The sequence below is a fragment of the Cupriavidus sp. NPDC089707 genome (assembly GCF_044748965.1).
Classification (GTDB): Bacteria; Pseudomonadota; Gammaproteobacteria; order Burkholderiales; family Burkholderiaceae; genus Cupriavidus.
On record NZ_JBIVHB010000028.1, the window covers coordinates 1 to 55329 of the forward strand.

Annotated in this window: 50 protein-coding genes, 1 rRNA gene and 2 pseudogenes (1 of these 53 only partly in view); 32 read left to right on the forward strand and 21 right to left on the reverse strand. The window is 68.5% G+C overall.

Annotation, left to right across the window (positions count from 1 at the left end; translation table 11 throughout):
* Positions 1-11: 11 nt before the first annotated feature.
* Together rrf and ACIP1U_RS28550 are read left to right on the forward strand one after the other, a co-directional pair.
* Positions 12-125, forward strand: a 5S ribosomal RNA gene (gene rrf / locus ACIP1U_RS28545).
* Positions 126-259: 134 nt separating this feature from the next.
* Positions 260-529 carry a GIY-YIG nuclease family protein gene (locus ACIP1U_RS28550; protein WP_400322309.1) on the forward strand — a complete coding sequence of 90 codons (270 nt, stop codon included), beginning with the start codon at positions 260-262 and terminating at the stop codon, positions 527-529.
* A 51-nt stretch (positions 530-580) separates the two neighbouring features.
* Here ACIP1U_RS28550 and ACIP1U_RS28555 read toward each other — a convergent pair whose 3' ends face one another.
* Both ACIP1U_RS28555 and ACIP1U_RS28560 read right to left on the reverse strand, forming a co-directional pair.
* Entirely contained in the window at positions 581-1003 is a 423-nt protein-coding gene (locus tag ACIP1U_RS28555) for an organic hydroperoxide resistance protein (RefSeq protein WP_400322310.1), read from the reverse strand.
* 34 nt (positions 1004-1037) lie between these two features.
* Positions 1038-1526 (reverse strand): MarR family winged helix-turn-helix transcriptional regulator, encoded by a 489-nt coding sequence (locus tag ACIP1U_RS28560; RefSeq protein WP_400322312.1) that lies wholly within the window; start codon positions 1524-1526, stop codon positions 1038-1040.
* A gap of 167 nt (positions 1527-1693) precedes the next feature.
* On the opposite strand from ACIP1U_RS28560, the gene ACIP1U_RS28565 reads away from it, so the two are divergent.
* Positions 1694-3163, forward strand: a complete 1470-nt coding sequence (locus tag ACIP1U_RS28565) for a DegQ family serine endoprotease (protein WP_400322314.1) — start codon at positions 1694-1696, stop codon at positions 3161-3163.
* A gap of 243 nt (positions 3164-3406) precedes the next feature.
* Positions 3407-3739, forward strand: a complete 333-nt coding sequence (locus ACIP1U_RS28570) for a hypothetical protein (RefSeq protein WP_400322316.1) — start codon at positions 3407-3409, stop codon at positions 3737-3739.
* A 148-nt stretch (positions 3740-3887) separates the two neighbouring features.
* Here the strand turns inward: ACIP1U_RS28570 and ACIP1U_RS28575 are convergent.
* The 5 genes and pseudogenes from ACIP1U_RS28575 to ACIP1U_RS28595 form a co-directional block, all read right to left on the reverse strand.
* A pseudogene (locus tag ACIP1U_RS28575) lies at positions 3888-4558 on the reverse strand (MFS transporter); the annotation flags it as partial.
* 89 nt (positions 4559-4647) lie between these two features.
* Positions 4648-5127: a MarR family winged helix-turn-helix transcriptional regulator gene (locus ACIP1U_RS28580; RefSeq protein WP_400322318.1), complete on the reverse strand. Its 480-nt coding sequence runs from the start codon at positions 5125-5127 to the stop codon at positions 4648-4650.
* A gap of 58 nt (positions 5128-5185) precedes the next feature.
* Positions 5186-7189 (reverse strand): DUF3488 and DUF4129 domain-containing transglutaminase family protein, encoded by a 2004-nt coding sequence (locus ACIP1U_RS28585; RefSeq protein WP_400322320.1) that lies wholly within the window; start codon positions 7187-7189, stop codon positions 5186-5188.
* Positions 7186-8253 (reverse strand): DUF58 domain-containing protein, encoded by a 1068-nt coding sequence (locus ACIP1U_RS28590; protein ID WP_400322322.1) that lies wholly within the window; start codon positions 8251-8253, stop codon positions 7186-7188. Before ACIP1U_RS28590 ends, ACIP1U_RS28585 begins: the two co-directional genes overlap by 4 nt.
* Positions 8254-8258: 5 nt before the next feature.
* Entirely contained in the window at positions 8259-9185 is a 927-nt protein-coding gene (locus tag ACIP1U_RS28595) for an AAA family ATPase (RefSeq protein ID WP_400322323.1), read from the reverse strand.
* Positions 9186-9431: 246 nt separating this feature from the next.
* Between ACIP1U_RS28595 and ACIP1U_RS28600 the strand changes: the two genes are divergently transcribed.
* On the forward strand, positions 9432-10280 hold the full coding sequence (locus ACIP1U_RS28600) for a phytanoyl-CoA dioxygenase family protein (protein ID WP_400322324.1): 849 nt from the start codon (positions 9432-9434) through the stop codon (positions 10278-10280).
* A 21-nt stretch (positions 10281-10301) separates the two neighbouring features.
* Here ACIP1U_RS28600 and ACIP1U_RS28605 read toward each other — a convergent pair whose 3' ends face one another.
* Positions 10302-11138 (reverse strand): IclR family transcriptional regulator, encoded by an 837-nt coding sequence (locus tag ACIP1U_RS28605; protein ID WP_400322326.1) that lies wholly within the window; start codon positions 11136-11138, stop codon positions 10302-10304.
* 190 nt (positions 11139-11328) lie between these two features.
* The gene (locus ACIP1U_RS28610; protein WP_400322328.1) at positions 11329-12951 is read right to left on the reverse strand and encodes an MFS transporter; all 1623 of its coding nucleotides are present in this window, start codon (positions 12949-12951) and stop codon (positions 11329-11331) included.
* Between the two features lie 60 nt (positions 12952-13011).
* Here ACIP1U_RS28610 and ACIP1U_RS28615 point away from each other — a divergent pair, with 60 nt between their 5' ends.
* A complete protein-coding gene (locus ACIP1U_RS28615; RefSeq protein WP_400322329.1) occupies positions 13012-14067 on the forward strand; it encodes a LysR family transcriptional regulator in 1056 nt (351 codons plus the stop codon).
* A gap of 54 nt (positions 14068-14121) precedes the next feature.
* Here ACIP1U_RS28615 and ACIP1U_RS28620 read toward each other — a convergent pair whose 3' ends face one another.
* Together ACIP1U_RS28620 and ACIP1U_RS28625 are read right to left on the reverse strand one after the other, a co-directional pair.
* A complete protein-coding gene (locus ACIP1U_RS28620; RefSeq protein ID WP_400322330.1) occupies positions 14122-14403 on the reverse strand; it encodes a hypothetical protein in 282 nt (93 codons plus the stop codon).
* 161 nt (positions 14404-14564) lie between these two features.
* Positions 14565-15128, reverse strand: a complete 564-nt coding sequence (locus tag ACIP1U_RS28625) for a YggT family protein (RefSeq protein WP_400322332.1) — start codon at positions 15126-15128, stop codon at positions 14565-14567.
* A gap of 210 nt (positions 15129-15338) precedes the next feature.
* Between ACIP1U_RS28625 and ACIP1U_RS28630 the strand changes: the two genes are divergently transcribed.
* Positions 15339-15797, forward strand: a complete 459-nt coding sequence (locus ACIP1U_RS28630; RefSeq protein ID WP_400322334.1) for a MarR family winged helix-turn-helix transcriptional regulator — start codon at positions 15339-15341, stop codon at positions 15795-15797.
* Positions 15798-15940: 143 nt separating this feature from the next.
* A complete protein-coding gene (locus ACIP1U_RS28635) occupies positions 15941-16657 on the forward strand; it encodes a glycine zipper 2TM domain-containing protein (RefSeq protein ID WP_400322336.1) in 717 nt (238 codons plus the stop codon).
* Between the two features lie 20 nt (positions 16658-16677).
* Here ACIP1U_RS28635 and ACIP1U_RS28640 read toward each other — a convergent pair whose 3' ends face one another.
* The 3 genes from ACIP1U_RS28640 to ACIP1U_RS28650 all read right to left on the reverse strand — a co-directional run bounded on the left by ACIP1U_RS28640 (position 16678) and on the right by ACIP1U_RS28650 (position 19899).
* Positions 16678-18225, reverse strand: coding sequence for an acyl-CoA synthetase (locus tag ACIP1U_RS28640; protein ID WP_400322338.1), 1548 nt, complete (start codon positions 18223-18225; stop codon positions 16678-16680).
* Positions 18226-18345: 120 nt separating this feature from the next.
* On the reverse strand, positions 18346-19056 hold the full coding sequence (locus ACIP1U_RS28645) for a dienelactone hydrolase family protein (RefSeq protein ID WP_400322340.1): 711 nt from the start codon (positions 19054-19056) through the stop codon (positions 18346-18348).
* Between the two features lie 147 nt (positions 19057-19203).
* Complete coding sequence (locus ACIP1U_RS28650; protein WP_400322342.1) at positions 19204-19899, reverse strand: phospholipase D family protein; 696 nt, start codon at positions 19897-19899, stop codon at positions 19204-19206.
* Between the two features lie 177 nt (positions 19900-20076).
* Between ACIP1U_RS28650 and ACIP1U_RS28655 the strand changes: the two genes are divergently transcribed.
* Positions 20077-20283 (forward strand): dodecin, encoded by a 207-nt coding sequence (locus ACIP1U_RS28655; RefSeq protein WP_400322344.1) that lies wholly within the window; start codon positions 20077-20079, stop codon positions 20281-20283.
* 133 nt (positions 20284-20416) lie between these two features.
* On the opposite strand, the gene ACIP1U_RS28660 is transcribed toward ACIP1U_RS28655, so the two are convergent.
* Positions 20417-22084, reverse strand: a complete 1668-nt coding sequence (locus ACIP1U_RS28660) for a ShlB/FhaC/HecB family hemolysin secretion/activation protein (RefSeq protein WP_400322346.1) — start codon at positions 22082-22084, stop codon at positions 20417-20419.
* 178 nt (positions 22085-22262) lie between these two features.
* A complete protein-coding gene (locus tag ACIP1U_RS28665; protein ID WP_400322348.1) occupies positions 22263-23648 on the reverse strand; it encodes a collagen-like triple helix repeat-containing protein in 1386 nt (461 codons plus the stop codon).
* Positions 23649-24399: 751 nt separating this feature from the next.
* On the opposite strand from ACIP1U_RS28665, the gene ACIP1U_RS28670 reads away from it, so the two are divergent.
* From ACIP1U_RS28670 to ACIP1U_RS28745, 16 genes are all read left to right on the forward strand, one after another.
* The gene (locus ACIP1U_RS28670; protein WP_400322350.1) at positions 24400-25872 is read left to right on the forward strand and encodes a collagen-like triple helix repeat-containing protein; all 1473 of its coding nucleotides are present in this window, start codon (positions 24400-24402) and stop codon (positions 25870-25872) included.
* A gap of 374 nt (positions 25873-26246) precedes the next feature.
* A complete protein-coding gene (locus ACIP1U_RS28675; protein WP_400322351.1) occupies positions 26247-26432 on the forward strand; it encodes a Flp family type IVb pilin in 186 nt (61 codons plus the stop codon).
* Positions 26433-26447: 15 nt separating this feature from the next.
* Positions 26448-26978 carry a prepilin peptidase gene (locus ACIP1U_RS28680; protein ID WP_400322353.1) on the forward strand — a complete coding sequence of 177 codons (531 nt, stop codon included), beginning with the start codon at positions 26448-26450 and terminating at the stop codon, positions 26976-26978.
* A 78-nt stretch (positions 26979-27056) separates the two neighbouring features.
* Positions 27057-27572, forward strand: coding sequence for a TadE/TadG family type IV pilus assembly protein (locus tag ACIP1U_RS28685; protein WP_400322355.1), 516 nt, complete (start codon positions 27057-27059; stop codon positions 27570-27572).
* Positions 27573-27636: 64 nt separating this feature from the next.
* Positions 27637-28617, forward strand: coding sequence for a Flp pilus assembly protein CpaB (gene cpaB, locus ACIP1U_RS28690; RefSeq protein ID WP_400322357.1), 981 nt, complete (start codon positions 27637-27639; stop codon positions 28615-28617).
* A gap of 19 nt (positions 28618-28636) precedes the next feature.
* Positions 28637-30070 (forward strand): type II and III secretion system protein family protein, encoded by a 1434-nt coding sequence (locus ACIP1U_RS28695; protein WP_400322359.1) that lies wholly within the window; start codon positions 28637-28639, stop codon positions 30068-30070.
* A 46-nt stretch (positions 30071-30116) separates the two neighbouring features.
* A complete protein-coding gene (locus ACIP1U_RS28700; RefSeq protein ID WP_400322361.1) occupies positions 30117-31358 on the forward strand; it encodes a CpaE family protein in 1242 nt (413 codons plus the stop codon).
* A 19-nt stretch (positions 31359-31377) separates the two neighbouring features.
* Positions 31378-32694: a CpaF family protein gene (locus ACIP1U_RS28705; RefSeq protein ID WP_400322363.1), complete on the forward strand. Its 1317-nt coding sequence runs from the start codon at positions 31378-31380 to the stop codon at positions 32692-32694.
* Complete coding sequence (locus ACIP1U_RS28710) at positions 32687-33613, forward strand: type II secretion system F family protein (protein ID WP_400322365.1); 927 nt, start codon at positions 32687-32689, stop codon at positions 33611-33613. Before ACIP1U_RS28705 ends, ACIP1U_RS28710 begins: the two co-directional genes overlap by 8 nt.
* A 27-nt stretch (positions 33614-33640) precedes the next feature.
* The gene (locus ACIP1U_RS28715; protein ID WP_400322367.1) at positions 33641-34723 is read left to right on the forward strand and encodes a type II secretion system F family protein; all 1083 of its coding nucleotides are present in this window, start codon (positions 33641-33643) and stop codon (positions 34721-34723) included.
* Positions 34720-35631 carry a tetratricopeptide repeat protein gene (locus tag ACIP1U_RS28720; protein WP_400322369.1) on the forward strand — a complete coding sequence of 304 codons (912 nt, stop codon included), beginning with the start codon at positions 34720-34722 and terminating at the stop codon, positions 35629-35631. Before ACIP1U_RS28715 ends, ACIP1U_RS28720 begins: the two co-directional genes overlap by 4 nt.
* Positions 35628-36005 carry a DUF3613 domain-containing protein gene (locus ACIP1U_RS28725; protein ID WP_400322371.1) on the forward strand — a complete coding sequence of 126 codons (378 nt, stop codon included), beginning with the start codon at positions 35628-35630 and terminating at the stop codon, positions 36003-36005. The genes ACIP1U_RS28720 and ACIP1U_RS28725 overlap by 4 nt, the downstream gene beginning before the upstream one ends.
* Before the next feature lie 17 nt (positions 36006-36022).
* Complete coding sequence (locus ACIP1U_RS28730) at positions 36023-37708, forward strand: TadG family pilus assembly protein (protein ID WP_400322373.1); 1686 nt, start codon at positions 36023-36025, stop codon at positions 37706-37708.
* A gap of 41 nt (positions 37709-37749) precedes the next feature.
* Positions 37750-39114, forward strand: a complete 1365-nt coding sequence (locus tag ACIP1U_RS28735) for a sigma 54-interacting transcriptional regulator (protein ID WP_400322375.1) — start codon at positions 37750-37752, stop codon at positions 39112-39114.
* 152 nt (positions 39115-39266) lie between these two features.
* Positions 39267-40415, forward strand: a complete 1149-nt coding sequence (locus ACIP1U_RS28740) for an exonuclease SbcCD subunit D (RefSeq protein ID WP_400322377.1) — start codon at positions 39267-39269, stop codon at positions 40413-40415.
* Positions 40412-43474: an AAA family ATPase gene (locus ACIP1U_RS28745; RefSeq protein WP_400322379.1), complete on the forward strand. Its 3063-nt coding sequence runs from the start codon at positions 40412-40414 to the stop codon at positions 43472-43474. Before ACIP1U_RS28740 ends, ACIP1U_RS28745 begins: the two co-directional genes overlap by 4 nt.
* Positions 43475-43518: 44 nt before the next feature.
* Here ACIP1U_RS28745 and ACIP1U_RS28750 read toward each other — a convergent pair whose 3' ends face one another.
* Positions 43519-43770: a hypothetical protein gene (locus ACIP1U_RS28750; protein ID WP_400322381.1), complete on the reverse strand. Its 252-nt coding sequence runs from the start codon at positions 43768-43770 to the stop codon at positions 43519-43521.
* 516 nt (positions 43771-44286) lie between these two features.
* Here ACIP1U_RS28750 and ACIP1U_RS28755 point away from each other — a divergent pair.
* From ACIP1U_RS28755 to ACIP1U_RS28775, 5 genes are all read left to right on the forward strand, one after another.
* Positions 44287-44949 (forward strand): 3-oxoacid CoA-transferase subunit A, encoded by a 663-nt coding sequence (locus ACIP1U_RS28755; RefSeq protein ID WP_400322383.1) that lies wholly within the window; start codon positions 44287-44289, stop codon positions 44947-44949.
* Positions 44950-44971: 22 nt separating this feature from the next.
* Positions 44972-45610, forward strand: coding sequence for a 3-oxoacid CoA-transferase subunit B (locus ACIP1U_RS28760; RefSeq protein ID WP_400322385.1), 639 nt, complete (start codon positions 44972-44974; stop codon positions 45608-45610).
* 51 nt (positions 45611-45661) lie between these two features.
* On the forward strand, positions 45662-46864 hold the full coding sequence (gene pcaF / locus ACIP1U_RS28765) for a 3-oxoadipyl-CoA thiolase (RefSeq protein ID WP_133097935.1): 1203 nt from the start codon (positions 45662-45664) through the stop codon (positions 46862-46864).
* Positions 46865-47078: 214 nt separating this feature from the next.
* Positions 47079-47810 (forward strand): SDR family NAD(P)-dependent oxidoreductase, encoded by a 732-nt coding sequence (locus tag ACIP1U_RS28770; protein WP_400322387.1) that lies wholly within the window; start codon positions 47079-47081, stop codon positions 47808-47810.
* A gap of 195 nt (positions 47811-48005) precedes the next feature.
* Positions 48006-49013: a Bug family tripartite tricarboxylate transporter substrate binding protein gene (locus ACIP1U_RS28775; protein ID WP_400322389.1), complete on the forward strand. Its 1008-nt coding sequence runs from the start codon at positions 48006-48008 to the stop codon at positions 49011-49013.
* A 102-nt stretch (positions 49014-49115) separates the two neighbouring features.
* On the opposite strand, the gene ACIP1U_RS28780 is transcribed toward ACIP1U_RS28775, so the two are convergent.
* Complete coding sequence (locus tag ACIP1U_RS28780; RefSeq protein ID WP_400322391.1) at positions 49116-50216, reverse strand: alpha/beta hydrolase; 1101 nt, start codon at positions 50214-50216, stop codon at positions 49116-49118.
* A gap of 114 nt (positions 50217-50330) precedes the next feature.
* Here ACIP1U_RS28780 and ACIP1U_RS28785 point away from each other — a divergent pair.
* Positions 50331-50477 (forward strand): annotated as a pseudogene (locus ACIP1U_RS28785) (helix-turn-helix domain-containing protein); the annotation flags it as partial.
* Positions 50478-50514: 37 nt separating this feature from the next.
* Here ACIP1U_RS28785 and tcuB read toward each other — a convergent pair.
* From tcuB to ACIP1U_RS28800, 3 genes are all read right to left on the reverse strand, one after another.
* Positions 50515-51714, reverse strand: coding sequence for a tricarballylate utilization 4Fe-4S protein TcuB (tcuB, locus tag ACIP1U_RS28790; protein WP_400322393.1), 1200 nt, complete (start codon positions 51712-51714; stop codon positions 50515-50517).
* Entirely contained in the window at positions 51701-53110 is a 1410-nt protein-coding gene (tcuA, locus tag ACIP1U_RS28795; RefSeq protein WP_400322443.1) for an FAD-dependent tricarballylate dehydrogenase TcuA, read from the reverse strand. Before tcuA ends, tcuB begins: the two co-directional genes overlap by 14 nt.
* 127 nt (positions 53111-53237) lie before the next feature.
* On the reverse strand, positions 53238-54164 hold the full coding sequence (locus ACIP1U_RS28800; protein ID WP_400322395.1) for a LysR family transcriptional regulator: 927 nt from the start codon (positions 54162-54164) through the stop codon (positions 53238-53240).
* Positions 54165-54352: 188 nt separating this feature from the next.
* Between ACIP1U_RS28800 and ACIP1U_RS28805 the strand changes: the two genes are divergently transcribed.
* On the forward strand, positions 54353-55329 hold the 5' portion of the coding sequence (locus tag ACIP1U_RS28805; RefSeq protein ID WP_400322397.1) for a tripartite tricarboxylate transporter substrate binding protein. Its footprint extends 22 nt past the window's final position; the window shows 977 of its 999 coding nt (coding positions 1-977); it begins with the start codon at positions 54353-54355; its stop codon lies off the right edge, out of view.

Genomic DNA, 55329 nt, shown 5'->3' on the forward strand with positions numbered 1-55329 from the left:
AACCCCTTATGCCTGGTGACCATAGCGAGTTGGAACCACCCCTTCCCATCCCGAACAGGTCCGTGAAACGACTCCGCGCCGATGATAGTGCGGATTACCCGTGTGAAAGTAGGTCATCGCCAGGCTCTTATTGTGCAAAACCCCTCGACAGCGTGTGCTGCGAGGGGTTTTTGCTTTTATGCTTCAGCTTTAAACGCGAGTCCTTCTGTGCCTTGCATCGACGTAATACCATCACGGCTGGACTAGCAATTTTCTCTTCATGTCAGCCGACGGCGCCTGGTATCTCTACCTGCTCGAATGCACCGGTGATTCCATCTACACCGGGATCACGACCGACGTTGCCCGCCGTTTCGCCCAGCATCTGTCGGGAAAAGGCGCGAAATATACTCGATCGCGCAAGCCGATCCGTGTCATGCTCCAGCTTCGTTTTGAATCCAAATCGGAGGCACTGAAAGCGGAAATCGAGATAAAGCGGATGAGTTCGGCGCAGAAGCGTGCATTTTGTGTGCAGCACGAGAGTGCCAAGTAAAACGGCCAGGACCGCAACGCGATCCTGGCCGTTTTGTCTGATAGCGTCGACTCAGACGAGCGTCAGCGTCACGTCAATATTGCCGCGGGTGGCATTCGAGTACGGGCAAACCTGGTGAGCCTGTTCCACCAGCTTCTCCGCCGCCTCGCGCTCGAATCCCGGCAGCGAGATCTTCAGTTCCACCTGAATGCCGAAGCCTTGGGGGATCGGGCCGATGCCAACAGCACCTTCGATCGAGGCGTCTGCCGGAACATTGATCTTTTGCTGGCCCGCCACGTACCGGATCGCACCCAGGAAGCATGCCGAATAGCCAGCGGCGAAGAGCTGTTCCGGATTCAGACCATTGCCGGCGCCGCCCATTTCCTTGGGCACTGCCAGCTTGGCATCCAGTTGGCCATCGGAGGTAGTGGCCCGGCCATCGCGGCCGCCCGTGGCTTTGGCTTGGGCGGTATAAACGACTTTTTCGAGTTTCATTTAAGGCTCCGGTTTGGTTGCCCGCAGGGGCATCTCAAGGCTTGCCGTCATACGGCGGTGGGAAATCGGTACGCGCTGATTCCAGCGTGGACCGCAGTGCATGCAGGCGCTGCGTCAGGGCCTGGATCTCTTCGATCGGGCACTGCGTGGCGCACAACATCTGTTCGGGAATGCGTTCGGCCGCTTTGCGCAGCGCCAGCCCGGAGTCGGTCACGCGCACCAGTACCCGGCGTTCGTCGCCGGTATCACGGTTGCGCTTGACAAGCCCGGCTGCTTCCAGGCGCTTGAGTAGCGGCGTCAAGGTTCCGGAATCCAGCGCAAGTCGTACGCCCAGGTCCGATATCGTTAGCGTCTCGCTCTCCCACAATACAAGCATCACCAGATATTGCGGATAAGTGAGCCCAAGCTCACCAAGCATCGGCTTGTACAGCTTGGTCATAGCCAGCGATGTCGAATACAGAGCAAAGCATAGTTGCCGATCGAGCAGCAGCCAATTTGAGGTGGCGTCGTTGTCGCGTTCCATGTCGATATCTTATACACAATTTAATTGTGCGCAAGATAAAATTTGCGAATCTGTGAAAAGAGGTTATGGCAGCACTCGCAACCTTAAGTCTGTTTTAAGTCTCGGTCGCTAGCATGGTCTCGTCGCGTCGCAATGCCGACGCCAGATCTTCTACGAAAGGACCTGACATGATTCGCCAGACCATTGCTCGCACGGCCGTAGGTATCGCGGCCCTCGCCGCCCTGGGCGGCGGGTATGCCTATCTGCAGAAGGAAGTCGTCACGCCCGGATACGCCGCCTCCATGCCGGCGCCTGTCGCGGCCGCGCAGCCAGCTGCGGCCGTGGCTACCCCGGCGGACTTCTCCGGCATCGTCGCGCAATATGGACCCGCCGTGGTCAATATCAGCGTGACCGCGCGTGCCCAACGCACCGCGGTGCAGATGCCGCCGGGGATTGATCCAGACGATCCGCTGTTCCAGTTCTTCAAGCGTTTCGGCCCTCAGTTCCAGGGTCCGCAAGGTGGCCAACAGCAACTGGTGCGCGGCTTGGGCTCCGGCTTTATCGTCAGCCCTGACGGCCTGATCCTGACCAACGCACACGTCGTCGACGGGGCGCAAGAGGTGACCGTCAAGCTGACCGACCGCCGCGAGTTCAAGGCCAAGGTGCTGGGCACCGATCCGCAGACCGACGTGGCGGTGATCCGCATCGATGCCAAGAACCTGCCGACGGTTCGCCTGGGCGATCCGTCGCAGGTGCGCGTCGGCGAGCCGGTGCTGGCCATCGGTTCGCCGTACGGCTTCGAGAATACCGTGACTGCCGGCATTGTCAGCGCCAAGTCACGCTCGTTGCCTGATGACACTTACGTGCCGTTCATCCAGACCGACGTGGCCGTTAACCCGGGGAACTCGGGCGGCCCGTTGTTCAACCAGCGTGGCGAGGTGATCGGCATCAATGCGCAGATCTACAGCCAGACCGGTGGCTACCAGGGGTTGTCGTTCGCGATACCGATAGACGTGGCCACCAAGGTCCAGCAGCAGCTGGTGGCGACCGGCAAGGTCACGCGCGGCCGCCTCGGTATCAGCGTGCAGGAGGTCAACCAGGCGCTGGCGCAATCGTTCGGATTGCCCAGGCCGACCGGGGCGCTGGTCAACTCGGTCGAGCCGGACAGTCCCGCAGCGCGCGCCGGCCTGAAGCCGGGCGACGTGATCGTGCAACTGGGCAACGACGTGATCGACCATTCGGGCGACCTGCCCGAGCATGTGGCCGACCTCAAGCCCGGCACGCAAAGCTCGCTGAAGATTATCCGCAAGGGTGAGCCGATGACCTTGTCGGTGAAAATCGGCACGGCCAAGGACCAGGTGGTGGCACAGAAGGGCGGTGCCAATGAGGCCAGCGGCCGGCTCGGGCTGGCGGTGCGTCCGCTGTCGCCGGCGGAAAAGCGCGACAGCGGCACTGAAGGCGGCCTGGTGGTCGAAGACGTGAGCGGACCCGCGGCGCGGGTGGGCATCCAGCCGGGCGACGTGATCCTGTCGCTCAACGGCACGCCGATCACTACGGCCGAGCAACTGAAATCGCTGGTGGCAAAGTCTGGCAAGCAGGTGGCGCTGCTGGTGCAACGCGACGATGCCCGCATATTCATTCCGCTCGATATCGGTTAATGCCGATCGATGCGGCGCTGTCCGCAATCGTTAACAGACAAGGCTTTGCCGTTTACACGGGCCGCGCGGGCCGTATACCCAGACCGGTATACGGCCCGCTAAGCCTTATGGGAAGCGGCATTCCGCACAACCAATTACTTACAGAAGGCGCGCCAACAGGTATTATCTCGACTGCGATGCACGAAGCATGCGGCGGTAGCCCCCGCCGGCCCTGGTTCTGCTGAATCGACAAAAAGGAAGTCTATGCAGTTGGATTTCACCCGCGCCACATCGCCGGGTACCGATAGAGCGCGGCGACTGACGTCAACGACGTCGTCGGCCGGCTCCGCGCCGAAGCCCCGGCGGCGCAGGAAGGTAGTCGCCCCGCATTGGGAGCGCGGCTACCGTTCGCATTTCTACCGCAATGAACGCGGCGACAAGCTTGGCGAAGTGCGCCTGTCCGAGCGCGGCGACGTGCCCGTGGTCTACCACTGGGCCGCCGGCAATTACTCTGGCGCAGAAGGTTCGCTCGCCCACGCGCGCGCGCGCGTCGAAGAAACCATCGGTTTTGGCATGCGCCAGCTGTCGCTGTTCTGAGCAGGTATTTCGCCGTTGCCGCGTCTGCCGGCACTGCGACCCGTCCGCGCCATCATCCGCTTGCGCGGCGACTCCGCACCTCCCCCGATTCTTCGCACTGCAGTCCATTTAGCGTTCCGGCCACTGATGGCGGGAAAACACGCGCGTTTCAGGCCAGACGCCGCTGCGCCAGCATGAACACCGCCGCGCCAAGCGCGAGCACCGCAATCAATCGGTAGATATCCTCGCAGGCAATCAGGCTGGCCTGTTGCTCGACCATTGCTGCGAGTTGCGCCAGCGCGCCCTGGTGTGCCTGTGCCATGTCGAAGCCACGCGCGGCCAGCGCCGCCTGCACCGACGCCATCCATTGCTGGGCCTCGGCGGGATGCTGGCCCAGTGCATGCAGCAGGCTGTCGTGGATTGCGAACTGGCGGTTCTGCAGCAGCACCGCGGCCAGCGCCGAGGCAAACGAACTGGCAATCTGCCGCATCAGGTTCTTGCTGCGGTAGCCGTGCGCGAACTCGTCACCGCTTGCGCGGCAAAGGTGTTGAGCCAGCCAGTGGTGGCCAGCGGAATCCTGAGCGCCTGCTCCGCGTAGATCGGAAACAGGTAGCCGCTCAGGTTGCTGATCATGTAGTAGACGAAGTACATCGCGAGGCCGGTCAGTACCACCCGCTGGCGCAACGCGCGAACGTGGAGCACAGGCTCGCGGTGATGCCACTGGTGCCACAGGAAGCCCGCCAGCAGGGCCAGGCCGGCAACGGCCACCAGCGTCAGCCGCAGTGGGTGCGAAAACACGTCGAAGCGCGCCTCGGTCAGTGCCGCCAGCAGCATCATCAGTAGCGTCTGCCGCTGGCGATGACTGAGCCAGCGCAACCAGCGCATGCCGACGCGCAGCCGCGACAGCGGCTGCCAGGACGTGCCGGTCGTCATGGCTGCAGAGTCTGGTGCAGCTGCGTCAGCGCGCGGGTGGCACTGGCAAGGCCGCTCGCGCCCAGCGGTGCCCAGGCCTCGCCGTAGGCGGTATGGACCACGGGCGCGGCTCGCTCCAGCAGGCGCCGGCCGGCTGCGGTCAGGTGCAAGTCGAGGCTGCGCCGGTCCTGCGCCGACACCTGGCGGCGCAGCAGGCCGCGCGCTTCGAGCCCATCGAGCAGCCGCGTCATCTGCGTGCGGGTGGCGTCCAGCGTCGTGCCCAGCTCGGACGGCATGCTGGGCTGGCCTTCGTCGGCCGACAGCATGCTCATCAGCAGGTACTGGTTCATATCCAGTTCAAAGGGGGCGAGGGCCTGGTCGATATGCGCGCGCAGCAGGCGCGCGGTGCGCAGCAGCAGGCGCGATGCCAGGATCAGGTCGCGCGGCGCTTCCGGATGGCTGGCGCAATAGCGATCTATGCGGGCTTCGAAATTCATGGCGGGAAGTGGTCCGCGGGCGGCGGATCGATTACATTCGTGATAATTACAAATGCAATTATATCGAGTGGGAGGATTTTTGCCGGCGTAGCGCGCCGGCGATGTCCCGCGTACCTGCTCGCATGCGCTCTGCCGCCTGGCGTGCGCGCGTCGGATCGCCCTTGCCATAACGCTGCCCGATGTAGGCCGCGGCAACCGCCGCAATGGGCGCGGCAGCCTGTGGGAGTCGGGCGCTGGCGCGTGCGGCGAAGTCTTGCGGGCCTTCGGCGGGTGCGCGCATGCAGCCGTGCCGGGCCAACAGTTCGCAAAAGCGGTCGTAGGCGATGTCGATCGGATCGGACTGCTCCCGGCGCCGCCACAGCGGCACCAGCACGAGCAGGCACAGCACGCCCAGTGCGCCAGCCAGCAGTTGCCCGGCACTGGCCCCGGTGCCGAGGGTGGCCAGCAGGCGCGCCTGTTGCGCGTGGTCATACTGCAGGACCCAGCGCTGCCAGCGGTAGACCATGCCCTCGTAGGCCCAGCGGACGTCCTGCAGCCAGCCCGGCTGGTGGGCCGGGCGCCATGCCGCGGCCTCGGCGCCAAGGGCGGCGTCCAGGCCCTGCTCGATCCGGCTGGGCGCGACCGCGCTGGTCGGATCCACGCGCGCCCAGCCGCGGCCGTCCAGCCAGACTTCGGCCCAGGCGTGGGCGTCGGACTGGCGCACGACGTAGTGGCCGCCAATGGGGTTGTATTCACCGCCCTGGTAGCCGGTGACGACCCGTGCCGGCACCCTGGCGGCGCGCATCAGGAAGACGAAGCTGCTGGCGTAGTGCTCGCAGAAGCCGCGCCGGGTGTCGAACACAAAGCTGTCGACCTGTTCCGCGCCGAGCGGTGGTGGGCTGAGCGTGTAGGCAAACGGCGCGGCGGCAAACAGGCGCAGTGCCGCCTGTACGCGTGCGGCGGGATCGGCGTGCTGTGCGGCCCATGTTGACGCCAGCGCGCGGGCGCGCGGGTTACCGGCGGGCAGGGCCAGCGCCAGCCGGCGCGTGGCGGCATCCAGCGCCTCCAGCGTCTCCGGTGGCGGGGCGAGCATCGAGCGCGCCTGGTAGCGGATGCGCTGGTCCACCGGCTGGCGCGCCATGAACTCGCCGTCTGGCGTGACGGCGGCTTCGGCGGACGACGACAGGGCCTGCCCGCGGTCCAGCATTAGCAGCCAGTGCTGCGAACTGGGCTCCAGCGTGATGCTGTAGTCGACTCCGTGCCCGCCTGCGACAGCAGACGGTGCAGGCGCCAGCGCTTGCAGGCGCTGCCGCGCCGGGCGCCAGGTGGTGCCGTCGTACTCCCACAGCACCAGCGCGCGCCAGTACAGCGCCGCGGCAGGCAGTGGCGGGCCGGCGACCTCGGCGCGCAGCGCCAGCGCCGGTGAGCGGATCAGCTGGCCGACGCTGCCGGGCCGCATGCTGTCGCTGAGGCCGGTGGTGCCGGTGGGCGCGGATTGCGGCAGCTGCCACAGTGGGTGCTCCAGCCGCGGGAACAGCACGAACGTGGCCACTGCCCACGGCAGGCCGAGCAGCGCCATGCGGCCCAGCATCGGCCAGATTGCCAGCCGGCTGCGCGCCTCCGGGTGGTGCAGCAGCAGCCAGTTGCGCAGTACCCAGGCGCCAATTGCCAGGCTGTACAGGGCCAGCCAGAAGGGCTGGTCCGACAGATACAGCGTCAGCAGCAGGTAGAAGGACAACTGTGTGACCAGCGTGGCATCGGCCAGCGCACGGCACTCCAGTAGCTTGAGGATGACGAACGCACCCAGCAGCGCTACCGCCAGCTCGCGGCCCACGCCGCCGCCAGCCTGCCAGGCCAGCGCACTGGCCACCAGCAACACCAGCAGCGCGGTGGTGCCAAGCATCCAGCGCGACGGCAGCGGCGCGCGCCGGCGCCACAGCAGCCAGCGCCAGCCGAGCAGCAGCACCAGCAGCAGGCTGACCGACACCGGCAACGTCCGTGCCTGCGGCGCCAGCACCAGCGCCAGCTGGCCGAGCAGCATGCCGTGGTCTTCATGCCGCAGCGAACGCGCCACGGTGTTCATGGGCGGGCTCCGGGCCGCGCCGGATACCGCGGCCACAGCGCCAGCGCTTCCAGGCAGGCGCGCCGATGGCTCGCGCCGCTTGCGGGCGGCAGTTCAAGACCCGGCAGGCGCAGGCCGATTTCCGCATCGTCCGGCGCGGCCAGCAGCCAGGCGCACAGCCGCGATAGCCGCGCTTCGGTGTCCATGCCCGCGGGCATCGCCTGCCAGTCGAGCCAGCGCGCCGGGCGTTGCGGCGGATCGCCACTGCGGCTCAGCCACCGGCCGGCGCGCGCGCTGTGCTTCCACGCGATCCGGTGCAGCGGGTCGCCGCTGCGGTAGCGCCGCAACTGGTCGATGCCGTCGTCGCTCGGCACGGCGGCCGCCGCATGTCCCGCGTCGTCCGCGCCTGGGCGATGCGCGGCGGGCGGGGGCGGTGCGTTGGCTTCCGGCGCCGGATAGACCAGCGTCGACAGCGGCAGGTCCGCATGGCTCCAGACGCGGAATAGCCCGAATGGGAAGCGGCTGCTGATCACCACGCGCGGCAGCGCCAGCCGTCCGCGCTGCGGCGCCGGCACGTGCAGCGCAAGCGCGCCGCTGGCGTTGCCGTCGAGCGTCAGCGTGGCGGGAGCCACGTCGGGCAGCGCCGGCACGCGCGCCTCGATGCCGATGCGCGCACCGGTTTCCGCGTTGTCGACGCGCAGCGCAAACACTGCCAACTGGCCGGCATGCACCGGCGCCACCGGGCCCGCGCTTACCGACAGTTCGAGCAGATTGCGATACGCCAGCCACATGCACGACATGCCCATGCCGGCCAGCAGGAACGTCAGCGCGAAACCCAGGCTGATGTTGTAGTTCAGCGAGGTCAGCAGCATCGCGCTGAGCAGCACGGCAAAGCCGATGCCGCCCCGCGCGGGAAGGATATAGAGATGGCGCCGGTCCAGCCGCACCGTGCCGCCGGACGGCCGGCGTGCGGCAATGCGCTGGCGGAAGAGCCTGGCGGACGCGAACAGCCCCGGCCTGGACAAGCGATGGTGTGCGGCGGCGCCCCCATTGTTATGCGACGTCCGCAGCGGATCGCTCGCCATGGGCGTCAGGGGATGGCCACGCCGGCAAGCAGTGCCGCCAGCTCGCCATCCACCGCGGCGGGGCTGCCGCCGCCCGCCGGCAGCAGCCTGTGTGCGGCAACGGCGGCAAAGACCGCCTGCACATCCTCAGGCAGCACCAGTTCGCGCTGCCCCAGCAGGGCCCATGCGCGCGCACAGGCCAGCAGCGACAGCCCGGCACGCGGCGACAGGCCCGCGGCAAAGCCGCCGTGGTGGCGCGTGGCCTGCACCAGTGCCAGCACATAATCGACCAGGGCGGGGCTGGCGTACACCTGCGCGGCGGCCTGCTGCAAAGCCAGCACCTGCGCGGCATCCATGACTGGCGTGGCTTCCGCCGCGCTGGCGCCGCCGAGGTACAGCACGCGCTCGAAGGCCGGATCGGGATAGCCCAGCGACACGCGCATGGTAAAGCGGTCGAGTTGCGATTCAGGCAGCGCATGGGTGCCCAGCTGCTCCAGCGGGTTTTGCGTGGCGATCACGAAAAACGGTGCCGGCAGTGCGTGCGTGGTGCCGTCGTGCGTCACCTGCCGCTCGGCCATGGCTTCGAGCAGTGCGCTCTGGGTCTTGGGCGGAGCCCGGTTGATCTCGTCGGCCAGCACTACCTGCGCGAACACCGGGCCGCGGTGGAAGCGGAATTCGCCCGCATCGCGCACGAACACCGAGACGCCGATCAGGTCCGCCGGCAGCAGATCGCTGGTGAACTGCACGCGCTGGTACTGCAGCCCGAGCGTATGCGCCAGCGCATGCGCCAGCGTGGTCTTGCCCACGCCGGGCACGTCTTCCAGCAGCAGGTGGCCCCCCGCCAGCATGCAGGCCAGCGCCAGCCTTACTTGCCGCGGCTTGCCGAGGACGATGCGGCCCAGCTGGGCCTGGGCCTCGGCCAGCGAAGCGACGATGCGTGGGCGAGCTGTCACGTTGGACCTCGGCGCAAAGGAGTTTGGAAGGGAGCCGGACCGGCGGCAAAAGTGGGGGACGCAGTCCAGCGCATTGTAGCGGCGTGCGCGGCACGCGGCACCGTCTGTTTCCGAACGGAGACACCCCGGGGCAGGCGGCGGTGCACCTGAATGGCGCAGCGGTTGCGCCAGATTGCGCCGGTTCTGGCATCATGAGCCTGTCGGGCCACCGACGGCCCACCCGTGCTTCTTTCTCCTTCCGCTGCAATGACTGCCTCGCTGGATCCCGCTGCCGACCTGCCTGCCGACCTTCCTGCCGCTGCCGTGCTGACCCCCGACGCTGCCGATTCCGACGCGCTGCTGCGCCTGGCGCAGGCCTTTCACGCCAACGGCTTCGTGATCCTGCGCGGCTTCGGCAACGAGGAAGACTGCGCCGCGCTGGAAGCGGTGGCGCGCAAGCACCTGGCGGCGGTGGTGCCACCGGTGGAGTTCGAGGCCGACCTGGGCTATCCCGGCGCCCCGGCCGCGCGCGACGCCGCCGGCGGCGGCACCGTCAGGCGGCTGCGCCAGGCCTACGGCCGCGACGTGGTGTTCCACGACTGGGCCACCGACCCGAAGCTGGTGTTGGTGGTGCAGGCGCTGCTGGGCGAACCCGCATGCCTGACGCTGGCGCACCACAACTGCGTGATGACCAAGCACCCGCACTACGGCAGCCAGACCGGCTGGCACCGCGATACGCGCTATTGGTCGTTTGCCAAGCCCGAACTGGTGACGGTGTGGCTGGCCCTGGGCGACGAGGACGAAAGCAACGGCGTGCTGCGCGTCATCCCGGGATCGCACCGCGCGGCGCTGGAGCCGGGCCAACTGGATCCGGCCGAGTTCCTGATCGAGGCGCACCCCGCCAGCCAGCCGCTGCTGCAGGCGGCGCGCCCGCTCGCGCTGCACCGCGGCGATGTGCTGTTCTTCGATAGCCGGCTGTTCCATGCGGCGGGGCGCAATGCCTCCAACGCGGTCAAGCTGTCGGTGGCCTTTGCGTATTTCGGCGCCAGCAACCGGCCGCTGGACGGCACGCGTTCGGCGGAGTTCGGCAGCGTGGCGCTGCCGGTGGCCGGCTAAGCCGGCCGGCGCGGGCGGCGTTCAGGTACGCAGCCCGACCAGCCCTGAAATTTTCTCCGAAGCTTCGAGCAGCGGCGGCAGGAAGCGCTCCAGCATTTCCTGCGCGCTGGTGCGGTTGGCCTGGCCGCTGATATTGATCGCGGCGATGGTCTGGCCGGCGCGGTTGCGGATCGGCGCCGCCAGCGACACCAGTCCCTCTTCCAGCTCCTGGTCGTTGAGGGCCCAGCCGCGCTTGCGGATATCGGCGACGATGGCTTTCAGCGCATCGATGTCGGTCACGGTGCGGCCGGTGCGCGCGCGCAGCTCGGTGGCGCGCAGCACGCCGTCCAGCTCCGCTTCATTCAGCCCCGCCAGCAGCACGCGGCCCATCGACGAGCAGTACGCCGGCAGCCGGCTGCCGATCGACAGGTTGATGGTCATGATCTTGCGCGCCGGCACGCGCAGCACGTAGACGATCTCGGTCCCATCCAGCACGGAGATCGAGCAGCTTTCATGCACCTGCTGCGACAGGGTCTCCATGATCGGCTCGGCCAGGTTCCAGAACGGCATCGAGGTCAGGTAGGCAAAGCCAAGGTCGAGGATCTTGGGCGTCAGCCGGAACAGCCGCCCGTCGGCCTGCACATAGCCCAGTCCCACCAGCGTCAGCAGGATGCGGCGCGCGCCCGCGCGCGTCAGGCCGCTGGCCTGGGCGATTTCCGTCAGCGTCTGCGCGGGGTGCTGGGCATTGAAGGCCCGGATGACCGACAGCCCGCGTGCAAAGGACTGCACATAGCTGTCGCTTGGCTTCTCGGGCGCGGCGGCGCTGCCTGCGCTCTGGGGCGCCTGCGCGTCGCGGGGGGAGTCGGTGGAACTGGCCATCGGTGTAGCACCGGCGCGGGCCGCCGGATTGGCACGGAAAGGCCGAAAGGGTAGAGGAAATGGCGGCACAACGCCAGTACCGGGCCGCCAGCGGCGCGACCGCGGCATGGGTTTGGCGGCGCCCGCGCGCAGCGCCGCCGCCATGCTGTCTCCTGCACCGCCTCCCTTGTTATAGGAGGAGGATGACGTCCTAGCGGAAGCTGCGCTGCACCAGCACGAACACCGCGCCGAGCACGCAGATCACCGCGAAGCCGTGCAGCATGTCCATGCCGGCCAGCAGCGTGGCCTGCCGGTCGATTTCCTGCGAGATCTTGGCCAGCCCCGCGGCCGACAGCGCATCGGGCGTTTGCAGCGCGGGGTTGAAGCGCGTGACCTGCTCGGCCAGGTGGGTGCGGTGCTCGGCCAGCCCGTCCTGCATGAACACGCTGGCCAGGCCGGTACCCACGGCCGAGGCAATCTGCTTGCACACGTTCTTGAACTGGTAGGCGTGCGAGAAATCCTCGACCGGCACCTCCAGGTAGGTCATCGATGCCACCTGCACCATCAGCAGCACCGGCGTCAGCCCTTCCAGCAGCACCACGGGCACCAGCGCGTAGTCGGGCGCACCCGGCATCAGCTGGTGCGAAAACAGCATCGCGGCGCAGGCATAGACGATAAAGCCAAGTGCGATCACGCGCCGCTTGCGGAACACCAGCGCCATACCCAGCGTGATGACGATGGCGCCGATGGTTGCCACCGTGCCGCTGGTTGCCAGCAGCATGCAGGTGGTGCGGAAGGTCAGGCCCAGGCCGGTCTGCGTCAGCGACGGCAGCAGGAAGGCCCATGCCGACGACATCAGGTAGTACAGCGTGTAGAAGCCCAGCCCGTAGAGATACTGGCGCCCGGCCAGCCGCGACAGGTCGATCCACGGGTCGGGATGGCGGTATAGCCGCCAGCCGGCGAAGGCGAACAGCGCCAGGCCGCACAGCGCGGCCAGCGGCATTTCCAGCGAACTGAAGAAGCGTGTGTAGCGCATTTCCTGCAGCGTGTGCAGGAACACCAGCGCACCGGCCGCCGCCGCGATCGCGGCGGGCCAGTCCAGTGTCGACACCGGCGGATGCGGGTCGCGCGGCGCGCGCGTGGGGTAGGTCAGCGCCACCGACAGCAGCACCGGCAAGGCAATGCCGGCCTGGAACAGGAACACCGCGCGCCAGCCGATATCGTCGAGGAAAATGCTGGTCAGCCACGGCGTGATCGCCAGCATCGAGAACGCGCCGCCGCCGAAGCGCAGCATCAGCGCGCCGCGTTCGGCCGGCGTCGACACCAGTTGCACCAGGATGCGCGAGGCCGCGAACAGGCCCCCGGCGCCCAGGCCCTGCACCGCCTTGCCGGAGATCAGCCCGGCGGGGCTGGCAAACTCGGCGCAGATCAGCGAACCCAGGATGAACACCACCAGCGACGCCAGCGTAAAGCGCTTGTACGTGGTGCGGCGCGCAACCTGGTCGAGCACCATGTTCATCAGCACCGCAGTGGCGGCATAGGCCGAGACCGCATACAGGTAATCTTCGGGCGCGGCGCCGACGCCGCCCTGGATATGCTGGCTGGCCACGCCCATCATCAGCGTGGAAGAAAAGTCGATGCCGGTGACCAGGCCGAGCGTCAGGCCGAACAATGAAAGACGCCAGTGACCCATTTCGGGGTGACTGGCGAGTTGCATGCGGGGGTGCGCTGGGGCGGAGGCCGGGATCGAGGCGGGAGCGGAGGCTGCCGGGACTGTCGTTGCCAGCGCCAGGGCTGAGCCGTCCGGTGCCGCCGGTGCAGGCGTTTGTTGCATCGCTAAAGCATAATGTCGCGTGCCGCAGAGAACTACAGGCTGTCAGGGAAACATTGTCCGGTGAATCAAACAATTCAATGGAACGACTGGGAAGCGTTCTGCTGCGTCGTTGAGCAGGGAACGTTCACGGCCGCGGCGGAGCAGCTCGATTGCCCCAAGTCGCGCGTCTCGGCCGCGGTGGCGCGGCTGGAAACCGCCATCGGCGCCAAGCTGCTGGAGCGCACCACGCGGCGTATGCGCCTCACCGATGCCGGCAAGGCCGTCTATCGCGATGTGGCGCCGCTGTTTGCGCGGCTGCGCGAGATCCGCCAGGAGACGCTGGCGCGCGAAGAACGCGTGCAGGGCGTGCTGCGCATTGCCACGCCTTATGAATTCGGCGCCCAGCAACTGGGCGGGGTGATCTGCCGCACACTCGCCGCGCATCCGGCACTCGATGTGGCGGTGGAAATCACGCAGGGACTGGTCGACCCGATCCGCGATGGGTTTGACGTGGCTTTCGTCATCGTCGATGCCGACCTGCCCGACTCGGGCACGGTGGCCCGCCGCATTTACCACGTCGAGCGCGGCCTGTTTGCCGCGCCGTCGCTGGCGGCCAGCCTCCCGGCGCAACTGCGCCCGGAAGACCTGGCCAACATGCCGACGCTGACCACGCCCGGCGACACCGTCTGGGAATTCTCCCGCGACGGCGAGTCCGTCTCCGTGCCGATCCGCCCGCGCATGCAGACCTTCAACGCTGAACTGCGCCTCCAGGGCGCGCTGGCCGGCCTCGGCATCGCGCGCCTGTCGGTGAATTACTGCGAGGCCGAGATCGCGCAGGGCCGCCTGGTGCGGGTGCTGCCGGACTTCCCGCTGCCGCCGCTGCGCGTGTTTGCGCTGCTGCCGGACCGGCGCCTGCAGCCGCGCAAGGTGCGCGTGTTCATGGAAGCGATCGAGTCGATGATGGTGTCGGAGCTGGGGCCCGAGTCAGGCCTCGAAGGGGTCGAGCCCGGCGAGTGGGCGAGGGAAGGCGCTGTGCCCGAGGGCGACGCGCAGGCGGACGTGGGGGATGTGGAGGACGTGGAGGACGTGGAGGACGGAAGCGGCCTGGCACAGGGAGAGGCCCGGCCGGCGGGTTGAGGACGCCGGCGGGCCGCCACGGCGCGAGGCCGCGGCAAGGGAAAACGCGGATGCTCAGGCGCCTTCGGTGAAGCTGTCGCGGCGGTCGGTGATGGCGGCGCCGTCGGTGAACGGATCGACCTTGCCTTGCTTCGCACCGTCGGTGTACGGATCGGCGCGGCCGATGCGGGCGCCGTCCAGGAACGGGTCGACCTTGCCGACGTGGGCGATGCTGCCGTCCAGACGTGCGATATCGGAAACGGGTTCAGAGGCGTGCGCGGCAACGGCGGCAAACGACAGGCCGGCCGCGCACAGCAGGGAAAGCGCCAGACTGCGGCGTTGTGCGAGGGTCTTCATGGTGTGTGGTCCTTCTTGGCAGGGTTCGTGGCTGCAGCGCCACGTTGCCTGTAATGTAGGACTTCACACTAAGCAGAAAAAGCGTCAATTCTCGAAACACTGTCCAGGCATCTGGACAATGCGCCGATCCGCACCGGCGCCATCGCAGCGGCCTGCGGTCCTCAAAAGTGCATGTTGAACACGCTCGCGCCCAGCCTGGCGATCACCATCAGCAGGATCTGCGCGATCACGAACAGCACCAGCGGCGAGATATCGAAGCCCCCCAGGCGCGGCACCACGCGCTGGATCGGGCGCAGCACCGGCGCGGTCAGGTGGTCGATGGCGGGCGTGATCGGCGAATGCGGGTTGACCCACGACAGGATCGCCATCAGCAGCGTGACCCACATCACCAGGCTGATCGCCCACTTCAGCACGTACAGCAACGCGGTCAGCAGCACCGCCGGCAGGAACGCCAGCAGGTCGGCGTTGCTGAACAGCGCGACCAGCAACAGGAACACGACCGCCGTCAGCCAGGCCGCCACCACCGTGGCCCAGTCGATGCCGCCCACGCCCGGGATGATCCGGCGCAGCGGCCGCACCAGCCAGTCGGTGATCTGGAACACGCCCTGCGAGACCGGGTTGCGCGTCGGCAGCCGCGTCAGCTGCATCCAGACGCGCAGCAGCAGGGCCATGCCGAACAAGGTAAAGATGGTATCCAGCAGGAAGAGGGCGATTTCCGTAAACATCGATGCGGTTTCCGGTGGGTTAGGGTGTCTGCAACCGCACAGATTCTGCCATAGCCCGGCGTCACATCGGCACATCCGGCGCACATGCCTGTGGCGCGTCCAACATGCCGGCGCCGCCCTATAATTGCGGGCGCCCGCGGCCGCACTGCGCCGGCGGCGGGCAAGTTCCCGTCTTCTCTCGCGCTTTCCGTCGTCCTTCCGCCTAGTCCTATGCCCAGCAAGCCAGCCTCGTCCCGCAACCCTGCGCCGCTCACCAAGGCGGACTTCGAGGCGCTCTCGGACTTCCGCTATCAGCTGCGGCGCTTCCTGCGGTTTTCCGAGGACGCGGCGCGCGAGGAAGGGCTGACCGTGCAGCAGTACCTGCTGCTGCTGCATATCCGCGGCAGCGCCGACAAGGAATGGGCCTCGATCGGCGAGCTGGCCGAACGCCTGCAGGCCAAGCAGCACGGCGTGGTGGCGCTGGTCAACCGCTGCGAGGCGGCGGGGCTGGTCAAGCGCCGGCTTAATCCCGAGGACCGGCGCGTGGTGCAGGTACACTTGCTGGCCAAGGGCGAGCGCAGCCTGAACCGGCTGGCGATGCTGCACCGGACCGAGCTGGAATCGCTGCGCAACACCTTCCGCGTGGCGCGCATCACGCAGTTCAACGACGACGGCGCCGAGCGCGGCTGAGCCCGCCAGCCGGGCGCCAACCCGCCGCCGAGCATCCGGTTACAGGCGGTTACCAATCAAAAGCTCCGGTGACACCCGCCGCCCGCGGGCGGCCCTAGACTCGCGCGCAATCATCAATACGCGCAGTGCGCAGGAGTCGAGCCATGTCCATCCCCTTTCGTTCGGTTGTGCTTGCGGTGCTGGGCGCCGGTGCGCTGGCCGGGTGTGCCACGCCGTATGGCTATGACAACGGCTATGGCGGGGGGTACGGCGGTGGGTATGGCGGCGGCTACGGCAGCTATGGCACCAATACCGCGTATGGTGGAAACTATGGCGGCAACTCTGGCACCAGCGGCACCACCATCAGCGGCTACCCGGCGCAGCAGGGCTATCCACAACAGGGTTACCCGCAGCAGGGCTACCCCCAGCAACAATATCCGCAGCAAGGCTATCCGCAACAGGGCTATCCGCAGCAGCAATATCCGGACGGCGGCTACGACAACAATAACTATGGCAACAACAACTACGGCAACCAGGCGTACGGTGTGCGCTACGGCTGGGTAGAGGCCATCGAAGTGGTTGCCGGCCAGCCGCCTTCGACCAGCGGCGCGGGCGCCGTGGTCGGTGGCATCGTCGGTGGTTTGCTCGGTCACCAGGTCGGCGGCGGCCGCGGCAATACGGTAGCAACCATCGGCGGCGCCGTGGTCGGCGCCGTGGCGGGCAACGAGGTCGAGAAGCGTACCGGCACCAGCGCGCAGGCCTACCGCGTGCGCGTGCGCACCAGCGACAACGCCTACCTGACGCTGACGCAGTCCAACGCCTACCAGATGCGCATTGGCGACCGCGTCAAGGTCGAGAACGGCGTCGCGGTGCCGTACTGACCGATACCAGCGCCGGCCGGCTAGGCTTCGGTGCTGAACAGCTGCGCGTAATCCTCGCGCAGCTGGCGCTTGAGCAGCTTGCCGGCCGTGTTGCGCGGCAGGTCGTCGACGAACACGATGCGCTTGGGCACCTTGAACGGCGCAAGCGCCTGGCGCGCATGCGCGATCAGCGCGTCTTCGCTGGCCTCCTGGCCGCGCTTGCGCACCACGCACGCGGCCACTGCCTCGACCCACTTCGGATGAGGCAATGCGAACACGGCCGCTTCAGCCACCGCGCCATGCGTGTACAGGCACTCTTCCACTTCCCGGCTCGATACCAGCACGCCGCCTGAATTGATCACGTCCTTGATCCGGTCGACCACGTACAGGTACCCCTCGGCATCCATGTAGCCAAGATCGCCGGAATGGAACCATCCGCCGGCAAACGCTTCGGCGGTCTGTTCCGGCTTGTCCCAGTATTCGGTCAGCAGTTGCGGCGAGCGGTGCACGATCTCGCCGAGCTCGCCCGGAGGGACGTCCCGCATAGTCTCGTCGACGATGCGCGTCTCGACATTCAGCACTGGCCGCCCTGCCGACGCGGGCCGCGCCGCATGCTCGTCGGGGCCCAGCACTGTCGCCAATGGCCCGATTTCGCTTTGCCCGTAGCAGTTGTAGAAGCGCAGCGCCGGCAGCTTCTGCTGCAACTCAAGGAGCACCGGCACCGGCATGATCGATGCGCCGTAGTAGGCCTTGACCAGCGCGCCGAGCCTGGCGGGATCGAACTCGGCGTGGCGCAGCAGCGAAATCCAGACCGTGGGCGGGGCAAAGAAGCTGGCGATGCCTTCCGCATGGATGGTGCGCAGGCAGTAGCCTGCCTCAGGGCTGTCGGCAATCAGCGTGGTGCCGCCGCACAACAGCAGCGGCATCAGGAACACGTGCATCTGCGCCGAGTGGTACAGCGGCAGCGCGGCCAGCGAATAGTCCGAGGCGCGGATGTCGCAGGCGGCGATGGTGCTGACATACTCGGCCAGCAGCGCGCGGTGGGTCAGCACCGCGCCCTTGGGTGCGGAAGTCGTGCCGGACGTGTAGAGGATCTGCGCCGGCGTGGTGTCGGCAAGGCTGTCGAGCAGCGGTGCCTCGGGCCCGTTGGCCGCCGCGGCGAGGATATCGCGCGCACTGCTGCCGCCATGCAGCGTGCCGCTGACGCGGCACGGCAGGCCCTCGACGCGCTCGGCCAGTGCTGGATCGGCAAAGATCGCGCTGGCGCCCGATTGCGTGACGAGATACTCCACTTCCGGCCGCGTCATCGAGAAGTTGACCGGCACGTGGACCAGGCCGCTGCGCAGGCAAGCCAGCCACAGCAGCACGTACGCATCCGAGTTCTTGCCGAAGGCCGCGACGCGGTCGCCGGGGCGCAGGCCCCATTGTGCCAGCGCGCCAGCCACGCGCGCGGTGGCGAGGTCGAGTTCGCGGTAGCTCCAGGCCCGCTCGCCGAAGCGGATCGCGGTCTTGGCAGGACTGCGCCGTACCGAGCGGGCGATGGCATCGGGGATGGTGTTGCGCAGGGCGCGCTGCTGCTCTGACTGCATGGTGGTCTCCGTTTTATGGTTTGAGGGTCCAGCAAGTCTTTGAAGCCAAGCGCCGAGGATAAGGGCTGCCGCCTTGCCATGGCAAGGCGGCGAGGCGCGCATGGGCGCCTCCCGGAGCTGTTACAGCGCCTGCGCCAGGAAGGCAAGCGCGCGCCCGTGTGCCAGCGCGGCACTGGGCTGGTGGTATGAGGCCCGCGCCCAGCAGTTGAAGCCGTGGTCGGCGTTGTCGTAGACGTGGATCTCGGTGCGGGGTTTGCCGGCCATCGCGTCGCGCACGCTTTGCACCGCGGCGGGCGGGATGTGCGCATCGAGCGCGCCGTAGTGAAATTGCACCGGCACGCGGATGTTCGCCGCTTCCTGCAGCTGGTTCTGGATACCGCCACCGTAGTACGGCACCGCCGCGTCGACCAGCCCGCACGCAGCGCTCAGGTACGACAGCAGTCCGCCGAAGCAGTAGCCCACCGCTGCGACCTTGCCGGCGCCGGTGCGCTGGCGCAGCGTCTGCACGGCGGCGGCGATGTCGCCCACCGCGGCTTCGATGTCCACTGCCTGGCGCAGCGCCATCGCACGCGCCATGTCGTCGCCGGCATAGCCCAGTTCGACGCGCGGCGCATCGCGCCAGAACACGTCGGGCGCCAGCACTGCATAGCCGTCCGCGGCGTACTGGTCAGCCACCGCGCGGATGTGTTCGTTCACGCCGAAGATTTCCTGCAGCAGCACGATGCCGGGTGCGCCGGGCTGGACGCCAGCCGGCGGCAGGCTGAGGTAGGCGTCGAAACTGCCCGCGGCGCTGTCGACGCGGATCCATTGGCTGTCGGGAATGGCTGTCATGGCAAAGGCTCTCCGGAATGGCTCACTAGGGTCTGTTCACATATCCTAGGGGTAGGCGGAATGCGCCGCGGGTGCCGCGCGCCAGCCGCAAGTTTGCCACCGCGCGCGCCGTCGTGCTGGCGCTTTCCTTTGCCGGCAGCAAGCGCCTCAATACGCGCGCGATTGCCGGTAGCGCTTGTGCCAGTTGTCGGTATAGGCCTTCACCACCGCGGCGTCGCCGCGGATCAGCATGCCGTTCTCGGCATTGCGTTCTTGCGCCGACTTGGTGAAGTTGAACGAGCCGGTGAATACCGCCTGGTCGTCGAACACCATCACCTTGTTGTGCGCGATCGCGGGCTTGTTGTCGATCACCACCGGCACGCCCGCGTGCTTGAGATAGGTGGCGCTGGTATAGCGCTCCGACTGCTGGCTCTTGTCGAGGATCACGCGCACGTCCACGCCGCGCCGGTGCGCCTGCGCCACGGCCTCGGCGATCGGCGCGCTGGTGAACGAGTAAGCCTGGATCAGCAGTTGCCGGCGCGTGCTGCGGATCGCATTGACCAGCAGCGCCTGGCAGCTCGCGCCGTCAGGCACGAAGCACAGCGTGTAGCCGCTGCCCTGCGCAAACGGCTTGCCCGGCGCGGGCCCGGCCTCGGGCGGCTGCACCGGCCTGTCGGAGCGCGAGGGCAGGTGGTTGGCCACCGCTTCGTTGAAGGTGTCGCTGATGCTGTTGGCGATGGATTCGGTGACCTGGTCGAAGCCAGACGCGGAACGCGCGTGCGCGATCAGGGCGAAGGGGCTGAACGAGGTGAAGGCCGAGACGGCGGCGGCGAGGGCAAGGCCCAATAAGGTACGGCGGAACATTCGGTAAGTCGCGGCGCGGGCTGTGGTGCGCGGGACCGCAGCGTAGCAGCCGCATACGCCACTGGCAAAGGGCGATGTGTAACAGGATCTGTGCCGGCGGCACCGGCCTTGGGACTATCGGCGCATGGCGCCTATGATGGATGGAACCCCGCGGGCCCGCCCGCCAAGGAGAGGGACATGTCGAACCATACCTACAAGCTGGTCGAAATCGTCGGCTCTTCGCCGGATAGCTGCGATGCGGCCATCCGCAGCGCCATCGCCAAGGCTGGCGAAACCATCAAGAACATCGACTGGTTCGAAGTGGTGGAAACACGCGGCCATATCGAGAACGGCAAGATCGCACATTTCCAGGTCACGCTGAAGGTCGGCTTCCGTGTGACCTGAGCCGGGCCGCTCGCGGTTTGCGCTGCGTGTCGTTCCTGCCTGGACTGCCGGCTTGAAAAAAGCGGCCGGCGCAATACTGCCGCCGGCCGGGTGCAGGGAAACCTGGAAGACCTGGAAGCCGATCGGGCGCGCCTCAGTCAAGCTGGTAGGAATAGGTGGCATTGATCCGCGGCGAGCGGTGCTTGGCATTGGTTGGCATGTCGCCGACCGGCTGCGCCACCGACAGGTCGAGCGTGTAGAAGCGCCGGTCCGAGAAGCGCGCGCCGAGCGCCACCGACGACAGCTTGCGGTGCGACAGCGAAACGCTGTTGGAAAACACCCGCGCCACGTCGGCCAGCACATAGGGCTGGATCGTGCGCAGATAGGCCATGTCCGGCGTGAACAGCCGGCTGATCTCCGCCGACGCGCCCCACCCCTTGTCGCCCGCCACTTCGCCGGCGGGATAGCCCAGCCCGAAGAAGCGCCCGCCGAAACTGATCTGCTCGCCCGAAGCCAGCTTGTTGCCGCTGTACTGGCCGGCCGCGGACAGCGTCAGGCCGAAGCGGGCAGGCAGGTCCATGGCTTGCGACAGCAGCAACCGCGTGCGGAAAAAGCTCAGGTCGTTGACATTGTTCTCGCGGCTGGCGCCCAGTGCATCGAAACCTTTGTACAGGCCCAGCGTGGCGTTGCGGGTCACGCCTTCGCCGCGCTGCACGTAGGTCAGCTCGGCGGTGCCCACGCGCACGTTGGTGCCGAGCGTGACCTTGGTGCCGGTGGTGGTGTGGGTGTAGCGCTCGAACTGGTCGGCGCCGTAGAAGCCGCCTGTCAGCGTCAGCGAGTGGGCATTGCTCAGCAGCAGCGGATAACTCAGCGAGCCGCCGATGCGCTTGGTGTCGTTGATGTAGCGCTGGTTGAAGCCGATCCCCGGCAGCGTCGCGTTCTGCGGCACACCGCGGTAGTGCGAGGCATTGAGGCGCGCGATCATGCCCTGGGTGCCCAGCGGCTGCACGTAGCTGGCCGCGTAGTACTCCTCATTGTCGCGGCCCTTCGGGAACAGCGCCGACACCGACACCTGCTCGCCCAGCGGCGTCAGGCCGTTGGTGGTCGCGGTGGCGATCGCGCGCAGGCCCGGCGACATGTATTCGATGCCGGTGCCGACGGTAATCGGCTTGCGCTTGACGTCGAGCACCATCTCGCTGGCGCCGTCGGTGGTCGTCGGCGGCTGCACCGTCGCGGCCACCTGCATGCCCGGCTGCAGCGCCAGCACGTTGACGTAGTGCTCGAAGGTTTCCTGGCGCAGCGGGCGGTCTTGCTGCAGCTTCTCGCCGATGGCGCGCAGGCGGCCTTCCACCGGCCCGGCCTTGCCGGTCACCGTGACGCGCGCCACGTAGCCTTCCACCACCGTGACCAGCACGTCGCCGTTGGTGAAGTCCTGTGCCGGCACGAAGGCGAACGACAGCGGGTAGCCCTTGTCCTTGTACATCTTCGTCACCGTGTTGGCCGCCTCGAGCAGTTGCGCGACCGTGATCTCGCGGTTTGCCAGCGGCGAGAACTGCGCGGCCACCTCGGCAAACGGCAGCGTCTTCACGCCCTCGATGCGGAAGCGCCGCGGCGTCAGGCGCGCTTCCAGCAGTTCCTGCAGCGCTGACTGCGGGCGCTCGACCTGCACGGTCACGCTGCTGTCCGGACGGGCTGGCGCGATCTTCGGGAGGGTCAGGGTCGGGTCGCCCTGGACCGGGCTGCGGGGATCGGCCTGGACCAGGCCGTGATGGAGCGCGCCGACGCCGACCAGCAGCGCGGCAACGCGATGACGTGCACGCATGGCAATACCCCTGTAAGAATGCTTGCGGCTATCTGGCATCGCGTGCCACTGGGGCCGGGGATTGCCGCTACCCCCGGCGCCTGCTCGTACCCGCTGTTGCGGATGAGCGCGTGGCCGCTACGCTGAATCGGATCCTGCAGTTGTCGCGCGCGGGGGCGGACAACCGGCCTGCGCGGTATTACTTGCCGCCGAGCGCGCCGGTCAGGCCACCCAGCAAGCCGCCGACCAGGCCGCCGACCGGGCCGGTCGCGGTCGTGGAGCCCTTGCTGGTGGTGCTGCCGGAGGTGGCGGTGGCGCCGCCGGTGAGGCCGGCGACGACATTGGTGACCGGCGCCAGCGGCCCGGCGGTGGTGCCGGAGCCGGCGGCCGTGGCAACACCGCCAAGCCCGCCGACCACGCCATTGACCACACCGCTGACGGCGGTGGTGACCGGCGCCAGTGGCGTATTGCCGCCGGTGGAGGTCAGCCCGCCGGTGAGCCCGCTGACGAGCCCGGTGACAGGAGCCAGCGGCGAGCCTGCGTTGCCCCCGGTCGCGCCGGTGACGCCGCTGACCAGCCCCGTCACCGGTGCCAGCGCCGGGCTCAGCGCGCCCAGCCCGCCGCCGGTGGCCGGGCCCTTCACCGCGCCGCCCAGCGATGCCACGGTGGTGCCCGCGGCATTGACGGTGCCGCCCAGGCCAGAGACCACCGGCGTATTGGTCTGTTGCAGCTTGGTGCCGGCCGTGGCCAGCGCGCCGCCGACCGTGGCCAGCAGGCTGGCGGTCGGGGTGCCCAGCCCGGTGGCCGCGCCCAGCGTCTGCGTGGTGCTGGTCAGCTTCGAGGTGAGCGGCACGATCAGCTTGCTGACGTTGCCGGTGACTTGCTCGACCGGCCCGGTCGACAGGACCGTGGTCAGCTTGGCACCGGTCGCGGTGACGGTGTCGCCGACCTTGTCGACCACTGCGCCCAGCGGCGTGGCCAGGGGCGCCAGCGGCGAGAGCTGGCCGGTACCCAGGCCGCCGATCGCCGTGCCTGCGCTCGATACCGCAGCGCCCAGTTCACCGACGACATTGCCGGTGCTTGCCACCGTGACCCCGACCGGGTTGGCGACGTTGGGCATGCTGCCCAGGCCCCCTTGCAGTCCCGCGGCCAGCGCGCCCACGGCATCGCCGGTGTTGCCGACCACGCCGCCCAGGCCGCTTTGCGTCTGCGCCGGCACCAGGGGCAGGTTGGCGCTGCCGAGTTGCGTGCCAAGGTCGCTGACCGTGCTGCCGGCGCTGCCAAGCACCGAGCCCGTATTGTTGATGATGGCCGCGGTCGGCGTCAGCGCGGGGGTCTGGCCGCTGCCGTCGCCGCCGCCATTGTCACCGCCGGTGCCGCCCGTACCACCAGTGCCGCCAGTACCGCCGCCGCCGGCCAGGTCGGTGCCACCGCCCAGGCCGCCCGTACCACTCGTACCCGTATTGTTGCCGCTGGTCTTGGTTCCCGACGTGCCCATGGAAGTCGAGCCACTGCCGCTGGCGCAACCGCCCAGTGCCAGCAGGGTTGCCAGGAGTGCCGTAACGGCGAATTGTTGTTTGCGCATGGTTGGTTCCCTCTGTTCCCGTCGTTTCAATCGCTCGGCCGCGCAGCGCCTTTTCCGTCCTTGCGTGCGGCGGCACGCTTGCATGGCGCAACGGGCATGCCAGCGCCGGAGCGGGGCCCGGCGGGCACCCCGCCAACGCGGGGTGCGTGGTCTCCGAAGCCTTGCGGAGCCTGCCGTTGCGGGCGATGCCGGAAAGCCATCCCGAGCGCGGCGAAGCGCGCATTGGTGGGCTTGCGCACGTTACGCGTTACGTAACGTGTGTCGTCTGACGGGAACAAAAATGCCGGAAATGACAGGGTCGTGACGTCGCCGCGCGCGTGTCGGAACGGTGCCTGTGCGGGTGCCGGAATCACCGCCGTTGCGTGCGGTGGCGAACGCCGGTGTTCCGGAGCGGGCGGAACACGTTACGTAGCACGTAACGCCAGTCGCGCACGCCGTAACACCACCGCGGGCACGGAACCAGGCGGTCCGCAATGCCGCGCAAGCCGCGCCCGGCAAGGCGTACAACCCCGCCGCGCAGGCGCGCTGTCAATGTGTGCCGGCGCACATGGCCGCGCTGGCATGCGCTTTGCCATTCAGGTCCCGACGCGCCGGCGATCCCGCGCTCCACCGCGTGGCCATGCCCTCAAGGGGGCGGCCAGCGTCGGTGGACAAAGCGGGGCCCTGGGGAGGCTCGTCGGCAATCCGTGCGACAGACCAAGACACGACGGCCACGGCAGGGCCGAGGCCCACCTGACAGAGGAGCAAGGCAATGAGAATCCAGCAACCGGCGCAGCATTCCATGACAATCCTGGCCACGGCTTGCGTGGCCGCCGCCGCCCTATTGGCGGGCTGCTCGTCGAGCGGCGGCGGCAGCGGCATCAATCCACGCCCCAGCGGCGGCGGCAGTACCGAGGTGCAGGTCACGCCGGGACCGAAAACCCCGCAGGGGGGCGATCCCACCCCCACCGCCGAGGTGGTGCACGGTGCGGCCCATACCGTGTTGGCCGCGGGCGATGCCATCAGCGAGATCGGCAAGGACATCAAGCATGCGCCGATTCCGGTGCTGCCCAAGAAGGCGCGCTACGGGCTGGGCGGGGTGGTCGACAACACCGGCGACGCCGTGAGCGCGCTCGGTCAAGGGCTGCACGACGGGCTCGGCAAGATGGGCCAGGTGCGCAATCCGGTCGGCATCACCGTTGCCAGCACCGGCAACGTGGTCGAAGAGGGCGGCGAGGCCGTGATCAGCGCCGGCAAGCTGGTCTATGGCCTGGGTACCGACAAGCTCGCGCCGCTGGCGCCAGTGACGACGCCGGTGGGCAAGCTGGTCAAGGAAGTGGGCTACGTGGTCAAGGAAGGCGGCCACAAGCTCTACCACGTGCTGTCCGAGGGCCCGGTCGAGAACGTGACCCAGACGGTCAGCAAGGTCATCGTGCCGCTCACCAGCAAGGTGACCGACGGCACGCAGAAGCTGGGCGCGGTTACCGGCCTGGGCAAGCCGGTCGATGGCCTGCTGCGCAAGCTCGGCTACACGGTGGCCAGCGGCGGCAGCCTGCTCAGCCACAGCGATGCGCCGCTGGTGTCGCCGCTGGGCGGTGTGTTCAAGGAAGCCGGCAAGACGGTGGCGGAGGCCGGCGGTCTGGTCAACGGTGGCTACGGCCATGGCGGCAATCCGCTCGGCGGGCTGCTGGGCAACCTCCCGCTGCTGGGCGGCGGGCATGGCGGCGGCTATGGCGATGGCGGCCATCTGCTTGGCGGGTTGCTGGGCAACTTGCCGCTGCTGGGCGGGCATGGTGGCGGGCATGGTGGCGGCCCGCTCGGCGGCTTGCTGGGCAACCTGCCGTTGCTGGGCGGTGGCGGCCATGGCGGCGGGCATGACGGTGGCCCGCTCGGCGGCTTGCTGGGCAAGCTGCCCCTGCTGGGGGATGGCGGCCACGGCGGCGGTCATGGCGGCGGCCATGGCAATGGCCACGGCGGCAACGTCGTCGGCGGGCTGCTGGGCAATCTTCCGTTGCTCGGCGACGGCAAGGGCAATGGCCATGGCGGGTCGTCTGGCCTGCTGGCGCCGGTTACCGGGCTGCTCGGCGGCCTCGCTGGCGGAGGCAATGGTGGTGGCCATGGTGGCGGTCATGGCGGCGGTCATGGCGGCGGCCATGGTGGTGGCCATGGCAGCAATGGCGGCTACGGCGGCGACAGCGATGGCAAGGGCCTCCAGCTGCCCCTGCTGGGTGGCTTGCTCCGCTGATTTGTCTCATTCCCGGCCTAGGGTTTTCACGGTGCGCTGTCGCACATCACCCCGTCGCAGCGCATCTTTTTCTTCCGCCTGGCGCCGCCGCCTGAACCGCGGCGGCGCCAGGCTGCAGGCCGGTCGCCGGCCGATCCTGCCCGTTCTTTAACAACGTGCAAGCAACGTGCCATGGGTCGTTTCAAACACAGGAGCATGACCCCTTTGGGTCATTCCCACCACCCGTAGGTGGGGTATGGTTGAGACATTTCGTGTCTTATAAAAAAAGTGCAGCACAGCGTGAAATGTCGATAAAGAGCGGGCCACAGAGTACCGCGATAATCGAACGGGGGAAGCGTGATCGCGGGTTTTTCGATCACCTCGGGAGTGACAATATGAAACGACTCATTGCACGCTTCATCAAGGATGAGCGCGGCGCGACGGCCATCGAGTATGGGCTGATCGCGGGCCTGGTGGCCCTTGCCGTGGCTGTCGGTGCCGGTACCCTCGGCACTAACCTCAACACCGGTTTCGGCAACCTTGCCGCACGCGTGCTTGCCTGGCTGCCTGCCGCACCCTGAGCCGGCGGTATCCACGTGATTGCTGCGCTCCTCTGCGCGGCGACCCTCTACACAGACTTCGCTTACCGGCGCGTTCCTAACGCCATGCTGGCGGCTGCCGTGCTGGCCCTTGGGCTGGCGCTGCTGGCCGGGCAGGGCACGGAACTGCCGATCGGCACGCGCCTGGCCGGCGCGGGGCTGGGACTTGCCGTCACGCTGCCGGTCTACGCCCTTGGGCGCATGGCGGCGGGTGACGTCAAGTTCCTGGCGGTGGCAGGTCTGTTCACCGGTCCGCAGGGGCTGGTCATGGCATGGGTCGTCGGCAGCCTGCTCGGGATGGTGCACGCGCTGCTTGCGCTGGCACTGGACGGCTGCGGGCCGGCCGCGCGCCGCCAGCGCGCCGCGGCACCGATGCGTGCCGGCGACGGTGAGCCAGTGCCCGGGCAGGGCAAGGATGCACAAGGCAACGGACTGGCGCCGACCGCGCAGTTTGCATGCGCGCGGGGCATTCCGTACGCCGCGTACCTGGCAGCAGGTGTGCTGTGGTGGCTGGCCGCGGGCCGCTAGGGCCGATAGCCCGGAGACAGCGACAGGAACGCGGGCTGCGCCGCCGGTCGGCGCGAGAACAAAAAGGGGACCGGACAGATGTGGCAGCACGCAAGGGTCAACAAGGTCAACCGGGTCAACCTGGACAGCGGGCATGCGCGCCCGGGATGCGTCCGGCGCAGGCAAACTGCCGGCAGCGCCGCGATCGAGTTCGCGATCGTGGTGCCGCTGCTGCTCGCCATCGTCATCGGCATCGTCTACTACGGCATGGTGCTGGCACTGCAGCAGATGCTGACGCTGGCGGCCGAAGAAGGGGCACGTGCCGCCTTGCGCTATCCGTCCGGGGTATCCGGCACGGGCGCGGCCGCGACGCAGGCGGCACGCGTAAGCGCGGCCTCGGCCATGGCGCTGGGAACGCTGCCCACTTCCATCAGCAGCGCCATCACCCCGACGAACGTCGCACAGGCAGTGCCGTGTGCAAGCGGGTCCGCCGACCTGTGCGTGCAGGTCACGCTCAGGCTGCCGACCGCCAACATCCTTCCAGCCGTGCCGATGGTGCCGGTGCCGGCGACGTTGTCCGGCACGGCCATGGTCCAGCTTTCGCCCGATATCTGAGCGCGGTGATCGCCATGACGCATCCCCAGGCACTTCAAGCCCCGTCCGCCCAAAGGAACTTCGCATGACCAGCAAGCAGATCCGACTCGTGGCGGTGGTGTTGCTCGGACTGGCGCTGCTGCTTGCGGTGCTGGCCTGGCAGGTCGGCCGCCAGCCGGCGCCAACAGAGACGGCGTCAAAGGGTGCGTCGCCAATGCACCCGGTAGTCATCACCACGCGCGCCGTGGAAGCCGGCAAGCCCATCGGCGCTGACGCGCTCAAGGTCGAGATGCTGCCGATCGATCCGGCCGGCGCCTACACCGACGTGGCGCGCGTCAGCGGACAGGTGCTGCTGGTGCCGCTGGGCGCCAACGTGCCCGTGCTCGAAACCCAGTTGCTGGCCGGCCTGGCGACGCAGGTGCCGGAAGGCGAGCGCGCCGTGGCGGTGCAGGTCGACGAGGTCATCGGCGTCGGCAACCAGGTGCAGCCGGGCGATTACGTCGACGTGTTCCTGGTGCTGCGACGCGACCAGCAGGAGATCCCGGAAAGCCACGCCCGCATGCTGTTGTCGCGGCTGCGCGTGCTGTCCTACGGTGCGGCCGCGGTGCACCAGCCGCAGCCGGCGAAGCCCGAACAGATGATGGCGCGGCAGGAAGGCGCCAAGACCGCGGTCTTGTCTGTACCGCTGGAGCAGGTCAGCCGGCTCGCCATGGCGCAGCAGTCGGGGCGCCTGCTGCTGGCGCTGCGCAACCCGCACGACCAGGCCATGCCGAGCGAAGGCATGTTCGTGGAGCCGCCGCCGGCCCTGGCCGTGCGCGCCGGCGTGCCGGCCGATGCGCCGCGCGCCGCAGCCGACAAGGCCGTCGCCGGGGTGGCGTTGTCCGGCATGGCGGCCACCGGCGCTGCGGGCGGCAAAGCCGCGCGGGCGCCGCAAGCGCTGCCGCCCGCGGCACCGGCGGCACGCCCGCTGCAGGTGGCCGCGCCGCCCGCCGCGCGACAGGCGCGCGAGGCGCGAGAGATCGCGGGCGTGGAAGTGATTCGTGCCGGCAAGCGCGAGATCGAGTAAGAACGTGGGCGCTCATCGCATGCATACCAACAAGACGCAGTCCCCCGCCGCGGCAGTGCGCCGCAGGCTGATGCAGGCCACGTTTGCCGCGATGCTGGCAAGCACCGCCTGGTATGCCATGGCGCCGCGCGCTCTGGCGCAGGAGGCCGCGGCGGGCGCCGCGCAAGACCCGGCGCCGGCACGGCAGCTGCGCCTGATGGCCGGCGCGCAGAAGGAAATCCGCACGGCGCAGCCGGTGGAGCGCGTGGCGGTCGGCAACCCGGCCGTCGCCGACGCGCTGGTGCTGCGCACGCGCGGCACGCCCAGCGTGCTGCTGGTCGCCAAGCAGCCGGGCGTGACCGACGTCATGATGTGGACGCGCAACGCCGAACCGGTGACATACAGCGTGCAGGTCGATGCCATCGCCCCCGGCGCGGATGACGCCAGGGTCGGCTACTCGGCGGCGGGCGCGTCGATCAGCGGGCAGTCGCCCGATGCCTACGCCGCCGCGCGCGCGCAGGCCGCGGCCCGTGCCGCCACCGCCGGCAGGGCCGACGGCAGGCCCGGCCTGGTGATCGACCGCTCGACGGTGCCGGTCAGCGGCACGGTGCAGGTCGACGTCAAGGTGGTCGAGGTCAGCAAGACCGTGCTCAAGGAAGCCGGCATCAATTTCTTCCGCAACCATTCCGGCTTTGCCTTCGGTTCCTTTTCGCCGTCGACGCTGAACAAGTTCACCTTCACCCCCGGCACCAATGGCAATCCCGGCAGCTTCAGCGCCGACCTGTCGTCGCCGATGAGCAGCGCCTTCAACCTGGTGGCCGCCTCGCTGACCAACGGCATCTTCGCCAACATCAGCCTGCTGGAGGCCAATGGCCTGGCACGCGTGCTGGCGGAACCCAGCCTGGTGGCGCTGTCCGGCCAGAGCGCCAGCTTCCTCGCCGGCGGCGAGATCCCGATCCCGGTGCCACAGGCGCTGGGCACCACCACGATCCAGTTCAAGCCGTTCGGCATCGGGCTGACCGTGTCGCCCACGGTGCTGTCGGCCAACCGGATCGCGCTGAAGGTGGCGCCGGAGGCCAGCGACCTGGATCCGTCGCGCGGCATCTCGGTCAACGGTGCGGTGGTTCCCGCCATCGTCACGCGCCGCGCCGACACTACCGTGGAGCTGGGCGACGGCGAGAGCTTCGTGATCGGCGGACTGGTCAGCCGCAACACCGTCAGCAATGTCAGCAAGGTGCCGCTGCTGGGCGACCTGCCCGTGATCGGCGTCTTCTTCAAGAACCTGAATTTTCACCAGGAAGACCGCGAACTGATGATCGTCGTCACGCCGCGCCTGGTGAAGCCGCTGGCCAAGGGCGCGCCGGCGGCGCAGGCCGTCGGGGCCGACGGCCGCACCAGCGCCAGCCCCAATGTATGGGGGTGGTACATGGTGGGTGAGTACGCGGACCCGACGTTGCCGGGTTTCTCAAAATAGCCGCCGGCCATGCCGGCGGGCATGGCCAACACGTTGAGGCGGAACGATGGATTATTTCCTGTTGCATGCCACGCAGGGCGAAGTCAAGGACTGGCTGGGCAAGGTCCTGGGCGGGCTGGGCACGCTGGTGGCGGAGGGCGGGGCCCAGGAGGCCTTCATGGAGCGCGTCGGCGAACTGCGCCCCGGGCTGGTGTTCCTGCATTTCTCGCCCGAGCTGGCCAGCGCCTCGGCGCGCCTGGGCGAGCAGTTGCTGCGGCTCTTCCCCGGCCTGCCGCTGGTCGCGGTCGGCCGCGCCGATGATCCCGGCGTCATGCTGGCCGCGCTGCGCATGGGCGTGAAGGACTTTATCGACCTGCGCGACGCGCCGGCCGACGCCGAGGCGGTGGTCAAGCGCCTGGCGGTGCCGCGCGAGCAGGTGCGGCCCGCCGAGGCCTTGCGCCAGGGCAAGATCGTCGCCCTGCTGGGCGCGCGCCCCGGCGTGGGCGTGACCAGCCTGGCGGTCAACCTGGCGGCCGCCGCGCGCCGCCACCTGCCGCTGCGCGAGAAGTCCGACGCACGCGCCGAGGTGCTGCTGCTCGACCTGGGCCTGCCCGCGCGCGACGGCGCGCTGTACCTGAACCTGACCCCGGGCTTCCACTTCGTCGAGGCGGTGCGCAACCTGCGCCGCTTCGACCAGGTCTTCGTGCAGACCGCGCTGACGCGCCATGCCAACGGCGTCTGCGTGCTGCCACTGCCGGGGGCGCTGGGCGAGCTGCGCGACATCTCCTATTCGGAAGCGATCAGCCTGCTGGAGCGGCTGCGCGCGTTCTTCGACATGCAGGTGATCGACCTCGGCGGCTTCGGCAATGCCGAGTTCACCGCGCAGATCGTCAAGGCCGCCGACAGCGTGGTGCTGGTCGCCGAGCAGAGTGTCGGCGCCATCGTTTCGGCGGCCGAGCTGGTGCACGAGCTGCGCGCGCGCGAGGTGGAGCGCGATGACCTGCACCTGCTGGTGTCGCGCTTCGATGCGCGCCTGGGCGTCGACGCCGCGCAGATCGCGCGCCGCGTCGGCGTGCAGTCGGTGGCGACGCTGCCCGATTGCCGCGAGGCGCTGGTGCTGGCGATGAACCGCGGCGCCGTACTGGCCGACGACAACCCCCATGATCCCTACGTGCGCGCGCTGGCAGAACTGCTGGCGCGGCTGGGCTATCGCCCCGAAGCGGCGAAGGACACCAGCCTGCTTGGACGCATGAAGGAAAAACTGCCCGAAGCGCTGCGCGCGGTGCGCGTGGCCAAGACCGGAAGCTGAGCAAGCCCAGGAAGCTGACATGACGCAAGCGATCGAATTCTCCGACCACGCCCCCGCACCGTTCCCGGTCTCGCAGGAATTCCACAACATCAAAGAAGCCGCGCACGAGCACCTGCTGACCCGTATCGAAGAGCTGGGCGCCGAGTTCGGACGCTGGTCGCGCACCGCGATCCAGCGCTTCGTCGACCTGGAGCTCGAGAGCTTTACCCGCTTGCGCCGCATCCCCATCAACGAAGCCGAGCTGCGCCAGATCGCCGAGGCGCTGACCAAGGAGCTGGCCGGCTTCGGACCGATCGAAGACCTGCTCAACGATCCCGCGGTCGAAGACATCCTCGTCAACGGGCACCTCGACGTCTACGTGTCGCGCCACGGCGTGCTCGAGCGCATCCCGGTGCGCTTTGCCGACGGCGGCCACCTGCTGCGCATCGTGCGCCGCATCCTGGCGCCGATCGGCCGGCGCCTGGACGAGTCCAACCCGATGGTCGACGCGCGCCTGCCCGACGGCGGCCGCATCAACGTGGTGATTCCGCCGCTGGCGCTGGAAGGCCCGGTGGTGTCGATCCGCAAGTTCCGCAAGGATCCGATGACGCCCGCCGACCTGGAGGCGCTGGGCACCATGAGCCCAGAGGTCACTGACCTGCTGCAGGCCGCGGTGCAGGCCCGCTGCAATATCCTGGTCAGCGGCGGCACCAGCTCGGGCAAGACCTCGCTGCTCAATGCGCTGGCCACCTTCGTGCCGGCCAGCGAGCGCGTCATCACCATCGAGGACACCGCCGAGCTGGCGCTGAACCACCCGCACGTGGTGCGGCTGGAAAGCCGGCCGGGCGGCTTCGAGGGCACCGGCGTGGTGTCGATCCGCGACCTGCTGCGCAACAGCCTGCGCATGCGCCCCGACCGCATCATCGTCGGCGAAGTGCGTGGCGGCGAGGTGCTGGAAATGCTGCAGGCAATGAGCACCGGCCACGACGGCTCGATGGGCACCATCCACGCCAGCAGCCCGCGCGAATGCCTGTACCGGCTGGAGATGCTGGCCGGGTTTGCCGGTTTCCAGGGCAGCGAGGCCAGCCTGCGCCGGCAGATCGCCAACGCCATCGACTTCATCGTGCAGATTGCGCGGCTCTCCAACGGCAAGCGCCGCATCGTCTCGATCACCGAGGTCACCGGGCTGGGCGACAACATCGTGTCGACGCAGGAGCTGTACCGGCACGAGCCGGCCATCAACGCGGACGGCACCGAGACCGACCGCTGGATCTCGCTCGGCATCCTGCCGCATTCGCCCAAGCTGGCGCGCATGCGCGGGCCGGGCTTCATGCTGGACGACCGTTTCGATGTCTAGCGCCACGCTGTTGCTCGCCGCGGTGGCGCTGGTCGTCACCGGCCTGGGGCTGCTGCTGCTGGCCAGCGCGCAGGTGCGCGCGCGCCGCGAGCAGTCGCAGGCCTTCCTGCGCGCGCAGACCGAGCAGGTGCGGCTTCGCTACGCCCAGGCGCGGGACCCTGCGCTGCAGGTGCCAGCGCGCGACCTGCGCCGCCACTGGGACGATTTCCTGCGCCGCGCAGACCTTGCGCCGACGCGCCGCACCGCCATCCTGTGGGGCGCGCCGGTGGCGCTGTTCACCGCTATCGGCGCGCTTGCCGGGCAATGGCTGGGCGCCGCGGCGGCGTGCATCGTCGCGCTGGCAATCGTGGCCTGCCTGCTGTGGAACCGCGTGCGCCGGCTGCACAAGAAGCTGCTGTCGCAGCTGCCCGGTTTTCTCGACGGCGTGGTGCGGCTGATGACCATCGGCAGCAGCGTGCCGGCGGCGTTCCAGAACTCCATCGCCAATACCGAGGCACCGCTGCGGCAATGCCTGGTGCAGGCGGTTCACCTGCAGCGCGCCGGCAAGGAACTGGACCAGGCGGTGCTGCAGGTGGGGCGCACGTACAAGGTCGACGAGCTGGTGCTGGTGGCGTCCGTGCTGCGCCTGTCGGTGCGCTACGGCGGCCGCGCCGACGTGGTGATGGAGCGTACCGCGGCCTTCATGCGCGACCGCGAAGCGGCCCAGCGCGAGCTGTTGGCGCTGTCGGCGGAGACCCGGCTGTCGGCATGGATCCTGGGGCTGCTGCCGCTGGTGGTGGCCGGCGGCCTGTTCATGCTCAATGCCGGCTACATCATGCTGATGTGGAAGGACCCGGCCGGCAAGACCATGCTGCTGACCGCGCTCGGACTGGAAGCCGCGGGCGCGCTGATGCTGTACCGGCTGGCCAAGTCGATCTGAGCGGCACATGCACGGAACCACGCACACATGGACCGCCTGACACTGATCTCGCTGAGCCTGTTCGCCGCCGCATGCGGCGTGGCCGTGCTGACGCTGCCGCTGTTGCGCGACTGGCGCCAGCGGCGCCTGGCGGCGCGCACCATCGATGCCGCGCTGGCGCGGCAGCGCGCTGCCGAAGCAGCGCAGGCGCAGGCCGCGCCGGCGGCAACGCAGCCGCAGGCAACCGCTGCCGCCGGCGTCCAGGCTGCCGCGCGTGCCAAGGTGCCGCCGGGCCGGCCCGGTGCGGCGGCCATTGGTGCGCAACTGGGCGCTCAACTGGGCGCGCAACTGAGCGCGCGCGTGGGTGAGAGCGTAGGTGGGCGCATCGACGCGCACTGGCTGGAATCGCGCCTGGGCCGCGCGGTGGTGACGCCCGAGGACCAGCAACTGCTGGAGCAATGCGGCTGGTACGGGCTGAACGCGCGCATGCTGTTCGGCGCGCTGCGCCTGGTGCTGCCGCTGGTGCTGTCGCTGGCCGCGATGCTGTGGCATGTTGGCGCCGGTGTCGCCGTCATGCTGGCGTGGGGCTTCGGTGTGTTCGCAGTGGCCTACCTCGCGCCCAAGACCTTGCTGCGCCGGCGTGCCGCGTCCCGGCTGCGCCTGGTCGACGACGAGCTGCCGGTGCTGATCGACATGCTGCGGCTGCTGCAGGGCGTGGGCCTGTCGATCGACCAGAGCCTGCAGGTGATCGTGGCGGAGTTCGGCAGCATGCTGCGCGTGCTCGGGCCGGAGCTGGCGCGCGCCAACCAGCAGTTTGCCTCGGGCCGCTCGCGCGAGCAGACGCTGCTGCGCATCAGCCGGCTGTTCGACAACGAAGACCTGAAAGGCCTGATCACGCTGCTGACGCAGGTGGACCGCCACGGCGGCGCGGTGCAGGAGCCGCTGCGCCAGTTCGGCCTGCGCCTGCAGGAGGCGCGCAAGGCGCGCATGAAGGACCTGATCGGCCGGCTCACGGTCAAGATGACCGCGGTGATGGTGGTGAGCCTGCTGCCGGTGCTGCTGATCATTACCGCGGGCCCGGGTTTCCTTGGGGTGATCCGCATGATCAAAAATATGGGAGCGATGCAATGATGCGCACAGCCGGCCCGTCGTTCGGCCGCATTTCCAGACTCATGGCAGCGACCGTGGCAGCGGCGGCGCTGGCGGGCTGCGCCACGCGCGACATCGGCGCCGCCATGATCCAGCAGCAGGCGGAGGCGCAGGTGGAGCTGGCCAAGATGCGCGACAAGACCGCCCGCGCCGAGTACAACGAGCAGGCGGTCTACCTGGGGCTGATCCGCAAGATGCAGCAGGACGGGTTGTACTTTGCCTCGCTGGCGCATATCGATGTCTATGTGCAGCGCTTCGGCAACGACAACGAGATCCGCGTGATGCGCGCCGATGCACTGCGCGAGACCGAGCAGGACAAGGCCGCCACCGAGGCCTACCAGCAGCTCGCCGCCACGTCGCGGGGCGTGCAGGCGGCGCATGCGCACCATGGGCTCGGACTGCTGGCCGGGCGCCAGGAAGATTTTGCGCGGGCGGTGACCGAGCTGCGCGCCGCGGCCGGGCTCGACCCGGTGAACCCGCGTATCGCCAGCGACCTGGGCTATGCGCTGATGCGCACCGGCGCCTTGCAGGACGCGCGCGTGCCGGTGATGCAGGCGCTGGAGCTGGATGCGCGCAACCCGCGCATGATCAGCAACGCCGCGGTATGGCTGATGGCCGACGGCAAGCGCGCGCAGGCCAACGCGATGATGCAGAAGGCCGCCATGCCCGAAGCGACCCGCAGCGCGGTCCGCAAGGAAGCCGACCGCGTGGTCCGTGCCGCGGCCGCACGCGAACGCGCGGCGGTGCGGCCCGCGCCGGCCGTACGCGCCGTACCCAATCCTTCGACGTCCGCCAACCCCGCCCTTCCCGCGAACCCCGCCACGCTCGCCCCCGTGGCCGTCGCGGCCCGGTCGCCGGCGGTAGCCGCCCCAGAGAGCGCCAGCCCATGACCGACATGATCCGCCTTGCTTTCCCCACGCCGGCAGTGCCGGCATTGTGCGCGGCGCTGTGCCTGCTGCTGGCGCCGGCCGCGCAGGCACAGCCCGCCACGCCGTCAGCCGAAGCTTCTGCCGGCAGCGTCGGCATGCTGGCGGAGCGGCCCGCTGCGCGCGAGATCGGCGCCGATACGCGCGCCATCCTGGCCGTGCAGCGCGAGGGCACGCAGGCCGGGCCGCTGCTGCCGATGCACGGCGAGCAGGCCGCGCTGGGCTACGAGCGCTACATGAACAGCTTCCGCTTCGCGCTGCCGGAGTTCTACACCGGGCAGGCCAACGCCAGCACCGCGCGTGCCGGATCGGCCGGACAAATGCTGAACGGCAAATGACCTGGCGCGCGCCGAAAATGCAGCGCAATCGCCGGACGCGGCTCGCGCGACCTGTCGCCGGCGGTGCCATCAGCGTGATGGCGGCGCTGCTGATCGCCACCGTGGCGATCGCCGCGCTGGTGTCGATCGACGTCGGCCATGTGTTCATGCGCCAGCGCCAGCTGCAGAACATGGTGGACGTCGCGGCGATGTCCGCGGCGCAGCAGCTCAAGCAGGCGGCCAGCGCCGACCAGCTGAACACGGCGGTGCGCGCCACGGTCAGCAATATCGGCGCACAGAATGGTTATCCGTCCGGCATCTCCCTGGGTTGCGCCGACTCCGCCGCGGGCAATGCCGACGGCATGACGGCATGCGTGGGCGTGTGGGATCCGGCCAGCGGCGGGCCGCGGCATTTCAGCGCGGCGTACGATGCCACCAAGGTGTCGCCCAACGCCGTGCGCGTGCAGGCCACGCAGACGGTGCCGATCCTGTTCGTCATCAACGGCGGCAGCGGCCGGCAGTTGCGCGCCGAAGCGATCGCCAGCGGCAGCCCGCCGGTGGCAGCGTTTTCGCTGGGAACCGGGCTGCTCGACGTCAGCACGGCCAACAGCATGCTGAGCTGGCTGCTGGGTAACACCGTGCAGCTATCCGCCGTGGACTGGCAGGGGCTGGTCAATACCACGGTGACGCTGGACCAGCTGCGCCTCCAGGCGGAGGCAGGCACCGTCGATGAGCTGCTGAAGACGTCGCTGAGCCTGCACGACTACTACGCGCTGGTGCTTGGTGCGGCGAATCGGGACGCGTTGCTGACGACCATGCTCGGCAGCCCGCCGACGACGCTGGGTGCGGCTGGCGCGGGCGTCGCAGTGTCGCTGGACAAGCTGCTGCAGCTAGGCGTGCTGGCGCCCGCCGCCTCGTCGGCGGCCGAGGTGGGGCTGAATGTGGCGCAACTGCTGATGCTTGGGGCGCAAGTGGCACGGGGCGATGCGGCGGTGACGTTGCCGCTCAACGTGCCGTTGCCGGCGGGGCTCGGAGGACTTAGTGCGAACCTGCGATTGATCCAGCCGCCTGTCATGGCGGTAGGGCCGGCGCGCAAGCTGAGCGATGCTCCGGCAACATGGCAGACTTCAGCAAAATCGGAGCAGGTCGAGGTGGCGCTGGCTGCGCGGGTGTCAAGCGGGCCAATAAGTACGTTGCTTGGCGTTCAACTGAATGTCCCGCTTCATATCGCCGTTGCGCAAGCGAAAGCCGACCTGACGAGCCTGCGATGCGCAGCGTCGCCCGCAGATCGGCGCGCGACGCTGCACGTTAGCTCCAGCGTGCTGACTGCATGCCTGACCGACCAATGCGCAGGTGGCAAGGTGAAGATCGGCACAGCCTCTGCGTTGCTGATTCCGCTGCTCGATCTCGTGGTTGTCGATGACCCGAAGCAGCGCAGCTCGGCTGGCCAGGACGTCACGCTGGCGCCTGGCGGCCATCAACAAGTCGGCACGGCCAATCCGCTCGGAGGCATCTTCTCCCAGGTCCTTGCCTTGCAGGTAAAGCCGGAATTGCTGGGCGTGCCGTTGCCATTGAACATCGACCTCAGCCCTTTGCTCGTACAGCTCGGCACCACCCTTGATGCGCTGGTCCCGCCGCTGCTCAGCAGCCTCGGCATCCAGCTGGGCACTTCCGACCTCTGGCTGCACAGCATCGACTGCAACAACTCCGAACTGGTGTACTGAGCCATGGCCGTGCCACACAACCGCCTGATGGCAGAGATGCAATGAAGACCGACCGCTGGGCCTACGAAAACCTCGAAGTCTACGTGTGGGAAGGCAAGTACGAGATTGCCGACCGCGTGACCCGCTTCCTTTCGCCGCTGGGCGTCGACGTGATCCGCGCCGGCGCGCTCGAGGCGCTGCCCGCCGAGCCGCGCACCAAGCCCTGCATCGCCGTGATCAGCGTCTCGGTGATCGGCGCGGCGCGCTTCACGCTTGACTGGGAGGCCGCGCACGGCATGCCGGTGATCTGGGTCGCGGCACCGGGCCGCGAGACCGATCCCGGCCGTTTCCCGGCCGAATACGCGCATATCCTCACTGACGACTTCACCGGCGCCGATCTGCGCAACCAGATCGGCAAGCTGCTGCCGCAGCTGCTGGCCGCCGATGCCGGCGGCGCGCGCGAGGCCGAGCTGGTAGCCGGTTCCACAGCGATGCGGCAGCTGCTGCAGCACGTGGAGACCTTTGCCGACTTCGGCAGCAACGTGATGCTGTACGGTGAGACCGGCGCCGGCAAAGAGCGCATCGCGCGCCTGTTCCATGAACGCAACCGCAGCTACGGCAAGGGCCCGTTCGTCGCGGTCAACTGCGGCGCAATCCCCGACGGGCTGTTCGAATCGCAGTTCTTCGGCCACGCCAAGGGCGCATTCACCGGCGCTGCCTTCGCCCACCGCGGCTTTTTCGAGCAGGCCAACGGCGGCACGCTGTTCCTCGATGAAATCGGCGACCTGCCGCTGTTCCAGCAGGTCAAGCTGCTGCGCGTGCTGGAAGAGAGCGCCATCACGCGGCTGGGCTCGACGCTGTCGGTCAAGCTCGACTTCCGCCTGGTTGCCGCCACCAACAAGGACCTGCGCGAAGCGGTGCGGCAAGGGCGCTTCCGCGCCGACCTGTATTTCCGCCTGGCCGTGATCGAGATGCGCATCCCCAGCCTCGAAGAGCGCGGGCCGGCCGACAAGGTAGCGCTGCTGCAATCGTTCCTGCGCCATATGCTGGGGCCGTCCGGTCTTGACGACCTGCCGCCGATGCCCGACTGGCTCCGGGGCGCGGTCGGCACCGCCTACTTCACCGGCAACGTACGCGAACTGCGCAACCTGGCCGAGCGCGTCGGCATTACCGTGCAACAGGCCGGCAGCTGGGACGAGGAGCGCATCCGGCCGCTGTTCCGCGCGCTGCATCCGGGCGCGTTCGACGCCGGCGAGCGCAACGACCTGCGCGCCGATACGGAAGAACGCCGCCGCATCCTGGCCGCGCTCGATGCCAATGGCTGGCGGCGGCAGGATACGGCGGCGAGCCTGGGCATCAGCCGCAAGGTGCTGTGGGAAAAGATGCGCAAGTACCAGATCGCCGACAGCGAGGCCGAGCCGGTCTGATGCTGGCGCATGACTGCCGGCTCAGGGCAGGCGGATCTCCTTCTATGATGCGCCGGCACGGCTGAACCGTCGCTGAACGGCCGCGCAGGCCCCGCAACGATTTATCATTACGGGCTGCGCGCGCCGCATCCACCTTTCCACCGGATCCCAGATTGCGTTTCCTGCACACCGCCGACTGGCATCTCGGCCGGCTCTTCCATGCCCGCAGCCTGCTGGAAGACCAGGCCCATATCCTCGGCCAGTTCGTTGAACTGGTCAAAGCCGAACGACCCGACGCCGTGCTGATCGCCGGCGACGTCTATGACCGCGCCGTGCCCCCGCCCGAGGCCGTGGCGCTGCTTGACGACGTACTGGGCCGCATCGTCGTCGATGCCGGCGTGCCCGTGGTGATGATCGCCGGCAACCATGACAGCGCGCAGCGGCTGGAATTCGGCGCGCGCCTGATGCGCGCGCAGGGCCTGCACGTGGCCGGCCGCACGTTGGCCGATGCTGCCAGCGTGACGCTGCACGATGCGCACGGCGAAGTGCGCCTCTACGCGCTGCCCTATGCCGAGCCCGCGGTGGTGCGCGACGCCATGGGCGCCGAGCTGCCCTCGCATGAAGCCGCGCTGCGCGCGCAACTCGATGCGATCCGCGCGGTCCATCCGCCGGGCGTGCGCGCCGTGGTGGTGGGCCATGCCTTCGTGGTCGGCGGCGCGGCCAGCGAGTCGGAGCGGCCGCTGTCGGTCGGCGGCAGCGGCGCCGTGGCGGCCGACCTGTTCGCCGGTTTCGACCTGGTGGCGCTGGGCCACCTGCACCGGCCGCAGACGCTGGGCGGCGGGCGCATCCACTACGCCGGCTCGTTGCTCAAGTACTCCTTGTCCGAATGCGCGCACGACAAGTCGGTGTCGCGCATCGAGCTGGATGCCGACGGCGCCGTGTCGATCACGCCGGTGCCGCTGCAGCCGCTGCGCGACGTGCGCGTGGTGGAAGGCGAACTGGCCGCGCTGCTTGCCGCCGGCGCCGATGACCCGCAGCGCGACGACTATATCCACGCGCGCCTGACCGATGCCGGCGCGCTGCTCGACCCGATGGCCAAGCTGCGCCAGGTCTACCCCAACGCGCTGTCGATCGAGCGCACGGTGCTGGCGCGCAGCGGCACGGCCTCGGAAGCGGGCCGCCAGCTGCGCCAGCTTGGCCCCGGGGAGCTGTTTGCCAGCTTTTTCCGCGAGGTGGCCGATGCCGAGCTGGAGCCGGGCCATCGCGAAGTGCTGGACCAGGTGCTGGCCGGCATGGCGGCGGCGGAGCGGGAGTCGGCATGAGACCGCTGCACCTGACCCTGCAGGCCTTCGGGCCGTTTGCCGCGACCGAGCAGGTCGATTTCACGCGGCTGGGCGACCAGGCATTCTTCCTGATCCACGGCCCCACCGGCGCCGGCAAGACCACGCTGCTCGATGCGATCTGCTTCGCCTTGTATGGCGATACCTCCGGCGGCGAGCGCAGTGCGCAGGCCATGCGCAGCGCCAACGCCGCGCCGGGGCTGCGCACCGAGGTCACGCTGGAATTCAGCCTGGGCGCGCAGCGCTGGCGCGTGGTGCGCTCGCCCGTGCAGGAGCGGCCCAAGCAGCGCGGCGAGGGCTGGCTGACGGAGCCGGCCAAGGCGCAGCTGGACCAGCATGACGGCAATGGCTGGGTCAGCAAGGCTGGCCAGCCAGGCAAGGTCAGCGATGCCATCCGCGAGCTGCTCGGCTTCGACAGCGCGCAGTTCCGCCAGGTCATCGTGCTGCCGCAAGGGCGCTTCCGCGAACTGCTGACCGCCAGTTCGCAGGCGCGGCAGGCGATCCTGGAGCGGTTGTTCCGCACCGAACTCTATCGCCGCGTGGAAGAACTGCTGAAGACGCAGGCGGCCGGCATCCGCCGCGATGCCGAGCGCATCGGCATCCAGCGCGACGAAGCGCTGCGGCAGGCCGGCATGGAGAGCGCGCAGGCGCTCGTCGACGGCATCGCCGCGCTGCAGGCGGAAATGCATGCGCTGCAGGGGCGGGAGCAGGGCACACGCCAGGCGCTGGTCGCGGCGCAGGCGGCGCTGGGCGCGGGCGAACAGGTGGCGGCGCGGCTGTACGAGCGCCAGCAGGCCGAAGGCGCGCACGCGGCGCTGCTGGCACAGCAACCCGCGATGGAAGCCGAACGGTTGCGGCTGCAGGCTGCGCAGCGCGCGGCGCGCGTCAACCCCGCGCTGCAGCAGTGGCAGCTCGCGCAGCGGGACCGTGCGGCAGCCGGGGCAGCGCTTGAGCAAGCCGATGCGGCCGCAGCGCGTACCGCGCAGCAAGCCGTGCAAGCCGCTGCCGCGTTGCAAGCCGAGACGGCCCGGGCCGGGTTGCGCTCGGCCGCACAGCGGCGCTGCACGGAACTGGATGCCATGCTGCCGCGCGCCCGCCAGCTCGGCACGCTGAGCGAGGCTTTCCAGTCGGCACAGAAAAAGCAGGCCGCCACCACCGAGGCGCGCGAGCGTGCCGCCGCCAGGCTGGCCGCGAGCCATGCCGATGCCGCGGCGGCAGAGACCGCGCTCGGGCAGGCGCAGCTTGCTGCCGCGCAGCTGCAAGGCACGCAATTGCAGCTCGCAGCGCTGCAGGACAAGTCGCGGCAATTCAGCCGCCATGCCCAGGCAGTGCAGGCGCTTGCCAACGCTGTCGCACAAGCCGCAGACGTGGAAGCGGCGCAGCAACTGGCCGACCGCCTGCGCGAGCGCCGCCGTGCCGCGCTGGCCGATGCCGAAGCCACGTGGCGTGCCGGCCAGGCGGCGCGGCTGGCGACGTTGCTCGCCACCGGCGAGGCGTGTCCAGTATGTGGCAGCAGTGCGCATCCCAGCCCGGCGCAGCATGTCGATACGCCGCTGTCCGACGAGGCGCTGGAACAGGCGCGCGGCGCCATGCTCGAGGCCGAATCGCAGGCGGTGCGTTGCGCCGGCCAGGTACAGGCCGCGCAGGCCGCGACTACGCAGGCGCGTGAGCGTGCCGACGAACTCGCGCAGGCCCTGGGCGACATCTCGGACGAAGCCGCGCACCAGCTGAAGACAGACATGGCAACGCTGGCAGCCGCGCTGGCGGCAGGCCAGCAGGCAGCGGCCAGCGTCGGCCAGTGCGAGGCCGCCATTACCGCCAGCCGCGCCGCGCGCGAGGCGGCGGAACTCGCCACCCGCGAGGCCTCCGCTGCGGCGGAGGCGGCTTCGCAGGCGCTGGCGCAGTGCCAGGTCGCATGGCAGGTGGCCTGCGCGCAAGTCCCCGAGGATTCGCGCGATCCGGCGGTGCTGGCCGAAGCCCTGCGCCAGGCGCAGGCCGATGCCGCCGTGCTGGAGCGCGCGCTCGCTACCGCGCAGGCGGCGGAACGGCAAGCCGCCACGGATGCCGCCGCCGCGCAGGCCGCGCTCGGCTCGGCCCGGCAGGCACAGGCGCAAGCCGCCGCGCGCCTTGCCGAGTCGGACGGCGCGCTGGCGCAAGCGTTGGCCCGGGAGGGTCTTGCCGATGCCGAGGCGCACGCCGCGGCCCGCCTGCCCGATGCCGACATGGCGCGCATCGACCAGGCGCTGCGTGCGTTTGATACGGAACTGGTCGCCGCCGCCCGGCTGCGCGAACGCGCTGAAGCCGCGGCGCAAGGACTCGGAGCGCCGGACCTGGACGGCTTGCGTGCCGCCCTGCAGACCGCAGCCGACGCTGTGGAATCCTTGGTCCGGCAGCAGTCGGATCGCGGCCGCTCGCGCGACCTGCTGCAGCAATGCCAGCTGCGCTTGCAGCAACTCGATGCGCAGGGCCGCGATATCGAAGCCCGCTATGCGGTGCTCGGCCGGCTGGCCGAGGTTGCCAACGGCAACAACCCGCGCCGCATGACGTTCCAGCGCTTCGTGCTGGCAACGCTGCTCGACGAGGTGCTGGAAGCCGCGTCGGCGCGGCTGCTGGCGATGAGCCGGGGCCGCTACGTGCTGCAGCGCGTGCGCGAGCAGGCAGACCAGCGCAGTGCCGGCGGGCTGGATATCGAAGTGTTCGACTATGACACTGGTGCGCCGCGCCCGGCCAATACGCTGTCAGGCGGCGAAGGCTTCCTCGCGTCGCTGTCGCTCGCGCTCGGCCTGGCCGACGTGGTGCAGTCGCGCGCGGGCGGGATCCAGCTCGATACGCTGTTCGTCGACGAAGGGTTCGGCACGCTGGATCCGGAAAGCCTGGACTTTGCCATCCGTACGCTGCTCGATCTGCAGCAAGCCGGCCGATTGGTGGGGATCATTTCGCACGTGGCCGAGTTGCGCGAGCGCATTGATGTGCGCCTGGAAGTGCGGCCGGGTGTTGGCGGCAGCCGCGCCACGCTGAGCGGCGTGGCGGCCGCGAACTGAGAGTAACTGTGAGTATTGGCCGGCCGGGTCGGCCGGCATGCCGGTCAGCCGACGAACACCTGCCGGCAGCGGATCGCCATGACCTGCGCTTCGAACGCGCGCGCGGCGGCCTGCGCCAGCCGCGCGCGGCGCGACAGCGTGGGCGCGCGCTGTCCGGTGGCGCCTCGAACTGTTGCGGAGGCGATTTTTTCGTTGTTTTCCTGGCCCAATCCCCACGCCTGCTGCGTAACCTGCAGGATGCGCGCAAGGGCTGCGGCATGTTGCGTGGATGCATTCGTGACGTTGGCGGTGCCCATGGTCGGACTCCTCTTTCTTGTCTGTTGCCGGTCGGCGCGCCTGAGCCGGTGGTCCGGGGGCTGCTGTGCGGGCGCTGCCTTCTTCTGATTCGAGGATAGCCGCCGCGACCCCGGCGCAACATCGACAGCGAACCGATTCCCCTGTCGGTCCTGTCCTACACGGGACGCCGCCGTCACCCCGCGCGGTGATCGCCCATCGTCTGCACCCCTTGGCGGCCAACAGATTGACCGTCGCACGCGTGCAGGTGTAATCTGTTCATTCTGCGAATTCAAGTTCGAATGGCGAACAACGCCGACTCAACCGCCGGCCCGCATTCGGATCGCGGCTGTGCCAGACCGCACAGCTCCAACAACACCACGCAGACTGCTGGACCGTTCAACGGGCGGTACTGGCGGCGCCAACGCCGCCGGCCGCAAACGAACATCCTTCCGGCGGGCCATCTGGAGACCGTCTTTCATGCGCCGCGCCTTGCGGCCCGCTCCGGTAGCCTGCGGATCTTCCGACCTGGAACGCAAGTGATCAACAAGCTATACGACACGGTGGAAGCGGCGGTGGCCGGCATCCACGACGGCGCCACCATCCTCATTGGCGGCTTCGGCCTGGCAGGCATGCCCGCGGAACTGATCGACGCGCTGATCGAGCAAGGCGCACGCGACCTGACCATCGTCAACAACAACGCCGGCAACGGCGACACCGGCCTGGCCGCGCTGCTGAAGACCAAGCGCGTGCGCAAGATCATCTGCTCGTTCCCGCGCCAGTCGGATTCCTACGTGTTCGACTCGCTGTACCACGCCGGCGAGATCGAACTGGAACTGGTGCCGCAGGGCAACCTGGCCGAGCGCATCCGCGCCGCCGGCGCCGGCATTGGCGGCTTCTTCACCCGCACCGCCTACGGCACGCCGCTGGCAGAGGGCAAGGAAACCCGCATCATCGACGGCCAGGGTTATGTGTTCGAATCGCCGATCCAGGCCGACTTTGCGCTGATCAAGGCCGAGACCGCCGACCGCTGGGGCAACCTTACCTACCGCAAGACCGCGCGCAATTTCGGCCCGATCATGGCCATGGCCGCCAAGTGCGCCATCGTGCAGGTCAGCAAGGTGGTGGAGCTGGGCGAGATGAATCCCGAACACATCGTGACGCCGGGCCTCTTCGTCAAGCGCGTCGTCAAGGTCGCCTGAGCGCGGCAACAGGAGAAACAGCATGCAACGCCTGACCCGCGATCAGATGGCCGCCCGCGTGGCTAAAGACATTCCCGAGGGTGCCGTGGTCAACCTCGGCATCGGCCTGCCGACGCTAGTCGGCAACCACCTGCCCGCAGACAAGGAAATCCTGCTGCACAGCGAGAACGGCCTGCTCGGCATGGGCCCCGCGCCCGCTGCCGGCGAGGAAGACGGCGACCTGATCAACGCCGGCAAGCAGCCGGTGACGATCAAGCCGGGCGGCTCGTACTTCCACCACGCCGATTCGTTCGCGATGATGCGCGGTGGCCACCTCGACTTCTGCGTCCTGGGCGCGTTCCAGGTGTCGGAGAAGGGCGACCTGGCCAACTGGCATACCGGCGCACCCGGCGCTATCCCCGCCGTGGGCGGCGCGATGGACCTCGCGATCGGCGCCAAGCAGGTGTTCGTGATGATGGAGCACCAGACCAAGCAAGGGGAAAGCAAGGTCGTGCCGCAGTGCACTTATCCGCTGACCGGCATTGGTTGCGTGACGCGCATCTACACTGACCTTGCCACGCTCGACGTGACCCCCGACGGCCTGGTCGCGCGCGACCTGGTGGACGGGCTGAGTTTTGAAGAACTGCAGCGCCTGACCGGCGTGCCCCTGAAACAGGCCTGAGCGCCGGCATCGATATCCCATCGATATCCATCACAAAGAGAGAGACACACCATGACCGAAGCCTTTATCTGCGATGCCATCCGCACGCCCATCGGCCGCTACGGCGGCAGCCTGTCGGCGGTGCGCCCGGACGACCTTGGCGCGGTGCCGCTGAAGGCACTGATGGCCCGCAATCCCAATGTGGACTGGAAAGCCATTGACGACGTGATCTATGGCAACGCCAATCAGGCCGGCGAAGACAACCGCAACGTGGCGCGCATGTCGTCGCTGCTGGCCGGCCTGCCGCAAGACGTGCCGGGTGCCACCATCAACCGCCTGTGCGGCTCCGGCATGGATGCCACCGGCACCGCGGCGCGCGCGATCAAGGCGGGCGAAGCGCAACTGATGATCGCCGGCGGCGTGGAGAGCATGAGCCGCGCCCCGTTCGTGATGGGCAAGGCCACCAGCGCGTTCTCGCGCGATGCGCAGATCTTCGACACCACCATCGGCTGGCGCTTCATCAACCCGGCCATGCGCGCGGCGTATGGCGTGGACTCGATGCCCGAGACCGCCGAGAACGTTGCCACCGACTACAAGATCAGCCGCGAAGACCAGGACCTGATGGCGCTGCGCAGCCAGGAGAAGGCTTCCCGCGCGCAAGCCGACGGTACGCTGGCGCAAGAGATCACCGCGGTCACCATCGCCCAGAAGAAGGGCGACCCGATCGTGGTCGAGCGCGACGAGCACCCGCGCGCCACCAGCATGGAAGCGCTGGCCAAGCTGCGCGGCGTGGTCCGTCCTGACGGCACCGTCACCGCCGGCAACGCCTCGGGCGTGAACGACGGCGCCTGCGCGCTGCTGCTGGCGAGCGAAGCTGGCATCAAGCAACACGGCCTGACCCCGCGTGCGCGCATCGTCGGCATGGCCACCGCCGGCGTGGCACCGCGCGTGATGGGCATCGGCCCGGCACCGGCGACGCAGAAGCTGCTCAAGCAGCTGGGCATGACGCTGGACCAGATCGACGTGATCGAGCTGAACGAAGCGTTTGCCGCGCAAGGCCTGGCCGTGCTGCGCGAACTGGGCGTGGCAGACGACGACAAGCGCGTCAACCCGAACGGCGGCGCGATCGCGCTGGGCCATCCGCTCGGCATGAGCGGCGCCCGCCTGGTCACCACCGCGATGTACCAGCTGCACCGCACCGGTGGCCGCTTCGCGCTGTGCACGATGTGCATTGGCGTGGGCCAGGGTATCGCCATGGTGATCGAGCGCGTTTAAGCGTGCCGAGTGTTGGCTCCCCTCTCCCGCGCGTGCGGGAGAGGGGCGGGGGAGAGGGCAGGCGTGCGCAGTCGCGAAGCGCCACCAAAATGCAGTAGCGGACGTTCGTGCTCATGGCAGCGCGTCGCTCTCGCCAGCGCCGGCCCTCTCCCCAACCCTCTCCCGCAAGCGGGAGAGGGGGCAAGACTGCAGTAGTTTTGAAAGTGAGTCAAAGATGTCCCTCCCCGTAGCCACCCTCGTCACCGGCGGCAGTGCCGGCATCGGCCGTGCCATCTGTGAAATGCTGCTGGCCGATGGCGTGACGCAGGTGATCAATGTCGACTACGCCGCGCCGGCCTGGTCGCATCCCAGCATGACCTTCTTCCGGGCCGACCTGACCGACGCCGAGGCGACCCGCGCCGTGGCGGAGCAGGTCACGTCGCGCTTCGCCGTCACGCGCCTGGTGAACAATGCCGGCGCCACCCGCCCCGGCACCGCCGACAGCGCCACCGTTGCCGACCTGGACTACGTGACGGGCCTGCACCTGCAAGCGCCGCTGTTGCTGCTGCAAGCCTGCCTGCCCGCAATGCGCGCCGCGGGCTTCGGCCGCATCGTCAACATGGCGTCGCGCGCCGCGCTGGGAAAGCCTGAGCGCGTGGTGTACTCGGCCACCAAGGCCGGCCTGATCGGCATGACCCGCACGCTGGCGATGGAACTGGGCGGCGACGGTATCACCGTCAATGCCGTGGCCCCGGGCCCGATCGCCACCGAGCTGTTCCGCAAGAGCAATCCGGAAGGCGCCGAGCAGACCAAGCGCATCCTTGCCAGCATCACCGTCAAGCGCATGGGCACGCCGGAAGACGTCGCCCGCGCCGCGCTGTTCTTCCTGTCGCCGGACAACGGTTTCGTCACCGGCCAGGTGATGTACGTGTGCGGCGGCACCACGCTGGGTGTCGCGCCGGTGTAAGCGCGCGCGGGCACTCAAAGATTCGACAAGAAGAGACGTTAACCAAGCGTCACGCATGGCGGCCTGCAACCGGGCCGTCAACCAGGATGCGCGCGAGTGCGCAGCATCCATTCGGGAACGGCAATCACGCCATTTCAGCACAACGTCCTGCACGGGCCCCAATCTCCGTCGGGACAGCGATACCGGAGTAAACCGATGAGACATACTTCCCAGACCTCCACCATGCGCCGCCGCCTGCTCGCCGCCGGCGTGGCGCTGGCCACCACCTTTGCCGGCTTCGCTGGCGCCGCGCACGCACAAGGTGGCTACCCAACCAAGCCGATCACGCTGATCGTGCCGTTCTCGGCCGGCGGCACCACCGACATCCTGGCCCGCATCGTCGGCCTGCAGCTGGGCAAGGCGCTCGGCCAGCCGGTGGTGATCGACAACCGTCCGGGCGCGGGCGGCAATATCGGCGCGTCGCTGGCGGCCAAGGCGCCAGGCGACGGCTACACGCTGTTCATGGGCACCATCGGCACGCACGCGATCAACCAGTCGCTGTATTCCAAGCTGCCGTATGACCCGGTCAAGGACTTCGCGCCGATCACCCGCGTGGCGATGGTGCCGAACCTCGTGGTGGTGAACCCCAAGGTGCCGGTCAACAACGTCAAGGAACTGATCGCGTACGTCAAGGCCAATCCGGACAAGCTGTCTTATGGCTCGTCGGGCAGCGGCTCGTCGATGCACCTGTCGGGTGAGCTGTTCAACTCGATGACCAGCCTGCATATCCAGCACATTCCCTACAAGGGCAGCGCGCCGGCGGTGAATGACCTGCTGGGCAACCAGATCGGGCTGATGTTCGACAACATGCCGTCGTCGTATCCGCATGTGAAGGCGGGCAAGCTGCGCGCGATCGCCGTGACCTCGGCCAAGCGTTCGCCGGCACTGCCGAACGTGCCGACCGTGGCCGAGTCGGGCGTGCCGGGTTATGAAGCGACTTCCTGGTTTGCGCTGTACGCTACCGGCGGCACGCCGCAGCCGATCGTCGATCGCCTGAATGCAGAAGTGGTCAAGATCCTGGCCATGCCGGAAGTGAAGAAGCAGATGGCAGACCAGGGTGCTGAGCCGAATCCGGAAAAGCCGGCGCAGCTGGCTGCGTTCATGAAGGCGGAAACCGCCAAGTGGGCCAAGGTTGTGAAGGCCTCGGGCGCTACGGTGGATTGAGGTTGGATCTGGTTTAGGTTTCTGAAAAGCCGGCCCGTTGGGCTGGCCCGTTGGGCCGGTTTTTTTTGGTTCATCGCCGATTTCTCAGAGACGCAGTCCTGGTCAAGGGCGAGCCCTGGTCTCCGATGATCGTGTTGTTAAGTCACGAGCGAACGAGTCGATGGCGTCCACCATTTGAGAGAGCCCTGGTTGCTCAAGCGGATAGTGCCCACCGTTCTCGAGCATGACGATCTTCACAGGCACTCTCACGGCGCGCTTGAGGAACGGCTCGCTGAGGTGCAAGGGAGTCCACCGGTCCGCTGCGGGCTGGGTCAGCAGGATCGGGCAAACATCGAAATCCTCCGGTTCCATCGCAGGCTGATACGAGACATAGGAACTGAGAAAGGCCATTGTCATGGCATTGCCGGCGGAGCGCTTGTCGGACAGCCAGACCTTTAGCGCAGCCTCTTCGTTGACCAACGCGGACATCTTGCTTGCCACTGTCATGGGCATGCGCATGGATCTCAGCGGTGTTTTCGCGGTGAGGTTCATCATCGGGCCGCCAATGCGGCTCATGAGCGGACTGAGGGCCGTCTCGTCGCGCACCTGTTGCAGGCGTTGATCGAGAAAGGTCATGCCGACGATGCCTTTCACCTTCTTGTTCAGCGCAGCCACGTGGTACGTGAGCATGCCGCCAGCGCTCAGCCCGTACAGCACGATCGGGCGATCATCGCGTGCCAGTTCGGCGTCGATCAAGTCGCTTCCGGCGCGCACCCAATCGTCGTAACGGACAAGCGCACCTTTGGCTACCTCGGTCATGCCGTATTCCGGCATGTCGACCGCGATCGTCTCATAGCCGTGCCGCGCTAGTGGCGCGCCCAGGATCATCGACATCTGCCGCCCGTTGGTGCCAACGCCGTGGAACAGAATGACCTTCACCTTCGCTTGCGGGTTGCGGTACGTGTCGAGATGGAGGCGATGGCCGTTCCAGTTCCGCCATTCCTCTTGCGGCTGTTGATCCTCCTTCCATTGGAACTCAGGCGGGAGGAACTGTTGCATGTCGCGCCAGATGGTCTGGCTTGCGTAGGTCATGGGCATGTTGGCCGCATCGGTTGAATTGGACGGGCAAGCTTCGTCGGCGTGCGCAGGTGCGCTAAGGCCGCTCGACAGGCCGAGGGCGAGCCCCAGCGCTCGGGCTTGGCGGACAAGAGGAGCGAGGTTCATGGAGACGTCGCGGTGCGGGTTACGATGCTGCGATCTTGGTCGTCCCCTCCTGCGCGGTCGATGTTTGGGTGGGCCAATCGCTTTAGAATCTAGGCCAACACCCTTGGCGAGGCGCCCCGTGAATGTCTGGAGGGGCGCCTGCCCATGAAAGAGATTGCCCACGAGCTGGGGTTCAGCGACCTGTCCTCGTTTTCGCAAGCCTATAAGCGATGGACCGGCGTGGCGCCGAGCTTCTCGCGACAACAGGTGACTCGTCCGTAGGGTGCCGCCTTGCTGTGCCGGCCGCAGCCGCCAACAATCAATCCCCCCCGAGCTGCAACCCTTTCCCCTGCCGCTTCTCGACCGCAGCCTTGAGCAGCGCGGCACTGCGGTAAATCCCATGCGCAAACTTCCCATACGGCAGCGTCGCGAACAGCGCCATCACCACCCCGAGGTGGACCGCCAGCAGCAACGGCATCGCAGCCGTCTCACGCCCAGCCAGCAAGCCTAATCCTGTCCCGCTGGTCAACAACAGCAGTGCAATGAATCCACGATCCATCGGTCGCTGCCGCACATCTCCGTGCATGGGGTGCCGCCGCAGGTTCAGCCACAGCAATCCGGCCGGCCCGATCAAGAGCCCGATACCGCCAGCAGTACCCAACAGCACCGGCAGGCTGAACACCGGATACGGCGCATGCCATCCCAGCAGGTAGTGGTAAGCCGTCGCCACCGTCGTCGACGCAAAGCACAGCATGAAGCCATAGAACGTGAAATGGTGGAACCGCCGCCGCGCCAGCGTAAAGCGATCGCTCGCCTCATTGCAGCCATCGCCGTGCCCGCCATCCAGATAGGTCAGCGCCAGCACGTTCCTTGCCGCCTCGGCCACGGCAGGCGCCGAGGCTGTTCCGGCCGACACGTCGCGCCAGAAACGGCGTACGCCGATGCCCAGCGCGATCACCGCAAAGCCGAACACCGCGCCGAACATGCTTGCCAGCGTGTTATGGGGGAACACCGCGTAGAAGTTCCCACCCGCATGCGTGCGCCACAGCGCCCCGCCCACGGTCACGGCCAGCACCAGGAACAACGCCAGCCCGATCGCCAGCGCTACCGATAGCGTCAGGCCGTTGCGCTGGTACAGCTTGCCCAGCGGCGCCGGCCACGCATATTCGCTGTACGTCTCCAGCCGCACCTTCGCCATTGCCTGCGGCACATTGACGCCGAAGTCGTGCGGCGGCGCGTACTGGCAAGCGTGGTAGCACGCCCCACAGTTGTGGCACAGGTTCGCCAGATAGTTGACATCGGCCTTGCCGAATTCAAGCCGCCGCGTCATCGCCGGAAACACCGCGCAAAACCCTTCGCAATACCGGCAGGCATTGCAGATCTGCATCTGCCGCGCGACTTCGGCTTCATTGTCGGTCAGGGGCAGCACGCGGATCACGTGGGCATTGCCGTGCCTGGCGACAGCTTCATTGCCTGCCAGTTCCGCGGCCTCGCGTGCCAGGGCTTCAAGCTTCTGCATGGATCGCTCCCGACTGGATCCCAGCCGCCCGCGCGGCTTGCGTGCCGGCAATGCGCCCGAAAGCCGTGCCGATCGACATGCCGACCCCGGCCGTATACCCCTTGCCCAGCACGTTGCCCGCCATCATTTCCCCCGCCACAAACAGATTCCCGCTCGGCTTGCCGCCGAAATGCACCTGGGCGCGCTCGTTGGCCTTGAGCCCCAGGTAAGTAAAGGTGATGCCCGGCCGCAACGCGTAGCCGTAGAACGGTGCCTGGTCCAGCGGGCGTGCCCAGTGTGTCTTGGCGGGTGCCAGCCCTTCGGTATGGCAATCGTCCATCGCGGCATGGTCGAAGGTGCCGACGCGGCACGCCGCGTTGTAGTCCTGCACGGTGCGCACGAACCGAGCCTCCGGCAGCCCCAGCTTGCGCGCGAGTTCAGGCAGCGTGTCGGCCTTCTCGCCGGGGAACACTGGCGGCATGAAGCGGCCGATGGCCTGGCTGTCGATGATCGAATAGCCGACCTGCCCGGGCTGCAGCGCTACCAGCCGGCCCCAGATCGCGTAGCGCTTGGGCCAGAAGTCCTCGCCCTCGTCATAGAAGCGCTCGGCGTCGCGATTGACGACGATGCCCAGCGACACGCAGTCGATGCGCGTGCAGATGCCCCCGTCATATAAGGGCGCGCGCGCATCGATGGCAACGCAGTGCGATTGCGACGGGTCGCCGACGGCATCGGCGCCCGCATCGATCATGTGGCGCAGCAGCACGCCCTGGTTGAAGCGCGTGCCGCGGATCAGGAAGTTGTCGGCAGGCCATTCGCCGCGTTCGTTCTGGCCCCAGGCCTCGCGCAGCCATTCGCGGTTGGACTCGAAGCCGCCCGCGGCCAGCACGCAGGACCGCGCGGCAAAACGCTGGTCACCGCTGCGCGCGGCGACGAAGCGGTCGCCGTCCATCTCGATCGCGTCGACCGGGGTTTCATAGCGGATCTGCACGCCCAGCGCTTCCGCGCTGCGGTAATAGGCATTGACCAGCGCCTTGCCGCCGCCCATGAAGAACGCATTCGTGCGCGCCACATGCAACGCGCCAGACAGCGGCGGCTGGAAGCGCACGCCATGCTTGCGCATCCACGGCCGGCAGGTGGACGAGGCGCGGATCACCAGCCGCGCCAGGTGTTCGTCGGTGATGCCGCCGGTGACCTTGAGCAGGTCCTGCCAGTACTCTTCTTCGGGATAGGCATCGACCAGCACGTCTTGCGGCGCGTCGTGCATGCAGCGCAGGTTGCGGGTGTGCTGGGAATTGCCGCCACGCCAGGCGCGCGGCGCGGATTCGAGCAGCAGCACCGAGGCCCCGGCTTCTCGCGCCATCAGCGCTGCGCACAGGGCCGCGTTGCCGCCGCCAATTATTAATACGTCCACCAATACGTCGACCATCGGCATTGTCTCCTTGCTGACGACATCTTGGCCGGCAAGGCGCATAGCCGCCATCAGGGCCGCGGCAAGGGGGCTTCAGCTTTCGTGAAGCCTCGACGGCTTGGCGTCGACGGTGTCAGCGCGGCCGCAGGCTAGCGCCCGGCCAGCGCCCTTCGCGCACCAGCGTGGCGGCCACGTCGGCCAGCACCACGCGCGCGGCCAGCCCCGCGGGGGAGAGTTCGTCGTCGGACAGGCTCACCAGCAAATTGGGCCGGGTCGCGGCGGTGTCGGTGAGCAGCACGCTGCGGTAGGGCGTGCCCTGGCTGCGCGCCAGCGCCGCGCCGGGCTGGATGGTGGCGCCCAGGCCACCCTGCACGGCATCCATCAGGATCGCAAGGCCGTCGATCTCCGCCACCACCTGCGGCTCGCGCTTTGCCTGCCGGAAGCAGGCGGCGACCAGCGCGCGCAAGCCGTGCGAGCCGCTGGGCAGGATCAGCGGCAGCTTGCCCAGCGCCGCCACCGAAGTGCTCGCGCCGCGCGGCATGCCGGCCAATCCCTCGGCGCCGATCACGAACAGGCGCTCGTCGAGCAGGGGCAGCACGCTCCAGCGCTGCGCCGGCTCTTCGCTGAACAGCACCGCCAGGTCGATCTGGCGGGCGCTCAGCATGGCCCCGAGATAGCCGGACAGGCTCTCCACCATGCGCAGCCGCACGTCGGGGTAGCGCTCGCGCATGGCCTGCATGAAGGGCAGCGCCAGCACACCTGCAGTGCTGGGCGGCAGCCCCACGCTGACGTGGCCCGACAGGCGAGCCTGGCGGGCCGCCAGTGCGGCGTCGTCGATATGGCGCAGCGCCAGCTGGGCCTGACGCCAGAACGCCAGCCCGGCATCGGTGGCGACCACGCCGGTGGAGGTGCGCTGCAGCAGCCGCGTCGACAGCTCGCTTTCCAGCCGGCTGATCTGCTGGCTCAGCGCGGAGGTGACCACGCCCAGCTCCAGCGCTGCCTTGCCCATGCTGCCATGCTCGATCACGCTGACGAAGTAGCGCAGTTGCCTCAGTTCCATGTCGCGTCCCCGCTGCCGCAATTTGCCGGCATGGTAGCGGAAAACCCGTCACGGTTCACGAATCCTGAAGACCTCTTAACGCCCGCCCGATGGCGCGCGCCGCGGCGGATGCGTAGAGTCGCACCACCAGAAGCGGGCGCGCCTGCCCGCGGTCCCATAACAACATGACTTCCCGCAAAGGAGACTGCATGCCTTCCGTTTCGCGCATCCGCCGCAGCGTGCTTGCCGCGCTGGCCGCCGGCGCCGTGCTCGGCAATCCCGCCGCCATCACCACCGCATTCGCCGCCGACAGCTGGCCAACCAGGCCGATCACGCTGGTGGTGCCCTTCGCCAGCGGCGGCACCACCGACATCCTCGCGCGCACTGTTGGCCAGAAGCTGGGCGAGGCGCTGCAGCAGCCCGTGGTGATCGACAACCGCCCCGGCGCCGGCGGCACTCTCGGCGCGGCCAACGTCGCGCGTGCGCAGCCCGACGGCTATACCTTCCTGCTCGCCACCGTGGCACACACCATGGCGCCGGCCATCTACAAGAGCCTGCCGTACGAGTTCACGCGCGACCTCGACCCCGTGGGGCTGGTGGCGCTGACGCCCAACGTGCTGGTGGTCAATCCAGCCATCCCGGCACGGTCGGTGCCGGAGCTGGTCGCCTATATCAAGGCGCACCCCGGCAAGGTCAACTACGGCTCGGCCGGCATTGGCAGCACCGAGCACATGTCCGGCGAGCTGTTCCGCTCGCTCACCGGGACCGATATCGCGCACGTGCCGTACAAGGGTGGCGCGCCGATGATGACCGACCTGATCGCCGGCCAGATCCAGATGGCGATCGAAACCAGCCCGTCGGCGTCGCAGCATGTGCGCAGCGGCAAGGTCAAGGCGCTGGCCGTTACCACCGCGAAGCGCTCGGGCGCCTATCCGGGCGTGCCGACGCTGGCCGAGAGCGGCGTGAAGGGCTATGAGGTCACGACGTGGTTCGCGCTGATGGCGCCGCGCGGCACGCCGGCGGCGATCGGGCAGCGTGTGTCGGCCGAACTCGGGAAGCTGCTGAAGGCGCCCGACGTGCAGAAGCGCTTCGAGGAGCAGGGCGTGACCGCCGGCGACATGACGCCGCCGCAGCTTGCGGCGTTTATCCGGGCCGAGACCGACAAGTGGGTCAAGGTCGCGCGCGA

Excerpts from the sequence above, each read along its gene's own strand:
- ACIP1U_RS28665 (WP_400322348.1), bottom strand. The coding sequence starts at position 23,648 with ATGCGCAAACAACAATTCGCCGTTACGGCACTCCTGGCAACCCTGCTG.
- ACIP1U_RS28620 (WP_400322330.1), bottom strand. The coding sequence starts at position 14,403 with ATGAAGACCCTCGCACAACGCCGCAGTCTGGCGCTTTCCCTGCTGTGC.
- ACIP1U_RS28670 (WP_400322350.1), top strand. The coding sequence starts at position 24,400 with ATGAGAATCCAGCAACCGGCGCAGCATTCCATGACAATCCTGGCCACG.
- ACIP1U_RS28770 (WP_400322387.1), top strand. The coding sequence starts at position 47,079 with ATGTCCCTCCCCGTAGCCACCCTCGTCACCGGCGGCAGTGCCGGCATC.
- ACIP1U_RS28550 (WP_400322309.1), top strand. The coding sequence starts at position 260 with ATGTCAGCCGACGGCGCCTGGTATCTCTACCTGCTCGAATGCACCGGT.
- ACIP1U_RS28625 (WP_400322332.1), bottom strand. The coding sequence starts at position 15,128 with ATGTTTACGGAAATCGCCCTCTTCCTGCTGGATACCATCTTTACCTTG.
- ACIP1U_RS28705 (WP_400322363.1), top strand. The coding sequence starts at position 31,378 with ATGACGCAAGCGATCGAATTCTCCGACCACGCCCCCGCACCGTTCCCG.
- ACIP1U_RS28715 (WP_400322367.1), top strand. The coding sequence starts at position 33,641 with ATGGACCGCCTGACACTGATCTCGCTGAGCCTGTTCGCCGCCGCATGC.
- ACIP1U_RS28700 (WP_400322361.1), top strand. The coding sequence starts at position 30,117 with ATGGATTATTTCCTGTTGCATGCCACGCAGGGCGAAGTCAAGGACTGG.
- ACIP1U_RS28725 (WP_400322371.1), top strand. The coding sequence starts at position 35,628 with ATGACCGACATGATCCGCCTTGCTTTCCCCACGCCGGCAGTGCCGGCA.
- ACIP1U_RS28655 (WP_400322344.1), top strand. The coding sequence starts at position 20,077 with ATGTCGAACCATACCTACAAGCTGGTCGAAATCGTCGGCTCTTCGCCG.
- ACIP1U_RS28565 (WP_400322314.1), top strand. The coding sequence starts at position 1,694 with ATGATTCGCCAGACCATTGCTCGCACGGCCGTAGGTATCGCGGCCCTC.
- ACIP1U_RS28760 (WP_400322385.1), top strand. The coding sequence starts at position 44,972 with ATGCAACGCCTGACCCGCGATCAGATGGCCGCCCGCGTGGCTAAAGAC.
- ACIP1U_RS28750 (WP_400322381.1), bottom strand. The coding sequence starts at position 43,770 with ATGGGCACCGCCAACGTCACGAATGCATCCACGCAACATGCCGCAGCC.
- ACIP1U_RS28695 (WP_400322359.1), top strand. The coding sequence starts at position 28,637 with ATGCATACCAACAAGACGCAGTCCCCCGCCGCGGCAGTGCGCCGCAGG.
- ACIP1U_RS28580 (WP_400322318.1), bottom strand. The coding sequence starts at position 5,127 with ATGAATTTCGAAGCCCGCATAGATCGCTATTGCGCCAGCCATCCGGAA.
- ACIP1U_RS28775 (WP_400322389.1), top strand. The coding sequence starts at position 48,006 with ATGAGACATACTTCCCAGACCTCCACCATGCGCCGCCGCCTGCTCGCC.
- ACIP1U_RS28630 (WP_400322334.1), top strand. The coding sequence starts at position 15,339 with ATGCCCAGCAAGCCAGCCTCGTCCCGCAACCCTGCGCCGCTCACCAAG.
- ACIP1U_RS28650 (WP_400322342.1), bottom strand. The coding sequence starts at position 19,899 with ATGTTCCGCCGTACCTTATTGGGCCTTGCCCTCGCCGCCGCCGTCTCG.
- ACIP1U_RS28635 (WP_400322336.1), top strand. The coding sequence starts at position 15,941 with ATGTCCATCCCCTTTCGTTCGGTTGTGCTTGCGGTGCTGGGCGCCGGT.
- ACIP1U_RS28730 (WP_400322373.1), top strand. The coding sequence starts at position 36,023 with ATGCAGCGCAATCGCCGGACGCGGCTCGCGCGACCTGTCGCCGGCGGT.
- pcaF (WP_133097935.1), top strand. The coding sequence starts at position 45,662 with ATGACCGAAGCCTTTATCTGCGATGCCATCCGCACGCCCATCGGCCGC.
- ACIP1U_RS28710 (WP_400322365.1), top strand. The coding sequence starts at position 32,687 with ATGTCTAGCGCCACGCTGTTGCTCGCCGCGGTGGCGCTGGTCGTCACC.
- ACIP1U_RS28780 (WP_400322391.1), bottom strand. The coding sequence starts at position 50,216 with ATGAACCTCGCTCCTCTTGTCCGCCAAGCCCGAGCGCTGGGGCTCGCC.
- ACIP1U_RS28610 (WP_400322328.1), bottom strand. The coding sequence starts at position 12,951 with ATGCAACAAACGCCTGCACCGGCGGCACCGGACGGCTCAGCCCTGGCG.
- ACIP1U_RS28720 (WP_400322369.1), top strand. The coding sequence starts at position 34,720 with ATGATGCGCACAGCCGGCCCGTCGTTCGGCCGCATTTCCAGACTCATG.
- ACIP1U_RS28600 (WP_400322324.1), top strand. The coding sequence starts at position 9,432 with ATGACTGCCTCGCTGGATCCCGCTGCCGACCTGCCTGCCGACCTTCCT.
- ACIP1U_RS28560 (WP_400322312.1), bottom strand. The coding sequence starts at position 1,526 with ATGGAACGCGACAACGACGCCACCTCAAATTGGCTGCTGCTCGATCGG.
- ACIP1U_RS28685 (WP_400322355.1), top strand. The coding sequence starts at position 27,057 with ATGTGGCAGCACGCAAGGGTCAACAAGGTCAACCGGGTCAACCTGGAC.
- ACIP1U_RS28660 (WP_400322346.1), bottom strand. The coding sequence starts at position 22,084 with ATGCGTGCACGTCATCGCGTTGCCGCGCTGCTGGTCGGCGTCGGCGCG.
- ACIP1U_RS28640 (WP_400322338.1), bottom strand. The coding sequence starts at position 18,225 with ATGCAGTCAGAGCAGCAGCGCGCCCTGCGCAACACCATCCCCGATGCC.
- ACIP1U_RS28570 (WP_400322316.1), top strand. The coding sequence starts at position 3,407 with ATGCAGTTGGATTTCACCCGCGCCACATCGCCGGGTACCGATAGAGCG.
- ACIP1U_RS28555 (WP_400322310.1), bottom strand. The coding sequence starts at position 1,003 with ATGAAACTCGAAAAAGTCGTTTATACCGCCCAAGCCAAAGCCACGGGC.
- ACIP1U_RS28605 (WP_400322326.1), bottom strand. The coding sequence starts at position 11,138 with ATGGCCAGTTCCACCGACTCCCCCCGCGACGCGCAGGCGCCCCAGAGC.
- tcuB (WP_400322393.1), bottom strand. The coding sequence starts at position 51,714 with ATGCAGAAGCTTGAAGCCCTGGCACGCGAGGCCGCGGAACTGGCAGGC.
- ACIP1U_RS28735 (WP_400322375.1), top strand. The coding sequence starts at position 37,750 with ATGAAGACCGACCGCTGGGCCTACGAAAACCTCGAAGTCTACGTGTGG.
- ACIP1U_RS28800 (WP_400322395.1), bottom strand. The coding sequence starts at position 54,164 with ATGGAACTGAGGCAACTGCGCTACTTCGTCAGCGTGATCGAGCATGGC.
- ACIP1U_RS28675 (WP_400322351.1), top strand. The coding sequence starts at position 26,247 with ATGAAACGACTCATTGCACGCTTCATCAAGGATGAGCGCGGCGCGACG.
- ACIP1U_RS28745 (WP_400322379.1), top strand. The coding sequence starts at position 40,412 with ATGAGACCGCTGCACCTGACCCTGCAGGCCTTCGGGCCGTTTGCCGCG.
- ACIP1U_RS28585 (WP_400322320.1), bottom strand. The coding sequence starts at position 7,189 with ATGAACACCGTGGCGCGTTCGCTGCGGCATGAAGACCACGGCATGCTG.
- cpaB (WP_400322357.1), top strand. The coding sequence starts at position 27,637 with ATGACCAGCAAGCAGATCCGACTCGTGGCGGTGGTGTTGCTCGGACTG.
- ACIP1U_RS28645 (WP_400322340.1), bottom strand. The coding sequence starts at position 19,056 with ATGACAGCCATTCCCGACAGCCAATGGATCCGCGTCGACAGCGCCGCG.
- ACIP1U_RS28590 (WP_400322322.1), bottom strand. The coding sequence starts at position 8,253 with ATGGCGAGCGATCCGCTGCGGACGTCGCATAACAATGGGGGCGCCGCC.